Here is a 55,971-nt window from a genome sequence, read left to right as displayed (position 1 = left end):
GCCTTTCTCGACTACGCCACGCTTGAGCAGTTCGTCGATGGCAGCCTGGCTGACTTGCTCAGGCGGCAGCGACGCCGGGTCGAACGGTACGGTGTAGACGCCACGGAACATGGCCGCACGGGCCTGGGTTTCGCGGTGCGGGGAGAACGCGTAGATCGGGATCGAGGAACGGATACGCGACATGATCAACGGCGTGTAGCCACTTTCGGTCAGGGCGATGATCGCCTTCACACCCGGGAAGTGGTTGGCGGTGTACATGGCGGCCAGGGCGATGCTCTGGTCGCAGCTTTCGAACACTTTGCCGATGCGGTGGCTGGAGGTTTTGCTGGTCGGGTGCTTTTCAGCGCCGACGCAGATACGCGCCATGGCCTGGACTGCTTCCAGCGGGTACGGGCCGGCAGCACTTTCCGCCGAGAGCATCACGGCGTCGGTGTAGTCGAGCACGGCGTTGGCCACGTCGGACACTTCGGCACGGGTCGGCATCGGGTTCTGGATCATCGACTCCATCATCTGGGTCGCGACGATCACCGCTTTATTGTGGCGGCGTGCGTGCAGGATGATTTTCTTCTGGATGCCGATCAGTTCTGCGTCACCGATTTCTACACCGAGGTCGCCACGGGCAACCATCACTGCATCGGACGCCTTGATCAGGCCGTCGAGGGTTTCGTCGTCGGCCACGGCTTCGGCGCGCTCGATCTTCGCCACCAGCCAGGCGGTACCGCCGGCTTCGTCGCGCAGTTGGCGGGCGTATTCCATGTCGGCAGCGTCGCGCGGGAAGGATACGGCGAGGTAGTCCACTTCCATTTCGGCGGCGAGCTTGATGTCAGCCTTGTCTTTTTCGGTCAGGGCCGGTGCAGTCAGGCCACCACCGCGACGGTTGATGCCTTTGTGGTCGGACAGCGGGCCGCCGATGATCACGGTGCAGTTGAGCTCGGTGACGGTGGCGGTGTCGACACGCATGACCACGCGGCCATCGTCCAGCAGCAGTTCGTCGCCGACGCCGCAGTCTTTGACCAGGTCCGGGTAGTCGATACCCACGACCTGCTGGTTGCCTTCGGTCAGCGGATGGCTGGTGGAGAAGGTGAATTTGTCACCAATCTTCAGCTCGATGCGCTTGTTGGCGAATTTGGCGATACGGATCTTCGGCCCTTGCAGGTCACCCAGCAGCGCGACGAAGCGGCCATGCTTGGCGGCGAGGTCACGTACCAGCTTGGCGCGAGCCTTGTGCTCGTCCGGGGTGCCGTGGGAGAAGTTCAGACGGGCAACGTCCAGGCCAGCCAGAATCAGCTGTTCGAGGACTTCCGGCGAGTTACTGGCCGGGCCAAGGGTGGCGACGATTTTGGTACGACGGACGGACATGCACGGACTCCTGAGTTCTAGCGCTGGGGAAGGCTACTATGCTCTTTGGCTGTAGTCATTGTTCGTTTGCACTACTTATTGTCGATTCGCTTGTTTTCACTCGATGACGCCAGACGAACAACCTTGAAGATTTTCGCCTAAGGGTCGATACACTGCTCAAGACAGGAGAACACCCATGCGAGTTTTGATCATTGCAGCCCTGGCCGTCAGTGTTGTCGGCTGTACCCGTTGGTCGATGGACCATCATTTGAACAATGCCTACCGGGCCTACAACGTAGGCGACTGCGAACGGGTTACCCTGGAATTGTCCCAGGTCGACCGTCAAAGCCGGTCCCGTCGCTACGTGCAGCCGGAGGTCTCGATGCTGCGTGGGCAGTGCCTGGAACGGCAGAAGTTGTTCGTGGATGCCGTGCAGACCTATCAGTTCATCATCAGCCAATATCCGTCGAGCGAATACGCATTCCGTGCCCGCGCACGCCTGGATACCCTGCAACAACTGGGGCATTACCCGGGTGCAAGTACTGCACGAGCGCGGCCAGCCGCCTTGTGATGGCATTTGTAATTTGATAGCTGGCCTCTTGCCAGAGTTGGGCTATTCTTTGGATGTCTGTTTGTACAACTTTCAATCCAGATAGATGTAGCCCCTGATTCGATGGCGTTAAAGCGACAGGGCAAAGGCTGCTGTTGTAGCGAAGTCCGGGGGAGAGCGGGGTGCTGCTGGCAGCGCTCCGGTCCGAATCACAGGAACGGCCAGAATCATGGCCATTGGACGGCGATCTCATCATGTTTACCGACCGAAGGATTGAGCGACACCAGTTGCCCTGTTTTTTACAGGTGTTCAACCGCCACACGGATAAACCCATCGGTTACTTGGGTAACATCTCCAGCGAGGGGCTGATGTTGGTCAGCCGATTACCCATGATGGTCAACGCGGATTTTGAGCTGCGCTTGAAGATCCCCGGACCTGAGGGGGATGTGCATGCCATTGACTTCACTGCTACCTGCCTGTGGAGCCGTGAGGATATCAATCCCCAGCATTACGATTCGGGGTTCACCCTGCTGCAGGCCCCCGACGAGTACGGGCAATTGATTGCTGCGCTGTTGCAGTACTTCAGCTTTGATCCCTTGCAGGCTTCGGCCTAGCGTCATACGCCATTCATAGCACGCCGGCCTTTTTCCAGCCCAGGTAACGGGTTACCAGGTCTGCGCCGAGGTCCGAGGGTCGGGCGTCCAATACCGCCAGGCCCTGCGCCTTCATGCGGTCATGCAATTCTTCCCGGGCATTGAGGTAGTCGACGCTGCCACAGTAGGCCAGCGCTTCCGGCAAGGTTTGCACAGGCGCCTGGCGCACTTGATCCAGCACTTCTTCGCGCAGGCTCGCGACCAATACCCGGTGCTGGCGGCTGATGCGCTTGACGGCGGTCAGCAGATCCTCATCGTCCTCATCACGCAGGTTGGTCACGATAATCACCAACGCCCGGCGTTTCTGGCGGGCCAGCAGTTGGTTGGCCGCAGCCTGGTAGTCGGCCGCGCGCCGGGTGGTGTCCAAGTCGTATACCGCGTTGAGCAACTGGTTCAACTGGCCGCAGCCCTTGACGGGTGCCAGGTAGCGCGGCTGGTCGCAGGCGAAGGTACACAAGCCCACGGCATCGCCCTGGCGCAGGGCCACATAGCTGAGCAGCAGGCACGCGTTGAGAGCGTGGTCGAAATGCGCCAGCTCGTTGTCCTGGCTGCGCATCCGCCGGCCGCAGTCGAGCATGAACACAATCTGCTGGTCGCGCTCATCCTGATATTCCCGGGCAATCGGCGTGCGTTGCCGGGCCGTGGCCTTCCAGTCGATCTGGCGCAGGCTGTCACCCTCGCGAAATTCCCGCAACTGGTGAAACTCCAGGCCCAGGCCGCGACGCTGGCGCTGGCGTACACCCAGTTGGCTGAGCCAGTTGTCTACCGCCAGTAATTGCGCGCCGTACAGGCGGGCAAAATCCGGATAGACCCGGGTGGCGTCCTTGACCGGCACCTGGCGCTTGGCAGTCCACAGCCTCAGGAGGCTGGGGAGGTGTACCTCACAGCGCTCAAAACTGAAATGCCCACGGCTCAAGGGGCGCAGGCGGTAGCCCAGTTCGCTCTGTTCCCCGGGGCGCAGGGCGATGGACTGGGGCAGGTTTTGCACGCTCAAACCATCCGGTACGTGATCAAACACCTCCAGGACCAACGGCTGTGGATAGTCATGTTCCAGGGTGATCCGCACCTCGCTCCAACGCCCCAGCGCCAGGCTGCCGGGCATCTGCCGGCGCAGGCGTGGCGAGGGGCGGCGTTTCAGCCGGCCAGCATCGAGCAAGGCCAGCAAGAGCAGCGCCAGGAGCAGGCCCCAGGCGATGGAATGCAGGGCGGCCGGCACGTTGAGTTGCAGGGCCACGGCCGTCCCGAGGGCGATGTTCAGGCCCAGCAACACGGCTAGCCAGGCCAGCAACAGGCGAGTCGGTCTCATGGGCATGTCACTGGCGTGGTGCCGGCACTTGGTCGAGCAACTGGGTCAGCACCTGATCCACCTCCAGGCCTTCGATATCCAGCTCCGGGGCGATGCGTACCCGATGGCGCAACACTGCCAGCGCACAGCTCTTGATGTCGTCCGGCGTGACGAACTCGCCACCTCGCAGCAGGGCGCGAGCACGGGCACCCCGCACCAGGGCGATGGACGCACGCGGGCCCGCGCCCAGGGCCAGACCGGGCCAGGTGCGGGTGGTACGAGCCAGGCGCACGGCGTAGTCGAGTACCTGTTCATCCAGGGCCAGCTCACTGGCGACCTGCTGCAACAGCAACACGTCAGCGGCTTGCAGCACGGTGCGCAGTGGTTGCACGTCGAGCATGTCGGCGCGCGATGAACGGGTCACTTCACGCACCATATCCACCTCTTGCTGCGCCTCGGGGTAGTCCATGCGCACCTTGAGCATGAACCTGTCGAGTTCGGCCTCCGGTAGTGGATAAGTGCCTTCCTGTTCGATGGGGTTCTGGGTGGCCAGCACCATAAAGGGCTGGCCGATAGGCAGGGCTTCGCCTTCGAGGGTGACCTGGCGTTCCTGCATGGCTTCGAGCAGGGCGGCCTGGGTTTTTGCCGGGGCCCGGTTGATCTCGTCCGCCAGCAGCAAGTGGGTGAACAACGGCCCCTTGCGCAGTTTGAACTGCTCGGTGTGCAGGTCGTACACGGCATGCCCGGTTACATCACTGGGCATCAGGTCCGGGGTGAACTGGATACGCGCGAAGTCGCCGTCAAAGCAGCGGGCCAGGGCCCGTACCAGCAAGGTCTTGCCCAGGCCGGGAACCCCTTCGAGCAACACGTGGCCGCCGGCGATCAATGCGGTCAGCACGTCATCAATCACCCCATCCTGGCCAATCACGGCCTTGCGCAACTCGGTGCGCAGCGCCTGGGCCAACTGGGTGGCCCGACCGGTGTCGAGGGTGTTGGGTGAATCCACTGGAGAGTCGCTCATAGGGCATTCCTGAGGGTTTGCAGGCAGGCCACCTGGCGGCTGAAGTCGGCGCTGGAAAGCCGCTTTGCCGGGAGTGGGCCCAGGGCCTGGCTGATAATGGATGGCGGTTGGCGAGTCAGGCGTTCAAGGGCTTGCCATTGCCCGGCAGTGTCCAACTGTTCGAAGCCGGGGTGGCGGCGGCGGGCGGTGCGCAGGATGTCCCGCTGCAGGGCGTGCAACAGGCTGTTTTGCCCACTGCGGCGCAGCAGGAAATCGGCACTGGCATTCAAGTGCTCCAGCAGTTGCCGGCGCGCCTTGGGCGCGGGTGCCTGGATGGGCCCCTGGCGTATGCCGGCGCGCCACAACCCCAGCACAATCAAGGCGGCGAGTGCCAACAGGGCCTGGGGGAAGTAACGCAGCAACAGGCTGAACAGGTTCTCGACATCCGTGTTGGACAGTAGGGTGACATTGCTGCCCTGGGTCAGGTACCAGAGCAGCCAGGCATTATCGTGCAGGCCTATATCCGGGGTTTTCCACAGTTCGCTGTCGGTGATCACTGTCACACGGCCCTGCCCGAGATCGAGTTGCATCAAGTGGCTGGACTTGGCGCTGTTGGCCGAAAACTGGGCCAGGTGCCTGGGGTCGATCAAGGTGAAGTCGGTGTCGAAACTGAAGAAGGCCGGTGCGGTTTCATTATCGACATACAGGCGTGTCAGGTCCGGTTTCTTGCCCTTGCGAGGTGGGGCTGGCTGGTCGAAGTCATCGCTGAAGGCCTGGCGCAACTGCAGGCGATCGAGCAGCAGGTCGCCGCTGTCCTGGGTTTCTTCATCCCATATAGCTTCGGCCACCAGCAGCAGGTGGCCGCCGGCCTGGGTCCACTCCAGCAACTGGTCGACCTGGCGCGGGGTCATGTTGATGCGTTCGCTGAGCAACAGCAGGCTGCCGCCCTTGGCGGGCAGGGTAGCCAGGCGTTCCAGGCTGTTGGCGTGCTCAACGGCTATGCCTTGCTGGCGTAGGAAATGCTCCGCCGCCAGGTAGGGATTAGCCTGGGCTTCGGGTGATGGCCCGCGCTCGACCACTTCCTCGTAGGGGATCGCCTTGTGCCAGGCGTAGAAGCCCCCCGCCGTCAGCAGGCAGGCCAGGATCAGCGCGAGCCAGATCAGTGGCCGGTTCATCCCGTGGCCTCGCTGTCAAACAGCGCGCGCCAGTGGGCGCACAGTTGTTGTTGGGCCAGGGCAGGCGGTACGCGATGGCCATAGGCGAGGTTTTGCCAGTGGCGGGTCAGGTCGTCGCTGAATGCCAGCAATTGCGGCTGTTGCAAGTGACGCACACGCTCCAGGACCTGGCCTTCGGTATCGGCGTTTTTCAGGGGCAGGTTGAAGTCATGCAACAGCCGGCTAAGCAGGCCGCGATAGAGCAGGCCAAGCGCTTCACGGGGCTGGGTGGCCCACAGTTGCTCGGCGGTACCGGCGATGTCATCGGGTAATGTTTCCACGCCCATGTCCAGGCCGAACAGTTGTGACGGCACGGGCTGGTCAACGGTGCGGGGGGCGCGGCGATGGCTGACAAAGGCGTGCAGCCAATCACGATAGCGCCAGGCCACCAAGGCAATGCCGGCGATCAGCAGGCTCCACAACAGCACCTCCATGACCAGGGCCAGGGACTTGAAGGTGTCGCTGTTGAGGTTGTCGAGCAAGGATTTAAGCCAGGCAGGCAACCGGGCATCCCCTGTGGGCTTGGGTTTGTCGATGGTCTGGTCTTCACCGAAACGGTAGCGGGTCACGGATTCCGGATTCTTGAACGGGGGCTCTTCCAGCAGGCGCTTGATCGCCTGGCTGGCGGCTGGCGTACTCAAGGGTTGTGCAGCCACGGGTTGATCGGCCATGGCCTGGGGTGTTGGCGGGAGCAGCAGCAGGCCGACAGCCAGCAGCAGGACGGCCACCGTTGACCCCAGGCGCTGGCGCAGGCGGCGGAACACCAACTCCAGGTCCCAGGCTTCGAGCACGGTACGCCGGTTCAGGTAGAGGCTGAACCCGCAGGCCACATAGATCGGTTCCCAGAGCACCAGGACCAGGGCGTACAAGGCATTGGTCAGGTGTTCCAGCCAGAGCCAGTCCGGGCTGCTGGCCAGCGCCAGTTGTTGCCAGTCCCAGTCGAGCTCGACCTGTTGTGGCAGGAACAGGTAGAACAGCGCCATCAAGCCAACCCACAGTGCTGTTTCCAGGTGAATACCGATCAGCGTCAGCCAGCGCGCTGCGCCGGCATTGCGCTGTTGCAGCACCCCCAGCCGTTGTTGGCGGGCCAGGCCGCCGAGGCCTTCGAGTTGCACCACGGGCATGACGAAGCTGCGACTGAGGCTCAAGCGCCTCCAGGTCAGGCTGGCCAGCAGTTGACCTTTGAGCAGGCGCGGCCATTGGCGCAGCGCCTGCTTGAGGGTAGGCGTTTCGCCAAACAGTGCTGTGGACAGGATATACAGCGGCAGGCGCTCAAAGGCCGGTTTCAACCACCAGAACACCAGTACAGCAACAGATGGGTAGTCCCACAGCGCAAGGCTGATCAGGATAAAGATCGGCAGGCTGACCAAGGCCCAACTGCTCATCAAGAGCACGCGGTGCTTGCGGGCCAGCAATACCCCCAGGTCCATGGCTTCCCACGTAGTGCGGGGGCGGATTACCACGCTGGCGTCACTCAGGCGCATGACGACCCCTGCCGGCAAACAGCAGATAGGCGAGCACCATCGCCCAGAGCGCGGCGCCCACCAGGTACTTGCCCCAAGGTTCCACGGCGGTGGTGGAGGACCAATAGGCCTCTATAAAGGCCGCGATCAGCAGGAATAAAATCACGCCGCAGATCATTTTCACGCTTTTGCGGGCTGCCAGGCGCAGTGCTTCACCCCGGGGCAATGCTCCCGGCGCGATCAAGGCCCAGCCCAGTTGCAGGCCGGCCGCGCCGGCCAGGGCGATGGCCGTCAGTTCAAAGGCGCCGTGGCCGATGACAAAGGACCAGAAGGTCTGCCCATAGCCGATTTCGGTCAGGTGACCGGCGATGGCGCCGATCATCAGGCCATTGAAAAACAGGAAAAACACGCTGCCCAGGCCAAACAGCAGGCCGCCGGCAAAGGTCTGGAAGGCGATGCCGATGTTATGCATGACGTAGTAGCCGAACATCATCCAGTCTTCGCTCGACGCCCGCGCGGCTGCGCGGCCCAGGCGACTGGCGTCGGGGTCGTACATCTCCTGCATCTCGGACACTTGCGGGGCACTGACAATGGTGTAGATCAGTTCGGGGAACAGGTAGACCAGCAGCGCAATGCCGATCAGGCTGCCAAAGAACAGCAGGCTGGCGACCAGCACGAAGCGCCATTGTTCGCGAACCGTGCGGGGGAAATCCGCCAGCAGGAAGCCCAGCACCTTGGCACCGAGCTGGCTGCGATGGCGATACAACTGTTGATGACCGCGCAAGGCCAACTGTTGCAGCGGGTCTATCAGGTAGCTGCTGTAGCCCCGCTCCTGCGCCAGTGCCAGATGTTGGCACAGGCGTCGGTAATCTTGAGGGAAACGCGTCAGCTCCTCGGCCTTTGCCTTGCCTTGTTCAAGCAGTGCCAACTGGCTGGCAAATGCCTGCCAGTGCGGCTGGTGACGGGTTTCGAACAGGCTTTGCTTCATGTCGGCCCCAGCAGGCCGCGGGCCACGCCATTGAGCTGTTCCACGGCGCGCGCGGGGGAGACTTGCAGGGGCGTGGCCAGAATCGCCGCCAGCTCGTGGGTCCGTTCGGCGGACAGCTCACCCTGGCGCTCGGCAAAACCCAGGATCGCACGTTGCTCGTCCAGCTCAAGGGCAAAGGGCAGGCGCAATGCCGGGGCCTGGGGCAGGTGAGGGCGGGCCAGGGGCTGTTCGCGATAGATCACCAGGGTACCGGCCGCAATGTCGCCCAGGCGTTTGAAGTGGGGATGTTGCAGGCAACTGATGGCCCCGAGGAAATAGCCGAACGGCAACATATCGACAAACCGCAGCAGGTTGCGGATCAGGGATGCGGACCAGCCAATGGGCGTGCCGTCATCCTGTACCACGCGCAGGCCCATGATCTGTTTGCCCGGTGAACTGCCCTGGTTGAGCACTTCGAACAGCACCATGTACCACCAACTGACGAGGAACAGCAGGATCGAGGCCAGGCCGATGCCCAGGTTGCCGAGAAACGCCAGGGCGATGAACAGGACACCGAGGATCAGGCCGCGCAGGCCCAGGTCGAAGCCGAATGCCAGTGCCCGGGGCATCAGCCCGGCGGGGCGCAAGGGCAGGTCGATGCCTTCCGGGGTCTCGATCTGATAGCGGGTGTCCAATGGTGCGGTGGGCATTGCATTCCCTGGCAGTGCGGTGTGGCTGGGCATGGGCAACCTCGTCGGGCAGCCGGCAATTCGAGAGGCCGATGCTAGCAGTGTCGTGGACGGAAGTAACACCTGAAAATGCGCCAAGGTTTCACTGAATGTTTATCCAGTGCACACGGCGCTGGCCCCGGGCGGCGTCCAGCGCCTAGACTTTGTCGGTCTTCAGCACAGGAATAGCCCGTGACCTCGATCTTCTGGTACGACTATGAAACCACCGGCATCAACCCACGCAGCGACCGTGCGCTGCAGGTTGCCGGGATTCGCACCGACCATGACCTCAATGAGGTCGGGCCGCCGGTCAACCTCTATTGCCAGCCCAGCGACGATATCCTGCCGCACCCGGCCGCGTGCATGATCACGGGCATTACCCCCGGCCAACTGGCGGAAAAAGGCCTGGCCGAAGCCGACTTCATGACGCGGGTGCATGCCGAGCTGGCCGCCCCCGGCACCTGTGGTGCGGGTTACAACACCCTGCGTTTCGATGACGAAATGACCCGCTACAGTTTGTATCGCAATTTTTTCGACCCTTACGCACGGGAATGGCAGAGCGGCAACAGCCGCTGGGACTTGATCGACGTGATGCGCACGGCCTATGCCCTGCGCCCCGACGGCATTGTCTGGCCCGAGCAGGACGGGCGCGTGACCCTCAAGCTGGAGCGCCTGACGGCGGCCAATGGAATTGACCATGGCCAGGCTCACGAAGCTTTGGCTGACGTGCGGGCCACCATCGCCCTGGCGCGGCTGGTCCGGGAAAAACAACCGAAGTTGTACGATTGGTTGTTTCAACTGCGCAGCAAGCAGCGGGTCATGGATCAAATCCGCCTGTTGCAGCCCATGGTGCATATTTCCGGGCGCTTTTCCGCTGAGCGCCATTACCTGGGGGTGGTCCTGCCCCTGGCGTGGCATCCGCGCAATCGCAACGCGTTGATTGTCTGCGACCTGGGGCTCGACCCACAGGCGCTGCTGGACCTGGATGCCGAAACCCTGCGCCAGCGCTTGTATACCCGGCGCGATCAATTGGCCGAGGGTGAGTTGCCGGTGCCGCTCAAACTCATTCACATCAATCGTTGTCCGGTCGTCGCGCCGCTGAATGTGTTGCGGGCGCAAGACCAGCAGCGATTGAACCTGGACATGCGTGAATATCAGGCCCGGGCACTGCGGCTAACTGACGCACAGGAACTTTGGCTGGATAAATTGCCGGCGATTTATGCCGAGGACGATTTCGCCGCAAGCGCCGACCCGGAGCAACAGCTCTACGATGGTTTTATTGGTGATCGGGATCGACGTTTATGTGAGCAAGTCCGCACTGCTGAACCCGAGCAACTAGCACGCCAGCAGTGGCCTTTTGATGATCATCGTTTGCCGGAATTATTATTTCGCTATCGTGCCCGCAACTTTGCGCACACCTTGGACAGTGAAGAGCAACAACGCTGGAAACTCTTCTGTCAGCAACGCTTGTCAGATGCGGATTACGGCGCGCCAAATACCCTTGAGAGTTTCAATAAGGCCAGGCTTGAATTGGACGCTAGTGCTACATCGTTTCAGCGTCAGGTGCTGGATGAGTGGCAGGAATATGCTGACGCTTTAAGCCAGCGCCTGGGCCTGTAATCGACGTTTGATAAAAAGTGGGCAATAAAAAACGCCAGCGAACTGGCGTTTTTTATTGTGTCGCGAATCAGGTGACGATCTGGCGAACCTTAGTCCAGCAGGGTAGCCCAGCCTTCAACCACGTCACCGCCCCACTTGGCTTTCCACTCTTTCAGAGTCTTGTGGTTGCCACCTTTGGTTTCAATCACTTCGCCGTTGTGCGGGTTTTTGTATTGCTTGACCTTGCGCGCGCGCTTGGTACCGGTAACTTTCACGGCGGCGCGTGGTGCTTTAACTTTCGATTCCGGATCCAGCAGCGCGATGATGTCACGCAGGGATTTGGAGTATTCACCCATCAGGGTGCGCAATTTGCCTTCGAATTCCAGCTCGGTTTGCAATTTGTCGTCTTGGGACAGATTCTTCAAACGTTCTTGCAGCTCTTTGATAGCGGATTCGGTGGCACGGTATTCGTTGATCAGGGACATGTGGACTACCTTATACGGGGCGCTGAGGGACAGGGATAGTGGCCTAATAATAGTCAGACAGTTTGCCCAAGTAAACATTTAAGCTCGGTTTTATGTAATTTACTTTGAATGTTTGTAGCGAAAGGCTCGGAGTGCATTATTTAGTGCGCCCCAGCCAGCTATAGATATTCTCATTAGATCTCGGCTAATTGCGGTAACAGCTGCTTGTACTGACATAGTGCCCAGGTAAAAACCATACGTTGTTTAGGGCCGCCGCAACGAATCGCGCGAATAAGCGCTGAGGAGTACTGCAGTTTTTCTACGGTGTCGCTAGAATGGCGGCCTTTGCGAAGTTCTGGAGTTTGCCCCTAATGCGCACTTTTCGTCTGGTGATTGCTTGCCCGGATCGGGTTGGTATCGTCGCTAAAGTCAGTAACTTTCTGGCCTCCCACAATGGCTGGATCACCGAAGCGAGTCATCACTCGGACAATCTCAGTGGTTGGTTTTTCATGCGCCACGAAATTCGCGCGGACACCCTGCCGTTTGGCCTTGAAGCGTTTCGCGAGGCGTTTGCGCCCATCGCCGAAGAGTTTTCGATGACCTGGCGTATTACCGACACCGAGCAGAAAAAGCGCGTGGTGCTGATGGCCAGCCGCGAATCCCACTGCCTGGCGGACTTGCTGCACCGCTGGCACAGCGATGAGCTGGATTGTGAGATCGCCTGTGTGATTTCCAACCACGACGACCTGCGCAGCATGGTGGAGTGGCATGGCATTCCGTACTACCACGTCCCGGTCGACTCGCAGAACAAACAGCCGGCCTTCACCGAAGTCTCGCGTCTGGTCGAGCAGCATCAAGCGGACGTTGTAGTCCTGGCGCGCTATATGCAAATCCTGCCGCCGGAACTGTGCCGCGAATATGCCGGCAAGGTAATCAACATTCACCACAGCTTCCTGCCATCCTTTGTCGGGGCCAAGCCGTATCACCAGGCGTCGCTGCGCGGCGTGAAGCTGATTGGTGCAACCTGCCACTACGTCACCGAAGAGCTGGACGCAGGTCCCATCATCGAGCAGGACGTGGTCCGCGTCAGCCACAGCGACAGCATTGAAGACATGGTGCGTTTCGGCCGCGACGTCGAGAAGATGGTCCTGGCCCGTGGCCTGCGCTATCACCTGGAAGACCGCGTGCTGGTGCACGGCAACAAGACCGTGGTGTTCTGATCGACTGTTTTTGGGTTGAAGCAAAAAGGGCTTGGGCGTTAAATCACCCAGGCCCTTTTTATTAGTGTCAGTTGCGAGGATCGAACCATGAGTGATCCCCTGGATAAAGCCACGTCCAAGGCGCCCGCCACCTTGGGGGAGGGCTGTTTGAGCCGCTATGACCCGGATGCCCTGGATGCCGAGGACGGCACGGACTTCCCCGATGCTGCCCGGTTGTGGGAGCAGTTGCAGGAGGAGTCAGAGCCGCACGACAAGCCCGGCCCTGACAGAAACAACGTTGGCTGAATGTAGGCGCTGCTGTGTTGAGGTCTAGATGCGGAAGCTCCCCACCAATTGTTTCAAGCGCGCCGCTTGCTGCTCCAGATCGGAGCAGGCGCGCAAGGTGGACTGCAGGTTTTCCACACCCTCCTGATTGAGCGTGTTGATCTCGGTGATGTCGATATTGATCGACTCCACCACCGAGGTCTGCTCTTCCGTCGCGGTAGCCACCGATTGGTTCATGCCGTCGATTTCACCGATGCGCTGGGTCACGCTGCTCAGGCGTTCGCCTGCCAGGTTGGCGATCTCCACGCTTTCGAGGCTGTGGCGCTGGCTGTCGCTCATGGTGCTGACCGAATCCCGGGCGCCGACTTGCAGCTCCTCGATCATCTTTTGCACCTGTTGCGCCGATTCCTGCGTGCGGTGGGCCAGGTTGCGCACCTCGTCGGCCACCACCGCAAACCCGCGTCCGGCTTCCCCGGCTCGCGCGGCTTCAATGGCCGCGTTGAGTGCCAGGAGGTTGGTTTGCTGGGAAATACTGGTGATCACTTCGAGGATCTGGCCGATATTCACGGTCTTGCTGTTAAGTGCCTCGATATTGCTGCTGGAGGCACTGATCATCTCGGACAGTTGCGTCATGGCCTTGATATTGCGCTCCACCACTTGCTGGCCATCTTCGGCCAGATGGCGTGCGTCGCTGGCCTGGTTCGAGGCCTGGGCGGCGTTGCGGGCAATTTCCTGGGCAGCGGCACCCAACTGGTTGATCGCTGCCGCGACACTGTTGGTGCGGTTGGCCTGTTCGTCGGAGTTGACCATCGATGAGTTGGAGGCGCTGACCACGCGCAGGGCCACTTCATTGACCTGGCCGGTGGCGGAGGACACTTCGCGAATCGAGGTATGAATCCGCTCCACAAAGCGGTTGAAGGCTTTGCCCAGAATGCCGAACTCGTCGTGGTTCTGGATCGTCAGGCGGCGCGTCAGGTCACCTTCGCCATCGGCGATGTCTTCCATGGCCCGGGTCATGACATGCAGCGGTTGCATCAGCACGCGGATCAGCATGCCCAGCAGCGCGATGATGATCGCCACGGCAATCACCGTGGCGATAATGGCCGAGGTGCGGAATTCGCTGAGCATTGCGAAGGATTTGTCTTTATCTACCGACAGACCGATATACCAGTTCACTGACGGCAAACCCTTGATCGGGGCGAAAGTGACGATACGGGTTTTGCCCTCGACCTCGATTTCGCTGAAGTCGGCACTGATCTTGACGGTCTGGTTCGGGTACGCCTCGCCCAGGGTCTTCATCACCAGGTTTTTTTCCGGGTGCACCAGGATCTTGCCGTCGGCACTGACCAGGAACGCGTAGCCCATGCCGCCGAAGTCCAGCGCGCCGATATTGTCCACCAGGGTTTGCAGGCTCAGGTCACCGCCGACCACGCCGACGCTTTGTCCGGCCTTGCTGCTGGGGGTGGCGATGGAAATGATCAACTGGCCGGTGGCGGCGTCGATGTAGGGCTCGGTCAGGGTCGAGCCATTGCTGCTCTGGGCGCCCTTGTACCAGGGGCGCACGCGTGGATCGAAGCCGTCGGGCATCTTGGCATCGGGGCGAATGGTGAAGCCGCCTTTGCTATCGCCCAGGTAGGTTGCCATGAACGAAGATGTCAGGGCTTTCTGCTCTAGCAGGCTGGCGATGACGCTCGGCTCGGGGTTGATGGCGATGTTCTGGGCGGCGTTTTCCACCAGCACAATACGTCCGGCCAGCCAGCTCTGGATATTGCTGGCGGTGACATCCCCCATTTCATGGAGGTAGCTGTCGAGGTCATTGCGAATCGCGTTGCGTTGCAGGTAGTCGTTGTACAGCGTAAACAACGCAAATGCGGCAATGACGATAAGGGCGGCTGCAAGCAGGATTTTGTGGCTGAAGCGCAGATTTTTATTCATGGCTCGTCGTGTCCGCTAGGGTCTTAATGTCCAAGGCGCGTCTTTTATGGCAACGCATAAATGACAGCGTTAAATAAAGTGTGATATTTCCATTTGCTCCTGCAGGAATTATCTGGCCTAACTTTTTTAGACTTTTTGGGTCTCTCGCTTTATCTGTATCGACCGTGCAGGGCTAAAGATTAACCATGGGTGACAAAATGCCTGACTCCTCGCAACTTCTTATTGGCGCAGACCTTGAAGGCCAACCCATCGCCCAGGCCATGCGCCTGGCTAACCGCCATGGCCTGATCGCCGGCGCTACCGGCACCGGCAAGACCGTGACGTTGCAGCGGCTGGCAGAGGCGTTCAGTGATGCTGGCGTGGCGGTGTTCGCTGCAGATATCAAGGGTGACCTGTGTGGCCTGGGCGCTGCAGGCAATCCCCAGGGCAAGGTGGCCGAGCGGATCGCCGGCATGCCGTTCCTGAATTACGCGCCTAAGGCATATCCGGTAACGCTGTGGGATATCCACGGTCAGTCCGGTCATCCGCTTCGTACAACCTTGAGTGAAATGGGCCCACTGTTGCTGGGCAGCCTGCTGGAGTTGACCGACAGCCAGCAGTCGACCTTATATGCGGCGTTTAAAGTGGCCGATCGCGAGGGCTTGTTGCTCTTGGATCTCAAGGACCTCAAGGCCCTGCTCAATCACCTCAAATTCCACCCCGAATTGCTCGGCGATGATGCGGCCCTGATGACCACGGGCTCCAGCCAGGCTTTGCTGCGGCGCCTGGCGGTGCTGGAACAGCAGGGTGCCGAAGCTCTGTTCGGCGAGCCGGCGCTGCAACTGGAAGATATTCTGCAACCGGCCAGCGATGGGCGAGGGCGTATTCATTTGCTGGATGCCAGCCGCCTTGTGCACGAGTCACCCAAGGTCTATGCGACCTTCCTGCTGTGGTTGCTGGCGGAGTTGTTCGAACAGTTGCCGGAACGCGGGGATGCCGACAAGCCGCTGCTGGCACTGTTCTTCGACGAAGCGCATTTGCTGTTTGCCGATACGCCCAAGGCCTTGCAGGACCGCCTGGAGCAAGTGGTGCGGTTGATTCGTTCCAAAGGTGTGGGGGTGTATTTTGTTACCCAGTCGCCGGGCGACTTGCCGGATAGCGTACTGGCGCAACTGGGTTTGCGGATCCAGCATGGCCTGCGGGCGTTCACCACCAAGGAGCAAAAATCCCTGCGGGCGGTGGCCGATGGTTTCCGACCAAATCCTGCGTTTGATGCGCTGGCGGTATTGACCGAGCTGGGCACGGGTGAGGCGCTGGTGGGTACGCTGCAGGAAAAAGGCACCCCCGAGGTGGTCCAGCGGGTGCTGGTCGCGCCGCCGCAGTCGCGGATTGGGCCGTTGACTGCCGCCGAGCGGGCAGGGTTGATTGCCGGCTCGCCCCTACAGGGGCGCTATGACAAGCCGATTGATCGTGAATCCGCCTATGAAGTGCTGATGGCACGCAAGGAGCTGGGGCCCGAGGCGAGTGCTGCGCCTGCCGCTGAAGAGCCGAGCTTCACCGACAAGGCCGGGGCGTTTCTTGGCACGACCGCGGGCAAGGCCCTGAAATCGGCGATGCAGCAGGCGGCCAACCAGATGGGCCGCCAGTTGGTGCGCGGGCTGTTGGGGTCTTTGCTTGGCGGTAGCAAGCGCAAGTAGCCATCCAGGTCTATGCAATCCAATGGGGGAGCGGGCTTGCCCGCGATTGCGCTGTATCAGTCGATACATGTGCTGACTGGCACACCGCACTCGCGGCTGCCCGCTCTCAGGTCTTGGGCTTGGCGTGACTGGCCAGGCGCTCCAGCGCTGCGCGTAACTTCGGATCTGTAATCCCGACTGCCGTCGCCTGGATGGTTTCGGCGGCATTCACCGACAAATCCATGGTATGCCCCACCGCACCTTGTTGCACGGTCGGTGGCTGGACCTTGAACTGGATGCGCTGCAGGCTCTCAAATACCTCAAATGCCTGTAGCTGGCGCTGCAAGCGTTTTTGTTGGTAGCGCAGGCGGGTTGCCCAATGCCCATCGGTGACGATCAGCAGCAGCGTACCTTCACGCCACGACGCCACATGACAGTGTTCGCGGGCAGCAGGTTGCAGTTGGCTTTCCAGGAGGCGTTGCAGATGGCCCAGGCGTTGCGCATGGCCAAAGATGGCTTTTAAAGGCTTGGCTTCGCGCAGCAACACGGCGGGAGCACGGGCCGTAAGAGGGCGAAATGCCATGATCTAGACACCTTAGGTAACAGAGCCGCCATGGTAGCAGAAAGCGTGTGCGGCACCGTGGTCATTGCTTTGTCAGCAGTTTATCCATTAAATCAATAAGTAACTTCTCACTCGAATGGGTTGAAGTTCAGCAAAAAGCCCCTATTTTAAACAAGCCCTCTGGGAACGCTGTGCCTGCATCGTGGAACAACGCCACTTTCCTCACCCTCGTTTCCGGGTAGAATGCTCGTTCGCATGCGGCCGTGAGGGCTGCTCGGGCGACTCACGGGGCGCCCCTTCATCCCTAATGTGTGGAAGAACCTGCCGATATGTTTGCGCCTTTGTTAAAGAAACTTTTTGGAAGCAAGAATGAGCGCGAAGTCAAACGCATGCTCAAGACGGTGCAGCTGGTCAATGCCTTCGAAGAGCAGATGGTTGCTTTGTCGGACGAGCAATTGCGCGCCAAGACCGAAGAGTTCAAGGCCCGCATAGCCAAAGGTGAGACCCTCGACAAACTGCTGCCTGAAGCCTTTGCGGTCGCCCGCGAAGCCGGTAAGCGGGTGATGGGCATGCGCCACTTCGACGTCCAGTTGATCGGCGGCATGACCCTGCATGAAGGCATGATTGCCGAAATGCGCACCGGTGAAGGCAAGACCCTGGTGGCAACCCTGGGTGTTTACCTCAACGCACTGTCCGGCAAGGGCGTGCACGTTGTGACGGTGAACGACTACCTGGCCCGCCGGGACGCCAACTGGATGCGTCCGCTGTATGAATTCCTCGGCCTGACCGTCGGCGTCGTGACGCCGTTCCAGCCGCCGGAAGAGAAGCGTGCCGCCTACGCCGCCGACATCACCTACGGCACCAACAACGAATTCGGTTTCGACTACCTGCGCGACAACATGGCGTTCAGCATGGAAGAAAAATTCCAGCGCGAACTCAACTTTGCCGTGATCGACGAAGTCGACTCCATCCTCATCGACGAAGCCCGTACTCCGCTGATCATCTCCGGCCAGGCCGAAGACAGCTCGCGCCTGTACACCGAAATCAACAAACTGATCCCGCGCCTTGAGCAACATATCGAGGAAGTGGAAGGCGTGGTGACCAAAGAAGGTCATTACTCCATCGACGAGAAGACCCGTCAGGTCGAACTCAACGAAGCCGGTCACCAGTTCGTCGAAGAAATGCTGACCCAGATCGGCCTGCTGGCTGAAGGCGAAAGCCTGTACTCGGCGCACAACCTGGGCCTGTTGACCCACGTGTATGCCGGCCTGCGCGCCCACAAGCTGTTCCATCGCAACGTCGAATACATCGTTCAGGACGGCCAGGTGGTACTGGTCGACGAACACACCGGCCGTACCATGCCCGGTCGTCGTTTGTCCGAAGGCCTGCACCAGGCCATCGAAGCCAAGGAAGAACTCAATATCCAGGCCGAGAGCCAGACATTGGCCTCGACCACCTTCCAGAACTACTTCCGCCTGTACAACAAGCTGTCCGGCATGACCGGTACTGCGGATACCGAAGCGTTCGAATTCCACCAGATCTACGGTCTGTCGGTGATGGTTATCCCGCCGAACAAGCCGCTGGCGCGTAAAGACTACAACGACCTGGTGTTCCTGACCGCCGACGAGAAATACGCGGCCATCGTCGCCGACATCAAGGAATGCATGACCCACGGCCGTCCGGTCCTGGTGGGTACTGCCACCATCGAAACCTCCGAGCACATGTCGAACCTGCTCAACAAGGAAGGTATCGAGCACAAGGTCCTCAACGCCAAGTTCCACGAAAAAGAAGCCGAGATCATTGCCCAGGCCGGTCGCCCAGGCGCGCTGACCATCGCGACCAACATGGCCGGTCGTGGTACCGACATCCTGTTGGGCGGCAACTGGGAAGTGGAAGTGGCGTCCCTGGACAACCCGACCCCTGAGCAGATCGCCCAGATCAAGGCCGACTGGCAGAAACGCCACCAGGCAGTGCTGGAATCCGGTGGTTTGCAGGTGATCGCGTCCGAGCGTCACGAATCGCGTCGTATCGACAACCAACTGCGTGGCCGTGCCGGTCGCCAGGGTGACGCCGGTTCCAGCCGTTTCTACCTGTCCCTGGAAGACAGCCTGATGCGCATCTTCGCCTCGGATCGGGTAAAGAACTTCATGAAGGCCCTGGGCATGCAGTCCGGCGAAGCCATCGAGCACCGCATGGTGACCAACGCCATCGAAAAGGCCCAGCGCAAGGTCGAAGGTCGTAACTTCGACATTCGTAAGCAACTGCTGGAGTTCGATGACGTCAACAACGAACAGCGTAAAGTGATTTATCACATGCGTAACACGTTGCTGGCCGCCGACAACATTGGCGAAACCATCGCCGACTTCCGTCAGGACGTGCTCAACGCCACCGTCAGCGCCCATATCCCGCCACAGTCCCTGCCTGAGCAGTGGGATGTTGCCGGCCTGGAAGCGGCGTTGAAGAGCGACTTCGGTGTCGATCTGCCGGTCCAGCAATGGCTCGACGAAGACGACCACCTGTACGAAGAAACCCTGCGCGAAAAACTGATGGCCGAACTGCTGGCCGCGTATAACGAGAAAGAAGAGCAAGCCAGTGCCGAAGCACTGCGCACCTTCGAGAAGCAAATCGTTCTGCGCGTGCTGGACGACCTGTGGAAAGACCACCTGTCGACCATGGATCACCTGCGTCACGGTATCCACCTGCGCGGCTACGCCCAGAAGAACCCGAAGCAGGAGTACAAGCGCGAGTCGTTCACGCTGTTCTCCGAGTTGCTGGATTCGATCAAGCGCGATTCGATTCGTGTGCTGTCCCACGTTCAGGTGCGTCGCGAAGACCCGATCGAAGAAGAAGCCCGTCTGCGCCAGGAAGCCGAAGCCCTTGCCGCGCGCATGCAGTTCCAGCATGACGAAGCACCGGGTCTTGAAGCACCTGAAGTGCTGGGCGAAGAAGTCGACGTGGCCCTGGCCCAGGCGCCGGTGCGCAACGAGCAGAAGCTGGGTCGCAACGAGCCGTGCTGGTGCGGTTCGGGCAAGAAGTTCAAACACTGCCACGGCGAAATCAACTAAGATTTTTGCCTGACGCTGCAATACCCCCGCGCCGCGACCGGCATCAGCCGTCGCGGCGTTTTGCCATTTAATCACCGTCGACGACGACGGTGCAGACATCACATCGTTAAGGAGCGCATTCATGGCTGTTGGTCTTGGTCCTTTGCCCACGTTGCACCCGGTTGCCGGTTTTGAACTCGGTATCGCTTCGGCCGGCATCAAACGCCCTGGGCGCAAAGACGTGGTGGTGATGCGCTGTGCCGAAGGCTCGACCATCGCCGGCGTGTTCACCCTGAACGCGTTTTGCGCCGCGCCCGTGATCCTCGCCAAGCAACGCGTCGAAGGCCCGGTACGTTACCTGCTGACCAACACCGGCAATGCCAACGCCGGCACTGGCGAACCAGGCCTGGCCGCTGCCGCGCGCACCTGCGCCAAGCTGGCGGAGTTGACCGGCGTGGACGCCAGCCAAGTGCTGCCGTACTCCACCGGGGTGATCGGTGAGCCATTGCCCGTGGAAAAAATCGAAGGCGCCCTGCAAGCCGCGCTGGACGACCTGTCGGTGGATAACTGGGCGGCCGCGGCCACCGGGATCATGACCACTGACACCTTGCCCAAGGGCGCCAGCCGCCAGTTTGTGCATGACGGCGTGACCGTCACCGTGACAGGTATCAGCAAAGGCGCGGGCATGATCCGTCCGAACATGGCGACCATGCTCGGCTACATCGCCACCGACGCCAAAGTCTCCCGTGACGTGCTGCAAAACCTGATGCTTGATGGCGCCAACAAGTCGTTCAACCGCATCACCATCGACGGCGATACCTCGACCAACGACTGCTGCATGTTGATTGCCACTGGCAAGGCCGACCTGCCGGAAATTACTTCGTCCAACGGCCCGCTGTTCGCGGCGTTGAAGCAGGCGGTGTTTGAAGTGTGCATGGAAGTGGCCCAGGCCATTGTGCGTGACGGTGAAGGCGCGACCAAGTTCGTTACCGTTGAAGTCAACGGCGGCGGTAATCACCAGGAGTGCCTGGATGTGGGTTACACCGTGGCCCACTCGCCATTGATCAAGACCGCGCTGTTTGCGTCCGACCCGAACTGGGGCCGGATCCTCGCGGCGGTTGGCCGTGCCGGCGTACCGAACCTGGATGTGAGCAAGATCGACGTGTTCCTCGGCGATGTGTGCATCGCCAGCCGTGGCGCCCGTGCTGAGACCTACACCGAAGCCCAGGGCTCGGCGGTGATGCAGCAGGAAGAAATCACCATCCGTATCGAGTTGGGGCGCGGTGAGTGCAGCGAAACCATCTGGACCACCGACCTGTCCCACGAGTACGTGAAGATCAACGCCGAATACCGTACTTGATACCTGCCCGGGGCATTGGCAATGCCCCGGCAGGCGCCGGCTTAGAGGACGTAAAACCGTGAAACGAGTTCATGTAGCAGCCGCAGTCATTCGCGGTACCGATGGCCGGATTCTGTTGGCCCGTCGTGCAGATACCCAGCACCAGGGCGGCCTCTGGGAGTTTCCCGGTGGCAAGGTGGAGGCCGATGAGTCGGTGCTCACCGCACTGGGGCGAGAGCTGCAGGAAGAATTGGGTATCCAGGTCACCACGGCCCGGCCGTTGATCCAGGTACAGCATGATTACCCGGACAAGCAGGTGTTGCTGGATGTCTGGGAGGTCTCGGCGTTTACCGGCGAGCCCCACGGCGCGGAAGGGCAGCCCCTTGAATGGGTGGCGCCACGGGACTTGCAGAACTACGAGTTTCCCGCGGCCAATGCGCCCATCGTTGCTGCTGCCCGTTTGCCCGCCGACTACCTGATCACCCCAGGCGAACTGGAAACCCCGGTGCTGTTGCGTGGTATCCAGAAAGCCGTTGCCGGTGGTATCAAACTGATCCAGTTGCGTGCGCCCAATGGCTACGACCCCAAATACCGCGACCTGGCGGTGGACGCCGTAGGCCTGTGTGCTGGCAAGGCGCAATTGATGCTCAAGGGGCCGTTTGAATGGCTCGGTGATTTCCCGGCTGCTGGCTGGCACATGACCTCGGCGCAACTGCGCAAATACGCGAGCAAGGGCCGACCGTTGCCCAGGGACCGCTGGTTGGCGGCGTCTTGCCACAATGCCGAGGAACTGGCATTGGCCGAACTGATGGACGTGGATTTTGTCACTCTGTCGCCGGTGCAGCCGACCCAGACTCACCCTGATGCGCAGCCTCTGGGTTGGGAAGAGGCGGCGCAGTTGATCAAGGGCTTCAGCAAACCGGTGTTTCTGTTGGGCGGGGTTGGGCCTGACGAGCGGGAGAAGGCCTGGGAGAGCGGGGCGCAGGGTGTGGCGGGGATTCGGGCGTTCTGGCCTGAGGTGTGAGTTGTCATTGCTGGCCCCATCGCAGGCAAGCCAGCTCCCACATTTGAATGTATTCACAAATCAAAATGTGGGAGCGGGCTTGCCCGCGATGAGGCCCAGTCAAACAATACAAAACCCGCAGAATTTCAGTGCGGCTTAGCCGCCTGCCACAAAATCCCCACATTTGAATGTATTCACAAATCAAAATGTGGGAGCGGGCTTGCCCGCGATGAGGCCCAGTCAAACAATACAAAACCTGCAGAATTTCAGTGCGGCTTAGCCGCCTGCCACAAAATCCCCCACACTTGAATGTACTCACAAATCAAAATGTGGGAGCGGGCTTGCCCGCGATGAGGCCCTGCCAAACAATACAAAACCCCGCAGAGTCTCAGTGCGGCTTAGCCGCCGCCTGCCACAAAATCTCCGCAATCCCTTGCCTCCGGGCAATCACCCTTGCTGCCACAAACAGCAAATCCGATAGCCGATTGATATACGCCAATCCCACCCCTTCCAACGGCTCCAGCGCATTCAGTTGCTGGCAGCGCCGCTCGGCGCTACGGGCCAGGCTGCGGCACACGTGGGCCTGGGCAATCAGCGCCGAACCGCCGGGCAGGATGAAGTTCTCCAAAGGCCCGACTTCTTCATTCCAGCGATCAATCGCGGCTTCCAGGCGGTCCACCTCGCCCGCATTGAGCGCCTTGTAGACCGGCATTGCCAGCTCGCCACCGAGGTCAAACAGTCGATGCTGGCAGGGTGTTAGTACCTCGATCACATCGTTCAGCGCGGGATGCTGGCCGCTTTGCTCCTCAAGGCCGGCCAACAGCAGGCCCAGTTGGCTGTTGAGGCTGTCCACTTCACCGATCGCCTCCACCCGGGGGTGATCCTTGGGCACGCGGCGGCCATCACCCAAGCCGGTTTCGCCCTTGTCGCCGGTACGGGTGTAAATTTTCGACAGGCGAAAGCCCATGGTCAGTGCTCCAGTTGAGTCAGTTCGTGGGGGGCAAGCTGGCTACCGGCCAGTGGCAGGCGCAAGGTGAAACAGGTGCCCTGGCCCAGGGTGGAGTGAACCTCCATCTGGCCCTTGTGGTTGTTGGTGATGATGAAGTACGAGACCGACAGGCCCAGCCCCGTGCCCTGGCCGATTTCTTTGGTGGTGAAGAACGGTTCGAACGTGCGTTTGCGCACGTTCTCACTCATGCCGATGCCATTGTCTTCCACCTGGATCTCGGCCCAGGGTGGGTTGAGCCGGGTGCGCAGGATGATGCGCCCCGGCTCGCTGTCGTCTTCGCGCAGGTGGATGGCCTGGGCGGCGTTTTTCAGCAGGTTGAGCAGGACCTGCTCCAATTCGTTGGCGGTGCCCGGCACGGGGCCCAGCAATGGGTCGAACTGGCGGATGATCGCCTGGCCCTTGAAGTCGAAGCCGATGGTCAGGTCGAAGTCGTTACCGGCAATTTCCACGGCCTGGTCAATCAGGGCCGGCAGGTCGCAAGGCGCCATCTGACGGTTGCTGCGGCGGCTGAAACTGAGCATATGGGTGACGATTTTCGCTGCACGGGCCCCGGCTTGCTGGATGCCGTCGAGCAGCTGCGGTACTTCGCGGCTTTGCAGGTAGCGGTTGACCGTTTCCAGTTCCACGCCCACCTGCTCGGCATGCTCCTGGTTTTTCGGCAGGTCCGCCGACAGGCGTCGCCGAATGTTCTGCACGTTGTGCAGGATTGCCCCCAACGGGTTGTTGATTTCGTGGGCCATGCCTGCGGCGAGCCCACCGACTGACAGCATTTTCTCCGATTGCACCATCATTTCTTCCAGGGACAGGCGCTGGGTAATGTCGTCGATACGGATCACCACCCCGCGCCCGGCGCCACCCATCAGCGGGTAAAAGGTCAGGGCATAGTGCTTGGGTTCGTCGTCCTTGATCCAGGTAACGCGCTCGATGCGCTCCACCGTGTGCTGCTCCACCGTGGCCTTGAGCTGGGGCAGATAGGGCTTGAGCGGTTCGAAGGCGAGGAAGATCGGCTGGTTCAGGGCTTCATCCAGGCGCGTGCCGGACAGGGCGCTGGCTTCCTGGTTCCATTGGGTGACGTAGAGTTGCTCGTCCAGGGCAATCAGGGCGGAGGGCATGGAGTCGATGATGCTGTTGAGATAGTTCTGAAAGCCGGTGAGTTTTTTCTCGATCTTGCTGCGAACCTGCACTTCCAGTTCCAGCTTGCGGTTGGTATGCCGGGTTTCCTCGGCCAGACCCTGGGCCTGGTCGTAGGCGGCCTGGGAGTCGTCCCGCGCGCGCTTGAGTTGCTGTTCCCGGGCTTCGATACGCGACAGCATGGTATTGAACGCTTCGGCCAGGCTGCCAATTTCGTCATGGTTGCCGCGACCGGCTCGCAGGGCGTAGTTCTCCTCGCGGGTGACCTGGCGCGACAACTCTTCCAACTCGTGGATGGGCCGGGTAATCAGGCGTTTGATCTGCCGGGCGATCACCATCCACAGCAGGATGCTGAAAATCAGGATGCCGAGGCTGGCGGTCAGGGTGCCGGTGTAGAAGGCGACTGGCAGTTCGCTGCTGGCCACCAGCAGCAGATGCCCTGAGGGCAGGCCGTGGCGGGGCAGGGTGATGACTTGATTGCTGCGAAACTCGGTAACCCGCCACGCCTCGATGTCGCGATAGTGCGCCGGCAGTTGCAGGCGATCACCGTGTTGCAGTTGCGCCAGGCGACTACCTTCGCCGTCATACAGGGCCGCCGCCCGCAGTGGCGAATAGCTGGTCAGCTCGTTGAGCAAGGCATCGGCGTTGGCGGGAGAGTCCAGGGCTTGCGCGGCGAGGGCGGGGTTGGAAACCAGCCGGCCAATTGCCTGCAAGGCTTGCGGGGCCATGCTTTCCTGGGAGATCCAATAGGCGGCGCTGATAAAGGTCAGGTTGGCCACCAGCAGCACGGTGGTCAGCAGTACCAGCAGGGCCGCCAGCAGTTTCTGCCCGACGGGGAGGTTTTCGAGACGCTGGCGCAGTGGCATCAGGTGGTTCGCAGGCAAGGATCCAGTTGGCAGGGTAGCGCGTGCCTCAGTCGCTGGGCAATCCGTGTGCGTCCAGGTAGCCGGCCAGGCGTACCTGCAGTTGTTGCAGATGCGGCAGGCTCAAACGATGGCGCAAGGCCGCCTGGCAGGCATGGCCGAGCAGATAGCTGATCTCGGTGCGCCGCCCGTTGGCCACATCCTGGTACATCGACGAGAAGTTGGCCGCTGTCGCCTGGATCACCCGCTCCACTTCGGCCTGCAGATTCTCTGCCGCCGCGGGCTGGCCGCAGCACGTCAGCAGCTCGCCGAGCTCGGCACACAAGGTCGCCACCTCGCAGTGATGCGCCTGCAATCCGCCATTGCGGCATTGATAGAGCACCGTCAGTGGATTGATCGCACAGTTGAGTGCCAGTTTTCGCCAGAGCCGCGTGAGGATGTCGGTGCTCCACTGGTGGGGAATGCCGGCAGCGTGCAGGTCGTCCAGCCACAGCGGCGCCGTGGGATGGCTGGCGTCACCGAGCCAGGTGAAGCCGTGGCCGGCGAATACCACGCTGCCATCACTTTGCCGAAACGCACCCTCGGTGCTGGAGGCGAAGATACAGCGTGCCTGGGGCAATAGGGCGGCAACCGCATCCTGGCTGCCCAGGCCGTTCTGCAGCAGGATTACCTCGGCATTGGGTGTCAGGCGTCGTGCCAGCTGTGCGACAGCGCCAGGAGCATCGTAGGCTTTACACGCGACCAGCAGGCGATCAATTGGCTCGGGGCTGTCGGATGTTTGTGCAGCCACCGGATAAGTCTGGGCATGCCCTTGCTCGACCAGGGTCAGCCCGGGAGATGCCCGATAGCGGCTCAGGCGCGCCTGATCGCGCAGGATCAGCGTGACGGGCAGGCCTGCGCGGGCCAGGCGTGTGGCCCATAATGTGCCGAGACTGCCTGCGCCGAGGACATGCCAGGTGGTGGACATCAATTTTGCTCCGTAAGCCGCTGGGTGAGCCAAGCAGCTCAGGGTAAAGAGTCGTTATAATGCCCCGGCATTTTACCCGCAAGCCAGGCGCGCTCCATCTTTACTGAGCCGCGCCCCTTTTTTATTGGAGAAACTACATGCCGTCGTTCGACGTGGTATCTGAACTGGACAAGCACGAAGTCACCAACGCCGTCGAGAACGCCGTCAAGGAGCTGGACCGTCGTTATGACTTGAAAGGCAAAGGCAGCTTTGAGTTCAAGGAAAAGGAACTGACGGTCAACCTGACCGCTGAAGCCGATTTCCAGCTGGAAGCGATGATCGAGATCCTCAAGCTGGCCCTGGTCAAGCGCAAGATTGATGTGCAGTGCCTTGAGGTCAAGGATGCCTACGCTTCGGGCAAGTTGATGAAGCAGGAAGCGGTGCTCAAGGAAGGTATCGACAAGGAGCTGGCGAAGAAAATCGTCGCTCACGTCAAGGACGCCAAGCTCAAGGTCCAGGCCGCGATCCAGGGCGAGCAGGTGCGTATCACCGGCAAGAAGCGCGACGATTTGCAGGATGCGATTGCCGCCCTGCGCGCCAAGACCTTTGATATGCCGCTGCAGTTCAACAACTTCCGCGACTGATCCGGTTTTCGGGAACCCGTAAGGGATTTCGACGTCCCACGCCCCAGAACCTGCAGAAACGATTGAGCCCTACGGGGCTCAATTGCTGTGGCGACCTTTATATGCAGTGCTAAACAGGAGAATCTAGATGGACTTGAATGCTGAAGTGGATCAATTGATCAAGGCTTCCCAAGCCTGGGTCCCGATGATCATGGAGTACGGCAGCCGGGTATTACTGGCGGTACTGACCCTGGCCATTGGTTGGTGGTTGATCAACAAGTTGACCCAAAAGGTAGGGCGCCTGCTGGCCCTGCGCAATGCTGACCTGGCGTTGCAGGGCTTTGTGACCAGCCTGGCGAACATCGTGCTCAAAGTGATGCTGATTGTCAGTGTCGCCTCGATGATTGGTGTCGAAACCACCTCGTTCGTCGCCGCGATCGGTGCCGCGACCCTGGCCATTGGTCTGGCGTTGCAAGGCAGCCTGGCTAACTTTGCCGGTGGTGTGCTGATCCTGCTGTTCCGCCCGTTCCGCATCGGTGACTGGATTGAAGCCCAGGGCACGGCGGGTACCGTCGATAGCATCCAGATCTTTCACACGGTGATCCGTACCGGCGACAACAAGACGGTCATCGTGCCTAACGGCATCTTGTCCAACGGCATCATCACCAACACCAACCGCCAACCGACCCGCAAGGTGGTGTTTGACGTAGGTGTCGACTACGAAGCCGACCTGCAAAAGGCCCGTGAAGTGCTGCTGGAACTGGCCAAGGACCCACGGGTTCTGGCGGACCCAGAGCCGGTCGCCGTGATTTCGACCCTGGGTGACAGTTCGATCACTGTTTCCCTGCGCGTATGGACCAAGACTGCAGATTATTGGGATGTGATGTTCATGTTTAATGAACTGGCGCGGGATCGCTTGAAAGCTGCAGGGATTGATATCCCATTCCCGCAGCGCGTTATTCGCGTGATGCAAGAAGCACCTGCCAAGTAATGACGGGAGCAGGGATCGAACTTGGCTGAATGGTCAAGTTTAATCGCGGTGACAAACTAGATAGCTAGCTTGCTAGTTATTTAAGCGGTAGAAATATTAGTGCAATAAAAAGCCGCTCACTGGTTAACAGTGAGCGGCTTTTTAATTAGGGGCCGAAGCCCCTGGGCATCTTCGATTACAAGATGTTCAGCGGGTATTGCGCGATCAGACGCAGTTCGTCGATCGACGAAGAACCGTAGTAAACGCCATCAGACGAACGATAAGTCGCTTGGCGAATACGCAGGCTCAGGTCTTTGGCCGGGCCGCTCTGGATCACGTATTTGGCTTCGAGGTCACGTTCCCACTCTTTGCCGTTCGAGGTCAGGGCGGTATTGGCGCCGCTACCGGTGACGTACGCAGCCAGGAAGCTCAGGCCAGGTACACCGAAGGTGGCCATGTCGAGGTCGTAACGGGCTTTGAAGGATTTTTCACCTTCGGCGTTAAAGTCGGAACGGGCGACGGAGTTGGCCAGGAACACTGTGCCGCCACCATCAATGCCGTAGCCGTAGTCGCCGTCACCGGTAACCTTCTGGGCAGCCAGGGTGAAGGTGTGTGCACCGATGGTGTAGGCACCCTGCAAGCTGAACGCACGGTTGTCGAGTTTGGTCTCGTTGTCTTTGAAGGCGCGTTGCAGGCCGGCACCGTCGCTCTTGGTGTCGTAGATGTTGAAGTCTACAGCCACCGACTGGTCATCGCTCAGAGCATGGGTCCAGTTGACGTTGGCGTAGTATTTGCGCCAGTAGTCTTCGACTTTCGAGTAGTAGAGGCTGGTGGTGAACTCAGGCGTCCAACCGTAGGTACCACCCACGAAATTGGCTTGCTTGATACCCCGGGAGGTTTCAGGGAAGTCGAGGATACTGTCCCTGTAGGTTTGCGCCTGGGCAACGCTGGAAGTGAAGTGACCGGCTTCAAGCTTGAGGTCTTTGATCTCGTTGCTGACGATCGAGATACCTTGCGGCAGCTCCGGCAGCAAGCGACTGTCGTCGGACGCGAAGACCGGCGCAGTGGTGTACTGGTCGCCGACTTTCAGCACGGTATTGGAGAGACGGAACTTGATGGCGCCGCCGCCCTTGGAGTACTCATCCTCTGAGCGGCCATCCGAGCCTTCCGGGAACAAGCCAGTGCCATTCCGGCCTCTGCCGCTGTCCAGTTTCACGCCCAGCAGGCCGATTACGTCAACACCCACACCGATGGTGCCCTGGGTGAAACCCGATTGGTACAAACCGTTGAAGCCCAGGCCGCTTTCCCGGGTGTAGCTTGTACCCGACTTGTTGTTGCGGTTATCCCGGCTGAAGTACAGGGCGCGGGTGTTGATGCTGAAGGTACTGTCTTCGACAAAGCCTTTGGCATCATCTTGGGCGGACGCCATAGCGAACTGTGAGGTGCCTGCTGAGACAGCGAGGGCGATCATGCTCCACTTCATCACGCGCATCGTGATTTGCTCCTTTGGTTTTAGGAAGAGTACTGCCGTCCCACCTGTATTTTTGTCTGGGCGGCTCTTTCTTTTTTGTGACAGCGCAAACTTATAGCACGCTGGCAATAATTGGCGATACTTGCACATCTGTCCTTTCAGCTTCTTTACGAGGCTGTCGTAAATTGCTAGATCCATGTCGCAAATCTACAGTCTGTTTGTCACCAGACTGACAACTTCAATACTGTCTTTAATACCCTGTACAGGGGTGCAAAGTACCCTGTTCAAAGTTTTAAAACTTCCTATAGGTGTATTGACTCACTGTTGTTTTTATCGTGAAACACTGCCTTCCTGGCAAGTGCCGTTGTCGACGATATGGGAGTGAATGCAACAAGCGTGCTCAAACTGCCGGGCGGATGTCATTTTTTCGTGAAAAATGTGTTGGATCTGTGAAAAGCGCCTGGAAACGGGGCTTTTGCGTGGTTTTCTTTGGAATTCGTGGTGCCGGTTGTGCGGGATTTCGAACGCACAAAAATACGTTTCTGTCAGAAATGTTACCGGTCCACCCTATGGAGTGAGTAATCGGCGGATAAGCCCTGCCCGATGTAGGGCATAAAAGACTCATTTTGGTGCATCTGCCGATTGCCGCAGGTGTCGCGCGGATTGCCCCGTGAAGCAGTCGCCATTCGCAGGTATGCTGGGCGCCTGAAACTGACTAGCCGAACGGAGTGACTGCGGTGTTCGCCTTGGATCCACGTCTGCAAAACGACACCTTGCCCATCGGGGAATTCCCCCTGTGCCGGCTGCTGCTGTCCAATGACTCTAACTACCTCTGGCTTATCCTGGTGCCGCGCATTGCCGGCATCAGCGAAGTGTTCCAGCTCGACGCTGGCGACCAGTCCCGGTTGTGGCACGAAACCACCACGTTGGCACAGTTGCTCAATGACGGGTTCGGCGCCGATAAAATGAACATCGGTGCGCTGGGTAACGTGGTCAACCAGTTACATGTGCACGTGATTGTGCGCAAACGCGACGATGCGGCTTGGCCTGCACCAGTCTGGGGCAAGCACCCGGCAGTACCTTATAGCGACGATCAGGTGGCGCTGATTCGTACCCGCCTGCGGGAGCTGCTGCCGCCCGAATTCATTTTTGCCCAGGACTGAACCATGGACCTGCAAGACCGCGTGATGGACCTTGAGAGCCGCCTGGCTTTCCAGGACGACACCATCGAGACATTGAATGACATCCTGGTCGCCCAGCAGCGGGCGGTAGAGCGTCTGCAATTGCAGATGACGGCCTTGCTCAAGCGTCAGGAAGAAATGGGCGGGCAGTTCGAGTCTTCCGAGGAAGAAGCGCCACCGCCTCATTATTGAGGGCTCGGGAAAAGTCCCGGCGATAAAAAACCGCGATGCAGTGTTAGCTGCATCGCGGTTTTTTTTGAGGCTTGCTCTGGGGTCAGCGACGCGGCAGGGCGGCGATCACGTCTTCAGCTTGCAGGCCTTTGTCGCGGTTCATCACGGAGAACTCCACGCGCTGGCCTTCCACCAGGACGCGATGGCCTTCGCCGCGGATGGCCCGGAAGTGGACGAAGATATCGTCGCCCGAGTCCCGGGAAATAAAGCCGAAGCCTTTGGAGGTGTTGAACCACTTGACGGTCCCGGTATCCCGGTTGGTCATGTCGTAGTTTTGCGAGCTGGCCGGGGCAGACGAACGGTAGAAGCTGATGGCCAGGTGAAGAACGATCGCGACCACCGCAATGGCCAGGCTGAGCAGGATGGCTGGATGGCCGCCGACTTCAGGCATAGGGGCCAGGAGGGTGAGGGTTTGTACCACGACAGCCAGCACCAGCAAGGCGCTGACCAGGTTTTGCAGTTGATGGCGTGTGCCTTTGTTCCAGTAGGGAATCACTGGCGCCAGCGTCAGGTTGAGAAGGCCGAACAGAGCCAGGTACAGCGCGTCGTGTTGTTGCAGGTACGGCAGGCTTTCTGGTTGCAGGCTCGGGATAAAGGACAGCAGCAACGCTGCAGCGCCCGTTAGCAGGTGGACGATTTTCAACATTTTGATTAACTCACGTTAAGACGGATCACGAAGGAAGAGCTGACTGGCACGGTTCGCTTCTGAACAATGGGAGGCGTTGGGCACGTGCGCGATTATTCAGCCTATGCCGCTTGCCGCAGGAAATAGCGGTGGCGACACGCAGCCTATTTAACAGCAAAGCCTGTGCCTTCTCAAATCAAGCGTTTCAGGGCGTTGCAAAGATCATCGCATTTGTGCGGCAAACCCTTGTCCTAGACAGGTGCGGGTGTTTTTAACCGTGGCAGGCCTTGCCGCCCGTGGTCGAGCGCGATGCAAAGGGGCGATTTGCCGCAGGCCACCTGCGGCGGTAGGGCTGCGCAAGGCGAGGACTCTTGCTAGAGTGGGTAAGCACCTGATCAATGAATTTTCATCAATTGAAGGGAATAGACATGGCAATCGATATCGGTATCAGCGAAGAAGATCGTAAATCCATTGTTGACGGACTTTCACGGCTGCTTTCAGATACCTATGTACTTTATCTGAAAACCCATAACTTTCATTGGAACGTCACGGGGCCACAGTTTCGTACATTGCACTTGATGTTTGAGGAGCAATATAACGAACTGGCGCTGGCGGTTGACTCCATTGCCGAACGTATTCGTGCCCTGGGCTTTCCTGCGCCGGGTGCCTACTCTATCTATGCCCGTCTGTCTTCGATCAAGGAAGAAGAAGGCGTGCCCAGTGCTGAAAACATGATCAAGCAACTTGTCGATGGGCAGGAAGCTGTTACCCGCACCGCACGTGGGATCTTCCCGTTACTTGATAAAGTCAGCGATGAGCCGACTGCGGACTTGCTGACCCAGCGTATGCAGATCCACGAAAAGACCGCCTGGATGCTGCGCTCGCTGCTCGAAGGCAAGTAAGCACCGCAGGCCAGTGGTGCCTGGCAGGCGCCACTGGCTTCAGCTGATTGCTTCCTGATACCTGCGTTGGCTTGTCCTACGCACAACAACTCTCCGTCTTCTGGCTGCACTTGCCTGCTTGATGTTTTATAGGCTCAACGGCCAATAACAGCCGTTTGTTCAAGAGCCGTTTGGCAAGGGAGTGTCAGGTGTATGTCGCGTAGTACGGGTAAAGGTGTGCTGGAAACTTCCGGCGTCTACAAGATAAAGATCGACCCTTTCGTCAAAGGGTTCGATATGGCATTGGCACGGCCACTGTCGCGCTCTGTCCGGTTGAATGGTTTTTCAACATGCCTGCGGCTTGAAGAAGTGTATTGGAATATTCTTGGCGAAATCGCCAGGATCAATACCTGTTCGGTCAGTGCGTTGCTGTCCTACGTGGATCGCGAGGTGCACTTGCGTTATGGCGGGGTGAAGAATTTCAGCGGTCTGGTCCGGGTCGTGTGTGTGGTTCATGCGTTGAAAGGGCAGGCTTCAGCCGTCAATCAGGCGGGCCTTATATAGCCGGGTTAGCCGAGACCGGAGCCGCAGGGGTGTTTCTATATAGTGCGTTGCACGTTGCCACGGCTGCACAGCCTCGATTTAACGGATATAATCTCGCCCTTTGCTGCGCAACCGGCTCTACCCGGGCGCAGCGCAGCAATGACGTGATCGCCGAGACATCCCATGCCCATGTACGATTACCAATGCGCTTCCTGTGGTCACCAGTTGGAAGCCATTCAGAAGATCAGCGACGCGCCGTTGGTCGATTGCCCTGCTTGCCAGGCGCCCGAGCTGAAAAAGATGCTGTCCATGCCGGGTTTTCGCCTGAGCGGTAGCGGCTGGTACGAGACCGACTTCAAGACCGGCGCCAAGAAGAATCTGGCGGGCGGCGACAAAGCAGACTGAGTTGAACTCTACGCGCGAGCTCCTGCATTATCCGTGGCCTGACTTAAAAGGTGCGGTGTCCGAGCAGGAACTCCACCGAATTTCGAATTACGAGAAGTGAAACCACTACCATGATGCGCAGCCACTATTGCGGCCAACTGAACGAGACCCTGGAAGGTCAGGAAATCACCCTTTGCGGATGGGTTCACCGTCGCCGCGACCATGGCGGGGTGATTTTCCTCGATATCCGTGATCGTGATGGTCTGGCCCAGGTGGTATTCGACCCGGATCGCGCCGAGAGCTTCGCCGCCGCCGACCGCGTGCGCAGCGAGTACGTCGTGAAAATCACCGGTAAGGTCCGCCTGCGTCCGGCCGGTGCCACCAACGCCAACATGGCGTCGGGCATGATCGAAGTCCTGGGCTACGAGCTCGAAGTGCTGAACGAGTCGGAAACCCCGCCGTTCCCACTCAACGAGTTCTCTGACGTTGGCGAAGAAACCCGCCTGCGTTATCGCTTCCTCGACCTGCGTCGCCCGGAAATGGCCGAGAAGCTGCGCCTGCGTTCGCGCATGACCACCAGCATCCGTCGCTTCCTCGACGAGAACGGCTTCCTCGACGTCGAGACGCCGATCCTGACCCGAGCTACGCCAGAAGGCGCACGTGACTACCTGGTGCCAAGCCGTACCCACGCCGGTAGCTTCTTCGCCTTGCCGCAATCGCCACAGTTGTTCAAGCAACTGCTGATGGTCGCCGGCTTCGACCGTTACTACCAGATCGCCAAGTGCTTCCGCGACGAAGACCTGCGCGCCGACCGCCAACCGGAATTCACCCAGATCGACATCGAGACCAGTTTCCTCGATGAAAAAGAGATCATGGGCCTGACCGAAGAAATGATCCGCAACTTGTTCAAGGAAGTGCTGGGTCTGGAATTCGGCGAGTTCCCGCACATGACCTTCGAAGAGGCCATGCGCCGCTACGGTTCCGACAAGCCAGACCTGCGTAACCCGCTGGAACTGGTTGACGTTGCCGATCAGCTCAAGGAAGTCGACTTCAAGGTGTTCAGCGGCCCGGCCAACGACCCGAAATGCCGCATCGCCGCACTGCGCGTGCCAGGCGGCGCGAGCATGCCGCGCAAGCAGATCGACGACTACACCAAGTTTGTGGGTATCTACGGTGCCAAGGGCCTGGCGTACATCAAGGTCAACGAGCGCGCCAAGGGTGTTGAAGGCCTGCAGTCGCCAATCGTCAAGAACATCCCGGAAGACAAGCTCAATGTGATCCTCGATCGCGTTGGCGCAGTCGATGGCGATATCGTGTTCTTCGGTGCCGACAAGGCCAAGATCGTCAGCGAAGCCCTGGGCGCGCTGCGGATCAAGCTGGGTCACGACCTCGACCTGCTGACCTGCAAGTGGGCCCCGATGTGGGTTGTCGACTTCCCGATGTTCGAAGAAAACGACGACGGCAGCTTCAGCGCCCTGCACCACCCGTTCACCGCACCCAAGTGCACGCCACAGGAGCTGGAAGCCAACCCGGCCGGCGCGCTGTCCCGTGCCTACGACATGGTGCTCAACGGTACTGAGTTGGGCGGCGGTTCGATCCGTATCCACCGCAAGGAGATGCAACAGTCGGTGTTCCGCCTGCTGGGCATCAACGAAGCGGAACAGGAAGAGAAGTTCGGCTTCCTGCTCGATGCCCTGAAATACGGTGCTCCACCCCACGGTGGCCTGGCCTTCGGCCTTGACCGCCTGGTGATGCTGATGACCGGTGCCCAGTCGATCCGTGAAGTGATTGCCTTCCCGAAAACCCAGAGTGCTGCGGACGTCATGACCCAGGCTCCAGGTGTGGTGGATGCCAAGGCACTGCGCGAGCTGCACATCCGTCTGCGCGAGGCGCCGAAGGCTGAGTAAGGCTGCGGCGTGAAAGCGCGATAAGGTTGTACGCAGTCAAAAAGGCGCATCTTCGGATGCGCCTTTGCGTTTAAAAGAGGGAAATCTCGCCTGGGGCGGGATTGAAAGGTTTCTAGAGAATTTCGGAGTTGTGTTATGGCTGGCCATTCCAAGTGGGCGAACATCAAGCACCGCAAAGAGCGTCAGGATGCCAAAAAAGGCAAGATCTTCACCAAGTGGATTCGTGAACTGACGGTTGCTGCCCGCCAAGGTGGCGGTGATCCAGGCTCCAACCCGCGCCTGCGCCTGGCGCTGGACAAGGCCCTGGGCGCCAACATGAGTCGCGACATCATCGACCGCGCCGTGGCCCGTGGCGCCGGTGCGGCGGATACCGACGACATGGTCGAGCTGACCTACGAAGGCTACGGCCCGGGCGGCGTCGCGGTGATGGTCGAGTGCATGACTGACAACCGCAACCGTACTGCGGCGGCCGTGCGCCATGCGTTCAGCAAGTGTGGCGGTAACCTCGGCACGGATGGCTCGGTGGCCTATCTGTTCGAGCGCAAGGGGCAGATTACCTTTGCGCCGGGTACGGATGAAGATGCGCTGATGGAAGCCGCGATGGAGGCAGATGCCGACGACGTGGTGACCAACGAAGACGGCTCCATCGACGTGTTTACCTCGTTTGCCGGCTTCTACGCGGTGCGTAACGCCCTGGAAGCCGCTGGTTTCAAGGGCACCGACGCGGAAATCGTCATGCTGCCGACCACCAGTGCCGAACTGGACCTGGACGGCGCGCAGAAGGTGCTCAAGATGCTGGATATGCTTGAAGACCTGGATGATGTGCAGAACGTCTACTCCAACGCCGACATTCCAGAAGACGTGGCCGCACAGCTAGTCTGAAGGCTGGTGTAGACCAAAATGTGGGAGCGGGCTTGCTCGCGAAAGCGGTCAGTCAGTACATGCGTTGACTGAAACACCGCTTTCGCGAGCAAGCCCGTTCCCACATTGGATCTTCGCTGTATCAAAAAATGTGTTTACCCAACCTGCAGGCGTTATGACTTTAATCCTAGGTATCGACCCCGGTTCACGCATCACCGGCTTTGGCGTGGTGCAGCACACCCCGCGTGGCTGCGTCTACGTGGCGTCGGGTTGTATCCGCACTGGCGCCGGCGAGTTGGCCGAGCGTTTGCAGATCGTCTATCGCGGTGTGCGTGAAGTGATCCAGACCTACGGGCCGGTGACCATGGGCATTGAAAAGGTGTTCATGGCCAAAAATGCCGACTCGGCCTTGAAGCTGGGCCAGGCGCGGGGCGCAGCCATTGTTGCCGGGGCGGAGGAGGGCATGGAAATCGCCGAATACACTGCGACCCAGGTCAAGCAGGCGGTGGTCGGTACCGGCGCGGCGAATAAAGAGCAGGTGCAGATGATGGTCATGCATATGCTCAAACTCACCTCCAAGCCACAGATCGACGCCTCTGACGCCCTGGCCATTGCCATTTGCCATGCCCATACCCGTTCCAGTCTGCTGCCCCATGGCCTTGGCACGGCACGCAGTCGTGGCGGGCGCCTGCGTCTCTGATAGCATCAGCGCAATCGTTATGGTCGGGCCTCGATCTGACCTCAAGCTTTAAGGATCTGAACCGTGATTGGACGCTTGCGCGGCACCCTGGCTGAGAAACAGCCGCCGCACCTGATTCTGGATGTAAACGGGCTGGGGTATGAGCTGGAAGTGCCCATGACCACCCTGTACCGCCTACCGTCGGTCGGTGAGCCGATAACCTTGCACACCCATCTGGTGGTGCGCGAAGACGCGCAACTACTCTATGGTTTCATCGGCAAGCGCGACCGTGACTTCTTCCGTGAGCTGATCCGCCTCAATGGTGTGGGCCCGAAACTGGCCCTGGCCTTGATGTCGAGCCTGGAAGTGGACGAACTGGTACGTGCCGTTTCGGCCCAGGACACCTCGGCGCTGACCAAGGTGCCAGGGGTCGGTAAGAAAACCGCTGAGCGCCTGTTGGTGGAGCTCAAGGACCGCTTCAAAGCCTGGGAAGTGGCGCCCAGCATGTTTGCCCTGGTGCCGAACCAGCCGGATATGCCGGCGGCCCAGGTCGCCAGTGCCGAAAGCGATGCCGTCAATGCGCTGATCTCCCTGGGCTACAAGCCGCAGGAAGCCAGCAAGGCAGTGTCGGCCATCAAGGACAAGAACCTGAGCGCTGAAGACATGATCCGCCGAGCCCTGAAGGGAATGATTTAAGTGATTGAAGCTGATCGTCTGATTGCGGCCACCGGCCCTCGCGACCGTGAAGAGGTCCAGGACCGGGCCATCCGCCCCCTGAGCCTTGCCGACTACATCGGCCAGCCCACTGTGCGTGAGCAGATGGAGCTGTTCATCCAGGCGGCGCGCGGGCGTGCCGAATCCCTGGACCATACGTTGATCTTCGGTCCGCCGGGGCTGGGCAAGACCACCCTGGCCAATATCATCGCCCAGGAAATGGGGGTGTCGATCAAGAGCACCTCCGGTCCGGTGCTGGAGCGCCCCGGCGACCTGGCTGCGTTGCTGACCAACCTTGAACCCCATGATGTGCTGTTCATCGACGAAATCCACCGGCTGTCGCCCATCGTCGAAGAAGTGCTGTACCCGGCCATGGAAGATTTCCAGCTGGATATCATGATTGGCGAAGGGCCGGCGGCGCGCTCGATCAAGCTCGACCTGCCGCCCTTCACTCTGGTCGGCGCGACCACCCGTGCCGGCATGCTGACCAATCCGTTGCGAGACCGTTTCGGCATTGTTCAACGTCTAGAGTTTTATAGCACTGCCGATCTGGCGACGATTGTCAGTCGTTCGGCAGGGATTCTCGGCTTGCCGCTGGACCCTGAGGGTGCCTTCGAGATTGCCCGTCGGGCGCGTGGCACGCCGCGGATCGCCAACCGCTTACTGCGGCGGGTGCGCGATTTTGCCGAAGTGCGGGCCAAGGGGCATATCACCAAGGCCGTGGCCGACCTGGCGCTGAACCTGCTGGATGTCGATGAACATGGCTTTGACCACCAGGACCGGCGCCTGCTGTTGACCATGATCGAGAAGTTCGATGGCGGGCCAGTGGGCGTGGACAGCCTGGCGGCGGCGATCAGTGAGGAGCGCCATACCATCGAAGATGTGCTGGAGCCGTACCTGATTCAACAGGGTTACATCATGCGCACGCCGAGGGGCCGCGTAGTCACGCGCCATGCGTATTTGCACTTTGGGTTAAACATTCCGTCACGATTGGGGGAGATGCCTGTGGTAGACGAATTCCTCGATGCAGTGGACGATTAAAAAGGTATGGCGGGTCGATTTATTCGACGTTTGTGCTGTCCTAGTGGCTGGCGTCGTCATTCTTTCGTTAGAAATGCTGCAGAGAATGAAAAACAGTTGCCTGGCCGGATTGGCAACCTGAGGAGTAAGCACTAGAGTATGCGCGCGCAAAACGGGGATCAGTCGTTCGCACATCGCTGTCGCGTTTATTACGAGGACACCGATGCGGGCGGCATCGTGTATTACGTCAATTATCTAAAGTTCATGGAGCGGGCTCGAACCGAGCGGCTACGGGAGCTGGGCTTTGCCCAATCCCAGCTGGCAGGGGAGGACCTGTTATTTGTCGTGCATTCCAGCGAGGCCCGTTACTACGCGCCGGCGCGACTGGACGATGAATTGCTGGTCAGCGCGGAAGTAATCGAATTGAACCGTGTCAGCCTGCGCTTTAAACAGCAGGTCAGGCGGGCAACGGATGCAACGCTGCTCTGTGAGGGGCAGTTCCTGGTGGCGTGTGTGCGCACCAACAGTTTGAAACCCAGGGCCATTCCCGAAACTCTACGTGCGGCCTTTGCCAACGTGAGCGGCGCGGGTCAACAATCAAAGCAGGAGATTTAGCGTGGAACCTACCGTCGTCGACCATTCCTCCATGTGGAGCCTGGTCAGCAATGCCAGTGTCGTGGTTCAACTGGTCATGCTGACCCTGGTAGCCGCATCGGTTACCTCATGGGTCATGATTTTTCAGCGCAGCAACCTGCTGCGTGCCGGTCGACGTGCCCTGGAGAGCTTCGAAGAGCGCTTCTGGTCGGGTATCGACCTGTCCAAGCTGTATCGCCAGGCGGGCAGCAACCCGGACCCGGATTCGGGCGTCGAGCAGATCTTCCGCGCCGGCTTCAAGGAATTCTCCCGCCTGCGCCAGCAGTCCGGCGTTGACCCGGAAGCCGTCATGGAAGGCGTGGCCCGTGCGATGCGCGTAGCGATCTCCCGTGAGGAAGAAAAACTCGAGCAGAGCCTGCCATTTCTGGCCACCGTCGGTTCGGTCAGCCCGTATATCGGCCTGTTCGGTACCGTATGGGGCATCATGAACTCCTTCCGTGGCCTGGCAACGGCCCAGCAAGCGACCCTGGCCACCGTGGCCCCGGGTATCGCCGAAGCGCTGATCGCCACTGCCATCGGCCTGTTCGCTGCAATCCCCGCAGTAATCGCCTACAACCGTTTCGCCGCCACCAGCGAAACCCTGATTGGCCGTTACTACACCTTCGCCGATGAATTCCAGGCGATCCTGCACCGTAAAGTGCACACCAGCGAAGAATAAGCAGGTAATTCCCAATGGCTTTAATCGCTCGAGCTCGCAAAAAGCGCAAGCCGGTCGCCGAGATGAACGTAGTGCCTTACATCGACGTGATGCTGGTGCTGCTGGTGATCTTCATGGTGACCGCGCCGATGCTCAATCAGGGGGTGAAAGTTGATCTGCCCAAGGTTTCCAGCGAAGCCTTGCCGCAGGACAACAACACCCAGGTCCTGACCATTTCGATCAAGGCTGACAAGACCTATTACTGGAACCTTGGCAGCGAAGTCGATACCCAAAAGCAGCAGGACAAGGCCATGACCTTGCCGCAAATGACCGACGCCGTGACCAAAATCATCCGCGCCGGCAACGAAGGCGGCAAGCACACCCAGGTGTTCATCCGCGGTGACAAGTCGGTCGACTATGGCTCCGTCATGGGCGCCATGGGCGGGCTGCAGAAAGCCGGGGTCGGTAATGTTGGCTTGATTACCGAGGCGCCCTGATGCAGCAACAGCGAGAGCCGTCCGCCTCGGAAAGCTTCTTCTGGCCTAGCGTCTGGGCAATAGCCCTGCACGTTCTGGTGTTTGGCATGCTGTTTGTCAGCTTTGCCATGACCCCGGAGCTGCCGCCAGCCAAGCCGATCGTGCAGGCGACCCTGTATCAGCTGAAATCGAAAAGTCAGGCCACCACCCAGACCAATCAGAAGATTGCGGGTGAGGCCCAGAAGTCGGCTGCGCGCCAGACTGAAGTCGAACAGATGGAACAGAAGAAGGTCGAGCAGGAAGCGGTGAAGGCTGCTGCGGAACAAAAGAAAGACGAGGCGGCTCAAAAGGCCGAGGAATCGAAAAAGGCTGACGAAGCGAAGAAGGCCGACGAGGCGAAAAAGGCTGATGAAGCCAAGAAAGCCGAGAAAGCTGCCGAAGCTAAAAAAGCCGAAGAGAAACAATTGGCTGATATAGCCAAGAAGAAATCTGAAGAAGAAGCCAAGAAAGCGGCTGAAGAAGAGGCCAAGAAAAAGGCCGCTGAAGAAGCCAAGAAGAAGATAGTCGAAGACGCGAAGAAGAAAGCCGCCGAAGACGCCAAGAAAAAAGCTGAAGCAGACGAGGCGAAGAAGAAAATCGCCGACGACGCGAAGAAGAAAGCTGCCGCCGACGCCTCCAAGAAAAAGGCCCAGGAAGCAGCGCGCAAATCCGCCGAAGATAAAAAGGCCCAGGCCCTGGCAGATTTGCTTTCCGACACGCCGCAACGTCAGCAAGCCTTGGCCGATGAACGTGGTGATGAAGTCGCGGGCAGTTTCGACGATCTGATTCGCGCGCGCGCAGCGGAAGGCTGGACACGTCCACCTTCGGCACGCAAAGGCATGACAGTCGTGCTGCAGATCGGCATGTTGCCGGACGGTACGGTGACTTCGGTCAGCGTGGCCAAGTCCAGTGGCGATGGTTCGTTCGACAGTTCGGCGGTTGCAGCGGTCAAGAATATTGGCCGGCTGACCGAGATGCAGGGAATGAAACCAAGCGACTTCGCTCCCTATCGTTCATTCAAGATGACATTCACACCTGAGGATCTAGCCTTGTGAGAAACCTTCTTCGAGGAATGCTTGTCGTTATTTGCTGCATGGCAGGGATAGCGGCGGCGGATGAAAAGAACATCCTGGTAACCAGCGGTAGCGATCGGGCCACTCCGATTGCGGTTGTACCGTTTGGCTGGCAGGGCGGCAGCGTGCTGCCGGACGATATGGCGGAAATCATTGGTAATGACCTGCGCAACTCGGGTTACTACGCGCCAATTCCGAAACAGAACATGATCAGCCAGCCGACCCAAGGCAGCGAAGTGATCTACCGTGACTGGAAAGCCCTGGGCGCCCAGTACCTGATGGTAGGTAGCATCGTTCCAGCAGGCGGTCGCTTGCAGGTGCAATACGCCCTGTTCAACGTGGCCACCGAGCAGCAAGTGCTGACCGGTAGCGTGTCGGGCAGCGTCGATCAACTGCGAGACATGGCGCACTACATCGCCGACCAATCGTTCGAGAAACTGGTCGGTATCAAAGGTGCGTTCTCCACCCGCATCCTGTACGTGACGGCTGAGCGTTTCTCGGTGAACAACACCCGCTACACCCTGCAACGTTCGGACTACGACGGTGCCCGTGCAGTGACTCTGTTGCAATCGCGCGAGCCAATCCTGTCGCCGCGTTTTGCCCCGGATGGCAAGCGTATCGCCTACGTGTCGTTTGAACAGAAGCGTCCGCGCATCTTCGTTCAGCACATTGATACCGGTCGCCGTGAGCAGATCACCAACTTCGAAGGCCTGAACGGCGCGCCAGCCTGGTCGCCGGATGGCAATCGCCTGGCATTCGTACTGTCCAAGGACGGTAACCCGGATATCTACGTGATGAACCTTGGTTCGCGCCAGATCACCCGCGTCACTTCCGGTCCTGGCATCAACACCGAACCGTTCTGGGGCAAGGATGGTTCGACCATCTACTTCACTTCAGACCGTGGCGGCAAACCGCAGATCTATAAGAGCAGTGTTGGCGGTGGTGGTGCGGAGCGTGTGACCTTTATCGGTAACTACAACGCCAATCCGAAGCTTTCGGCTGATGAAAAGACCCTGGTAATGATTCATCGCCAGGATGGTTTCACTAATTTCAAGGTGGCGGCCCAGGATTTGCAGCGCGGAAGCGTAAAAATCCTCACAGATAGCACTCTTGATGAGTCGCCTACTGTTGCGCCCAACGGCACCATGGTAATCTACGCCACCCGCCAGCAGGGCCGGGGAGTCTTGATGCTCGTGTCCATTAATGGACGCGTAAGGCTCCCGCTTCCTACCGCACAAGGCGAAGTCAGAGAACCATCCTGGTCCCCTTACCTGAACTGACGCGGCGCTACAAAAAGAAGTACTTAACACACTGGGGTTCATTAGGAGTTTCACGATGGAAATGCTGAAGTTTGGTAAGTTTGCTGCTCTGGCTCTGGCTCTGTCCGTAGCCGTTGGTTGCTCGTCTAAAGGCGGCGACAATGCCGGTGAAGGCGCAGCTGTTGATCCAAACGCTGGTTACGGCGCTAACACTGGTGCAGTTGACGGCTCCCTGAGCGAAGAAGCTGCTCTGCGCGCAATCACCACTTTCTACTTCGAATACGACAGTTCGGACCTGAAGCCAGAAGCCATGCGCGCTCTGGACGTTCACGCGAAAGACCTGAAAGGTAACGGCGCTCGCGTTGTTCTGGAAGGCAACACCGACGAACGTGGTACTCGTGAGTACAACATGGCACTGGGCGAGCGTCGTGCGAAAGCCGTTCAGCGCTACCTGGTACTGCAAGGTGTTTCCCCAGCTCAGCTGGAACTGGTTTCCTACGGTGAAGAGCGTCCAGTTGCTACCGGCAACGACGAGCAATCCTGGGCTCAAAACCGTCGCGTCGAACTGCGTAAGTAATTCGTCATGCGAACGTGCCGTCGTGTAGTAACCGTATTGGCTCTCAGCCTCGCACCGTTTGCGGTGTGGGCTGCGGTTCCCGTGGAGGATAGCAACTCTGGCTATAACAATAGTGGGAGTAGTTATCCACCAGCAGGTTATGGCACGAACGGCGCCTATGCAGGGGGAGCGGCTACTGCCGCTCCCTCGGCACAGGGCGAGCTGTTTAACCAGCTGCAACGCATGCAGGATCAATTGGCACAGCAACAAGGTGCGATTGAGGTTCTGCAAAATGAAGTGAACCGCCTGAAGCAAGAAGGCCTGGAGCGATACCAGGATCTTGATCGGCGTATAGGAACCGGCATTACACCTGCCGCGACTCCTGAGAATTCTTCTGCCGGTGGCGCTGCAAGCGCCGCCGGTGGTGCAGCCGCAGGCGCCGCACAGGCCCCTGCAGCCAGCAGCGAACCGGCTGATCCGGCCAAGGAAAAGCTGTATTACGATGCAGCCTTCGACCTGATCAAAGCCAAGGACTTCGACAAGGCCAGCAAAGCGTTCACCGCTTTCCTGGGACGTTATCCAAACAGCCAGTACGCGGGCAATGCCCAGTACTGGTTGGGTGAGGTCAACCTGGCCAAGGGTGATTTGCAAGGTGCAGGCCAGGCGTTTGCCAAGGTCAGCCAGCTTTACCCCAAGCATGCCAAGGTGCCTGATTCGTTGTACAAACTGGCTGACGTAGAGCGCCGCCTGGGTCATACCGACAAGGTCAAAGGCATTCTGCAGCAAGTAGTGGCCCAATATCCTGGGACCTCTGCTGCCCAGTTGGCTCAGCGCGATTTGCAGCGTTTGTAAGCACTGCTGTCCCGCTTGGAAGAAACCCGCGCCTGTCGCGGGTTTTTTCGTTAGAATCCACGCCCTTTTATGAAATACGCTTTTTGGGGTTCACGCTTTGCCGGGATCCCATGAAGTGCCTGACGGAGGCGGACAGCCTGTTTAGCTGTTACGCCCGTGGCGACTATGCAAGACACATTACGCATCACCGAAGTTTTTTACTCGTTACAGGGTGAAACGCGCACTGCCGGCCTGCCCACAGTATTTGTGCGCCTCACCGGCTGCCCGTTGCGCTGCCAGTACTGTGACAGCGCCTACGCCTTCAGCGGCGGCACCATTCGTACCCTCGACGACATCCTGGAGCAGGTTGCAGGCTTCCGGCCGCGCTACGTCTGCGTGACAGGCGGCGAGCCCTTGGCCCAGCCCAATGCCATTCCTTTGCTCAAGCAGCTGTGTGACGCCGGTTACGAAGTGTCGCTGGAAACCAGTGGTGCCCTGGACATTTCCGCGGTCGATCCTCGCGTCAGCCGAGTGGTTGACTTGAAAACCCCGGACTCCAAGGAGGCGCATCGCAACCGTTATGAGAACATCGAGCTGCTGACGGCCAACGACCAGGTCAAGTTCGTCATTTGTTCGCGGGACGACTATGACTGGGCCAACTCCAAGCTGATCCAGTACGGCCTGGACCGACGCGCCGGCGAGGTGTTGTTCTCTCCTAGCCACCATGACTTGAACGCTCGCGACCTCGCTGATTGGGTGGTCGCGGACAACCTGCCGGTGCGCCTGCAATTGCAGCTGCATAAATACCTTTGGAATGACGAGCCGGGACGCTGAAATGACTGAACAAACGACTGATCAAAAACGTGCGGTAATCCTGCTGTCCGGCGGCCTTGACTCCGCCACCGTGGTGGCGATGGCCCGTGCCGAGGGTTACAGCTGCTACACCATGAGCTTCGACTACGGCCAGCGTTCCCATGCCGAGTTGCACGCCGCCGCCCGGGTTGCTCGCGACCTCGGCGTGGTGGAGCACAAGGTAATCGGCCTGAACCTCAATGGTATTGGCGGCTCGGCCTTGACCGACAACACCATCGACGTGCCTGAGGCGCCCACAGAGGGCATTCCGGTCACCTATGTGCCGGCCCGTAACACCGTGTTCCTCTCGCTGGCCCTGGGCTGGGCAGAGGTGCTCAACGCCCGTGACATCTTTATCGGCGTCAACGCGGTGGACTACTCCGGCTACCCGGACTGCCGCCCAGAGTTCGTCGAATCGTTCGAGCGTATGGCCAACCTGGCGACCAAGGCCGGCGTAGAAGGCCACGGCTTCCGTATCCAGGCGCCGCTGCAAAACCTGAGCAAGGCGGATATCGTCAAGGCGGGTGTAAGGCTGGGTGTCGACTACTCGCTGACTGTTTCCTGCTACCAGGCGGACAATGATGGTCGTGCCTGTAGGAAATGTGACAGCTGCCGACTGCGCGCTGAAGGCTTCCAAGCGGCCGGAATTACTGACCCAACGCGTTATTTCTGATTTATTTAAAATAAGGTGTTGAATAATCCTTAGAAATCAGTATTATACGCGCCACCACACAGCGGGTCGTTAGCTCAGTTGGTAGAGCAGTTGGCTTTTAACCAATTGGTCGTAGGTTCGAATCCCACACGACCCACCATTTTTGGCGGTTTAGAAAATCCGGAAGGCCCACGCAAGTGAGGATTTCCGGGTTTTTTTTTGCCTGGTGCAAAAGCACGCGCAGGGCTCTCTGGGAGCGTGACGTGCTGCTTGCCGGTTAGACATGCAGCCGTCTGTGGCGACCATTCATTTCGTGGGTGGGTTGATGTCGATCGGCTGAAGATGGGCTTCGGCTGCCCCTGAACCGCGCCCCAATCCTAGGCTCAAAGCTGCTTGGCTCCATTCATCCAAGGGCTGTAGTCCACCTCCACATAACCCTGGGGCAGGCCTTGAGGGTAGTTGGCAAACCCCGGCATCTGTCGCAAGTCCAGTCGTTTGCACTGCGTGACAAGGCGCTGCTGCAACGCGCTATCTACCTTGAAGCCTTGTGAGCGGTACGGGCTTTGATTCAGGTTGACCATGCACTCACTCACTTTGCCCTGAGCATCGGCGATGAAGTGGAAGCTCGCGACGCCAATACTCTGGGGGTCATGCCCGACAAACATTTGCTCACGGAAGAAGCGGATCTGCCGGTAGAGGTCGATGCGCTTTTTCTGCAGTTGTTGCTGTTCTTCCGAAAGCCCAATCAGAGGGGTGAACACCATGGGGGCGATAATCTTTTGGGTGTCCTTGGCATCGGCGAAGACCTTGGGCGAGACTTCGGGAAACAAGGTGGTCCAGCACAGTTCGGTGACCAGTTTGGCCAGCTTTGCCTGGCGCAGGTTGTTCTGGCCCTCGTTGGGCAGCAGGGTTCCGCGTTGGGCTGAGCAGTCCACTACGTGGTTCTGCGCATCGACGGTCAGGATCATATTCATCACCCCCGTCAGTTCCTGTTCATTGGCGGCCAGGGCATAGCCGCGCAATATCGTTTGGAACGTAGTGACGAATTTTTCGTCTTTTTGTTGCAGCTGTGCTGCCGCTGAGGCTGCCGCCTGTTCGGGGGTGTGGCTCTGGCAGCCGGACAGTGACAGCAGGCTTGCACCGAACAAGGCCAGGAGCCAGCGGGACGAAGAAGGCGCGTTGAATTCCATTTCTTGGGGGCTCGTGCACAAAGAGATTGGGAAGAGGTAGACGGGAACCATTCTCACCCATCAGGCGGTAAAGTGCGATTCGAAATACAAAAACCACACTGCTGATGGTTTTGGTTGTAATCGCTGACGTTTATCCAGCGCTGGTTTGCTCTGTGGACTCATTTTGTCTATGTTTGAATCTATAGATTAATTCCGAGGTGGCAACCATGAGCTTAGCCCTTCAAGCACAGCCCTTCACCCGGGAGCAATGTGTCGCCGGACTCCGGGCGGCCGTGGGCATCCTGGAAAAATGGCAGGCCAGCAGCGACCAGGCCTGTCGCATCCTGCGTATCTCGCGCAGCACTTATACCCGTGCGCGGCAGCGCGATGCCGCGTGGTCGGTGAGCCTGGATGCCGACCAGATGCAGCGCATCAGTTTTGTGCTGAACATCCACGCCACGCTGCGCATGGTGTTCGATAACCCCGAGAACGTGTACGGCTTTGCGGCGATGGCCAACGACAATGCGTTTTTCAACGGGCGCTCGCCCCTCGAGGTTATGGCCCAGGGCGATATGATTTCCCTGTACGAGACCTTCCGCCGTATTGACGTGTTGCGTGGTGCGCAATGGTGAAGGTGAGCCAGTTGGGCGATTTGCCCAGCGGGCCGTTGCACGCCTATCGCCTGGTCAATTCCAAATTCCCGCCGATTGCGTTGTTTGACGATGTGGCGGATGCCGACGAGTTTGAGGCGCTCTATCAGATCCAGGCCCTGACCAACCCACGATTGGGCAATGAGGTCGGTCGGATCGAGCTGATACCCCGTAGGGAAATCCCCTTCGGGATTGTGGGATGTTCCTACGCCATTGCCCCGTTCACCCACGTCAATCCGGCCGGATCGCGTTTCAGCGCGGGTGATTTTGGCGTGCTGTACCTGGCGGCCACGGTCGAGACGGCACTGGCAGAAGTGCGTTATCACCAGAACCAGTATTGGTCCGGAGTTCATGGCCTTAACTATGAGCGCTTTGTTTTTCGTGGGCTGTCTTGCACCTTTGCCGGCGACGCCATGAAGGATGCGACGTCGGTGCCGATGAGCGATCCGATCTACGACCCTGACGACTACAGCTACGCCCAGCGCTTGGGGGGCGCGCTAAAGAAGGCCGGTTGTCCCGGCCTTCGTTACCTGTCGGTGCGCTCAGAAGGCGATCACTGCTGGGCGTTGCTGACACCCAGGCCGGTGTCGTCGATTGTCCAGGCCGCCCATTACGAGATGGTCTGGAATGGACAGATCACCAGTGTCAGCAAAATCAGCGAAGCCTGAGGCTGGCGGGTCAGATCTGCCCGCGCACCAGGATTGACTCATCAATCTGCGCAATCGACGTAACCCCGGTCAGGGTCATGGCCACGCGCATTTCCTTGGCAAAGATATCCAGCAGATTCTCTACACCGCGCTGGCCATCGGCAGCCAGCGCATAAGCAGGCGCTCGTCCCAGCAATACGCCACGGGCGCCGAGGGCGAGCATGCGCACCACGTCCAGCCCCGAACGCACCCCGGAGTCCACCAGCACCGTGAGGTCGCTGCCAACCGCCTGGGCAATCTCAGGCAGAGCCTTGGCGGTGGACAACACACCATCGAGCTGGCGGCCGCCGTGGTTGGACACGACGATGCCGTCGGCGCCGAAACTCACCGCGTCCTTGGCGTCCTGTGGGTCGAGGATGCCCTTGATGATCATCGGGCCCTTCCAGAACTCGCGGATCCACTCCAGGTCTTTCCAGCTGATGGAGGGGTCGAAGTTGGTAGCGAGCCAGCCGATGTAGTCTTCAAGGTGGGTCGGCTTGCCCAGGTATTTGGAGATATTGCCCAGGTCGTGGGGGCGGCCCATCAGCCCTACATCAAACGCCCAGGCCGGTTTGGTCACGGCCTGCAACATGCGCCGCTGGGCGGCGTACGGGCCGGACATGCCGGAATGGGCATCACGGTAGCGGGCGCCGGGGGTGGGCATGTCGACGGTAAACACCAGGGTTTTCACCCCGGCGGCTTGCGCACGCTCCAGGGCGTTTTTCATGAAGCCGCGGTCTTTCAATACATACAGTTGAAACCAGATCGACTGCGCTGTCTGCGACGCTACTTCCTCGATCGGGCACACCGACACGGTCGACAGGCAAAACGGCACCCCTTTATTGGCCGCCGCGTTGGCCACCTGGACTTCCCCGCGTCGGGCAAACATGCCGGTCAGGCCTACCGGGCTCATGACCACCGGCATCGCCAGCGGTTGGTCGAACAGCGTGGTCTCCAGGCTCAGGCTCTCGACGTTGCGCAGGACACGCTGGCGCAGGCTGATGTCTGCCAGGTCCGAACTGTTGGCCTTGAGGGTGTGCTCGGCGTACGCGCCACCGTCAATATAGTCGAACAGGAAACGCGGCAGTTTGCGGCGTGCGGCTTCGCGGTAATCCGATGCGGACGAAATGATCATGAACAGTGAGGCCCCGGAATAAAGAAAACGGTGGGTGGAGGATAGTCAAAGGCATTTCATGGTAAAAACAACTTTTACAACTTCATTCAAGTCGCAAATGGAATAGTCATGAACCTGCGAACGCTGCGAGCCTTTGTCGAAGTGGTGCGCCAAGGCAGTTTCTCACAGGCGGCGGAGATGGTTTCGCTTACCCAATCGAGCGTCAGCAAAGCGGTCAAGACCCTTGAAGAAGAGTTGGGCACGCCGTTGTTCAGTCGTATCGGCCATAAGAGCGAACTGACAGCAGCCGGTGAAATTGCCTACCGCCGCGCCCTGGTGTTGCTCGCCGAGCGCAGTGACTTGGTCGCCGAGATCAACGACCTGCTGGGGCTCAAGCGTGGCGTATTGCGCATTGGCTTGCCGCCGGTGGGCAGTGGTGAATTGTTTGCGGCGATGTTTGCAGTGTACCGCCAGCGTTACCCACAGATAGAGATTGAGCTGATCGAGCACGGCAGCAAGAAGCTGGGCGAGTGCCTGCAAGCGGGGGAGGTGGATGTGGCTGCGCTACTGGTGCCGGTGGAGGGCGAGTTTGAGTATCAGGACGTGCGCGTCGAGCCGCTGATGGTCGTCCTGCCCAGCAGCCATCCATTGGCCGGGCGTGAGAGTGTGGATTTTTCCGACCTGTCCGACTCGCCATTCATACTGTTCGAAGCCGGTTTTGCCTTGAACCGCATCATTCTTTCCGCCTGCGAGCGTCGCGGTGTATCGCCGAAGGTTTCGGTGCGCAGCGCCCAGATCGACTTTATCGTCGACCTGGTGGGCGCGGGCCTGGGAGTCGCCTTCCTGCCGCGCATGCTGGCCTACAAACACTTGCATGCCGGCATTGCCCTGATTGCCCTGGATGAGCCTCAGACCGACTGGCATATTGCTTTGACCTGGCGGCGCAATGCTCATCTGCCGCCGGCTGCACGAGCCTGGTTGGACCTGGCCAGGGAAATGGGCAATGTCCCTGCGCCCTAAACGATGCCAATGTCGCGGGATATCACCCGTATGCTCCCAGCGGGTAGGCGTTTTGCGGCATATTAGGCTTTTGAATCCATTCGATATTCTGTAGCCTTGCGCAGCTTCACCTTAACCCGTGCTTGATGAACACAATCACTTCGTCCGGCGGCGCCCGAAGGGCTCCGGAGCCGGTGGTACACTCGACTTTCGCGCAACTGCGCCTGCAGGTCTTGCGAACATGACGCAAATTTCCGAACGCCTTCTGGTCCAAGCCCACCTCGATGCCAAGCAGCCCAAGGTGCTCAGTGCCGAGCAAGAGGCAAGCTTACGTTCTGCCATTGCTGCCGAGCTCAAGGCTCAAGACGCGGTGCTGGTGGCGCACTTCTATTGTGACCCGGTGATTCAGGCCCTGGCCGAAGAAACCGGTGGCTGTGTTTCCGACTCCCTGGAAATGGCCCGCTTCGGCGCCGCCCACCCGGCCAAGACCGTACTGGTCGCCGGCGTGCGCTTTATGGGCGAGACGGCGAAAATCCTCACCCCCGAAAAGCGCATCCTGATGCCGACCCTGGAAGCCACATGCTCCCTGGACCTGGGTTGCCCGGTGGAAGAGTTCTCGGCGTTCTGTGACCAGCATCCGGAACGCACCGTGGTGGTGTATGCCAACACCTCGGCGGCGGTCAAGGCCCGTGCCGATTGGGTGGTGACCTCCAGTTGCGCCCTGGAAATCGTCGAAAGCCTGATGGATAACGGCGAGACCATTATCTGGGGCCCGGACAAGCACCTGGGCACCTATATCCAGCGCCAGACCGGTGCCGACATGCTGCTGTGGGACGGTGCCTGCATCGTCCACGAGGAGTTCAAGTCCAAGCAGTTGGAAGACATGAAGGCGCTGTACCCGGACGCAGCGATCCTGGTACACCCGGAGTCACCGACCTCGGTCATCGAGTTGGCCGATGCCGTGGGTTCCACCAGCCAGTTGATTGCGGCGGCGCAGCGCTTGCCGAACAAGACGTTTATCGTCGCCACTGACCGCGGCATTTTCTACAAGATGCAGCAGTTGTGCCCGGACAAGGTGTTTGTCGAAGCGCCAACCGCCGGCAACGGCGCGGCGTGCCGCAGTTGTGCGCACTGCCCGTGGATGGCGATGAATACCCTGGAGCGCACGTTGCAATGCCTGCGGGAAGGCAGCAACGAGATCTTTGTCGAGCCGTCCTTGATCCCCCATGCCGTGCGCCCACTCAAGCGCATGCTGGACTTTACCCAGGCGGCCCGCCTGAAGCTGGCGGGCAACGCCTGATCCACGGCTGATGCAGCAAAAAATGTGGGAGCGGGCTTGCCCGCGATAGCGGTGGATCAGTCTGCACATGTAGTGACTGACACACCGCCATCGCGGGCAAGCCCGCTCCCACATTTAGATTTCATTGGCCTGGGGCTATTTCTTTTTCTTCGGGATCCGCACCAATTGCGTGTCCGAATAGATGTCATGCCAGGCCCGCTGTTTCTTGTCCACCAGCGACCAGATAAACCCCAGCCCCGCGCACAACCACGACGCAATCGACACCACAAAACGCAACAGCGCCTGCCACAGGCTGATGCGCGAGCCGTCCGCATTCTGCACACGTACGCCCCACACCTGCATGCCCAGGGTCTGTCCGGAATGGGTCCAGAACTTGGCGAAGAAGCCAAACAGCACAAAAAACAGAATCGTCGACAGCAACGGATCACCGTCCAGGGCGCCGGACTCCGAGAGCGTGCGCATCTTCGCTTCACCGACAAAGGCAATCCACACCAGCTTATAGAGGAAGGCGGTGACGATCAGCAGGGCGGTACACAACAGGAAGTCATAGAACATCGCTGCCAGACGACGGCCCAGGCCAACGGCGGGGAATTCGCCTTGGGGGCTTAGCAGGTGTTTCGACATGGCTCGGCTCTCTGGAGGAAAAAAGCCATTTTACGGACAAACGCACATAAAAAAGCCTCTGATGTCACCATCAGAGGCTTTTTGTCGCAGTAAGGATCAGGCTTCTGCTTGTACTTCGTCAGCCTGCATGCCTTTCTGGCCCTGCACGGCGATGAAGGTCACTTTCTGGCCTTCTTTCAGGCTCTTGAAACCGTTGCCCTGGATAGCGCGGAAATGCACGAACAGATCCGCACCGCTTTCTGGAGTGATAAAACCAAAACCTTTCTCGTCGTTAAACCACTTGACGGTACCGCTCTGACGTTCAGCCATTTTCTTATTTCCTTGACGCTAAAAATTAATGACAGCCCCTTTCACCTGAAAGAGTACTGGGCTGGGTTGCAGGAAAGTAAGAGACGTCGAACGGGTTGTAGCAAACTTTGGCTACTGCCCAGGTCCAGGTTCAAAGCGACCCATGCAAACACAGTGGGCAAACTCTACGACAACTAACACAGAAAAAACAAGCCCTCTGCAAGCCACGTATTTACTCGCCTTCATGACACTTCGGTCAACATTGCGGCACTGTGTTATTCGATAGCGTGGGTCACTTGTTATAGGTTAATCGATATAACATTGACTATCGTCAGTGCACTGTTTTATGGCGGTTGCGTTACAGATTAGTGCAAATGAACACAACCGCGTTACTTATAGGAACAGTCGATCAGCCACGGTAGTAACGTTGTGGCACGAATGGCATTTTACTTACACGAAGTGGCACCTTTTTCCCACGCACTAATGCAGAGACTTCGCTCTCCAGCGCGGTAAAGGCCGTGTCGAGGTAGCCCATGGCGAGCGGGCCGCCGAGGCTCGGGCCAAAGCCGCCGCTGCACACACGGCCGATCACGGTACCGTGTTCATCGACAATCTCGGCGCCTTCACGGACCGGGGTGCGTTCCTGGGGCAGCAGGCCAACGCGTTTGCGGCTGACGCCGGTTTGCTGCTGGGTGAAAATCCGATCTGCCCCCGGGAAGCCCCCGGCACGCGCGCCATCGGCGCGACGGGCCTTGGAAATCGCCCACAGCAGGCTGGCTTCAATCGGCGTGGTCTCGGTGTTCATATCGTGGCCATAGAGGCACAGCCCGGCTTCCAGGCGCAGGGAGTCGCGGGCGCCGAGGCCGATAGCTTCGACTTCAGTTTCGGCCAGCAGGCTACGGGCCAGGCTTTCGGCACTGGCCGCAGGCACCGAGATCTCAAAACCGTCTTCGCCGGTATAGCCGGAACGGCTGACGTAGCACTCGACCCCCAGCAGGCGCAGGGGTGCGAACTGCATAAAGGTCATCTTGGTCACTTCCGGCGCCAGGCGCGCCAGCACTTTCACCGCTGCCGGGCCTTGCAGGGCCAGCAGGGCACGTTCTTCAAACAGTGGCTCGATCTGGCATTGGTCGCCCAGATGCTGGCGCAGGTGCGTCAGGTCTTGATCCTTACAGGCGGCGTTGACCACCAGAAACAGCTCGTCGTTACCCAGGTTGGCGACCATCAGGTCATCGAGGATGCCGCCCTGGTCGTTAGTGAACATGGCGTAGCGCTGCATGCCCACGGGCAGGTCGATGATATCCACCGGCACTAGGGTTTCCAGGGCCTTGGCGGCGTTGGACCCGGTCAGGCGGATCTGGCCCATGTGCGACACATCAAACAACCCGGCCTGTTCACGGGTGTGCTGGTGTTCTTTCATCACGCCCAGGGGGTATTGCACCGGCATGTCATAACCGGCGAACGGCACCATGCGTGCGCCCAGTTCAAGGTGCAGGGCGTGCAGCGGGGTTTTCAACAGGGTTTCGGTGGACATATTCAGCTCCTGAAAAACGTGCTGGCGCGTTTATAAGCATCAGCACTCGATAATGTTGACGGCCAAACCGCCACGGGCGGTTTCCTTGTATTTGCTTTTCATATCGGCGCCGGTCTGGCGCATGGTGCGGATCACCTTGTCGAGGGACACGAAGTGCTGCCCATCACCGCGCAAGGCCATGCGCACCGCATTGATCGCCTTCACCGAACCCATGGCATTGCGCTCGATGCAGGGCACCTGCACCAGGCCGCCAATCGGGTCGCAGGTCAGGCCGAGGTTATGCTCCATGCCGATTTCGGCGGCGTTCTCCACCTGGGAGACGGTGCCGCCCAGCACTTCACACAAGGCTCCGGCGGCCATGGAACAGGCCACGCCCACTTCGCCCTGGCAGCCGACCTCAGCCCCGGAGATCGAGGCGTTTTCTTTGTAGAGGATGCCGATGGCCGCGGCGGTCAGCAGGAAGCGCACCACCCCGTCCTCATTGGCGCCGGGGATAAAGCGCATGTAGTAATGCAACACCGCCGGCACAATCCCGGCGGCACCGTTGGTGGGCGCCGTGACCACGCGCCCGCCGTTGGCGTTTTCTTCGTTGACCGCCAGGGCATACAGGTTGACCCAATCCAGCACCGACAGCGGGTCGCGCAGCGCCGATTCCGGGTTCTTGCACAACTGGCGATGCAGCGCGGCCGCACGGCGCTTGACCTTCAAGCCACCGGGTAGGATGCCTTCATTGCGACAGCCGGCCGCCACGCAGTCCTGCATGACTTGCCAGATCTTCAGCAGGCCGCTGCGGGTCTCGGCTTCCGGGCGCCAGGCGCTTTCGTTGGTCAGCATCACCTGGCTGATGGACAGCCCATAGGTGGTGCAATGGCCAAGCAAATCCTTGGCGTGCTTGAAAGGGAAGGTCAGGGGCGTGGCGTCTTCGACGATCCGGTCGGCGCCGGCCGCGTCTTCATCCACCACAAAACCACCGCCCACCGAGTAGTACTCACGGCTGCGGATCTGGATGCCGGCTGCGTCAAACGCACGAAAGATCATGCCGTTGGGGTGGTAGGCGAGGGGTTTGCGAATCATCGCCAGGTGTTCTTTCTCGTTGAACGCAATGCTGTGTTCACCGAGCAGGTTCAAGCGAGCGTCGCCGCGCATCTGCACCAGGCGTGCGGCCACGGTTTCGGTGTCGACGGTGTCCGGGTGTTCACCTTCCAGGCCCAGCAGCACGGCCTTGTCACTGCCGTGGCCTTTGCCGGTGGCGCCGAGTGAACCGTAGAGTTCCACCTTGACGCAGGTGGTGGCGTGCAACAGGTCGTCCCGCTTGAGGCCCTCGGCGAAGCGGGCGGCGGCACGCATCGGGCCAACGGTGTGGGAACTGGAGGGGCCGATGCCAATCTTGAACAGGTCGAACACGCTTAAAGACATGAGTTGTTCTCCGGTTTCTTATTATTGGAAGCAAGCTGTTCTGCGCAATGCGATCACTGTGGGAGCCGGGCTTGTGTAGGCGCTGGCTTGCCTGCGATGCAGACACCTCGGTCTATCAGTAGCGCCGAGGTGAGGCTTTCGCAGGCAAGCCAGCTCCTACACTGACTGCGTCTCTTCAGTCAGATCACGCGTAGCTCTCGATCGACGGGCACGCACACACCAGATTGCGATCGCCAAACACGTTGTCGACCCGGCCGACCGGCGGCCAGTACTTGCCTTCGATCAACGACGCTACCGGATACACCGCCTGTTCACGGCTGTACGGGTGGCTCCATTCACCGACGATTTCAGCTGCCGTGTGTGGCGCGTTTTTCAGCGGGTTGTCGTCCTTGTCCAGCGTGCCGTTTTCCACCGCGCGGATTTCCTCGCGGATAGCGATCATGGCGTCGCAGAAGCGGTCCAGTTCTTCCTTGGATTCGCTTTCGGTCGGCTCGATCATCAAGGTGCCGGCCACCGGGAACGACATGGTCGGGGCATGGAAACCAAAGTCGATCAGGCGCTTGGCCACGTCATCCACGCTGATGCCGCTGCTGTCCTTGAGCGGGCGCAGGTCCAGGATGCACTCGTGCGCCACCAGGCCGTTGCTGCCGGTGTACAGCACCGGGTAGTGCTCTTCCAGGCGACGGGAAATGTAGTTGGCATTGAGGATCGCCAGCTGCGAAGCGCGCTTGAGGCCCGCACCGCCCATCATGCTGATGTACATCCAGGTAATCGGCAGGATGCTCGCACTGCCAAATGGCGCCGCGCAGACTGCGCCTTCCTTGCGCTGCATGGCCGCGT

The 55,971-nt window shown here is 59.6% G+C and carries 56 protein-coding genes and 1 tRNA gene (2 of these 57 running past the window's edge); 35 read left to right on the top strand and 22 right to left on the bottom strand.

Annotation, left to right across the window (positions count from 1 at the left end):
* A protein-coding gene (pyk, locus tag HBO24_RS19200; protein ID WP_029295454.1) for a pyruvate kinase crosses the window boundary here: on the bottom strand, positions 1-1,359 show its 5' portion. Its footprint begins 93 nt before the window's first position; only the first 1,359 of its 1,452 coding nucleotides appear in the window; its start codon is at positions 1,357-1,359; its stop codon lies beyond the left edge, outside the window.
* A gap of 175 nt (positions 1,360-1,534) precedes the next feature.
* On the opposite strand from pyk, the gene HBO24_RS19195 reads away from it, so the two are divergent.
* Complete coding sequence (locus HBO24_RS19195) at positions 1,535-1,909, top strand: hypothetical protein (RefSeq protein WP_057440129.1); 375 nt, start codon at positions 1,535-1,537, stop codon at positions 1,907-1,909.
* A 233-nt stretch (positions 1,910-2,142) separates the two neighbouring features.
* On the top strand, positions 2,143-2,502 hold the full coding sequence (locus tag HBO24_RS19190; RefSeq protein ID WP_057960549.1) for a PilZ domain-containing protein: 360 nt from the start codon (positions 2,143-2,145) through the stop codon (positions 2,500-2,502).
* 13 nt (positions 2,503-2,515) lie between these two features.
* Here the strand turns inward: HBO24_RS19190 and HBO24_RS19185 are convergent, their stop codons facing one another.
* Genes HBO24_RS19185 through HBO24_RS19160 form a run of 6 tightly spaced genes read right to left on the bottom strand, consistent with a single transcriptional unit; the run spans position 2,516 to position 9,180 of the window.
* Complete coding sequence (locus HBO24_RS19185) at positions 2,516-3,847, bottom strand: DUF58 domain-containing protein (RefSeq protein ID WP_170060110.1); 1,332 nt, start codon at positions 3,845-3,847, stop codon at positions 2,516-2,518.
* A 7-nt stretch (positions 3,848-3,854) separates the two neighbouring features.
* Positions 3,855-4,847: a MoxR family ATPase gene (locus HBO24_RS19180; RefSeq protein WP_115128840.1), complete on the bottom strand. Its 993-nt coding sequence runs from the start codon at positions 4,845-4,847 to the stop codon at positions 3,855-3,857.
* Positions 4,844-6,001: a DUF4350 domain-containing protein gene (locus HBO24_RS19175; protein ID WP_170060109.1), complete on the bottom strand. Its 1,158-nt coding sequence runs from the start codon at positions 5,999-6,001 to the stop codon at positions 4,844-4,846. The genes HBO24_RS19180 and HBO24_RS19175 overlap by 4 nt, the downstream gene beginning before the upstream one ends.
* A complete protein-coding gene (locus tag HBO24_RS19170) occupies positions 5,998-7,524 on the bottom strand; it encodes a DUF4129 domain-containing protein (RefSeq protein ID WP_170060108.1) in 1,527 nt (508 codons plus the stop codon). The genes HBO24_RS19175 and HBO24_RS19170 overlap by 4 nt, the downstream gene beginning before the upstream one ends.
* Positions 7,511-8,491 (bottom strand): stage II sporulation protein M, encoded by a 981-nt coding sequence (locus HBO24_RS19165; RefSeq protein WP_169959670.1) that lies wholly within the window; start codon positions 8,489-8,491, stop codon positions 7,511-7,513. Before HBO24_RS19165 ends, HBO24_RS19170 begins: the two co-directional genes overlap by 14 nt.
* Complete coding sequence (locus tag HBO24_RS19160; RefSeq protein WP_169959841.1) at positions 8,488-9,180, bottom strand: RDD family protein; 693 nt, start codon at positions 9,178-9,180, stop codon at positions 8,488-8,490. The genes HBO24_RS19165 and HBO24_RS19160 overlap by 4 nt, the downstream gene beginning before the upstream one ends.
* 210 nt (positions 9,181-9,390) lie before the next feature.
* Between HBO24_RS19160 and sbcB the strand changes: the two genes are divergently transcribed.
* The gene (sbcB, locus tag HBO24_RS19155; protein ID WP_170045564.1) at positions 9,391-10,818 is read left to right on the top strand and encodes an exodeoxyribonuclease I; all 1,428 of its coding nucleotides are present in this window, start codon (positions 9,391-9,393) and stop codon (positions 10,816-10,818) included.
* Between the two features lie 89 nt (positions 10,819-10,907).
* Here sbcB and mvaT read toward each other — a convergent pair whose 3' ends face one another.
* Entirely contained in the window at positions 10,908-11,282 is a 375-nt protein-coding gene (gene mvaT / locus HBO24_RS19150) for a histone-like nucleoid-structuring protein MvaT (protein WP_057440135.1), read from the bottom strand.
* A gap of 350 nt (positions 11,283-11,632) precedes the next feature.
* Between mvaT and purU the strand changes: the two genes are divergently transcribed.
* Both purU and HBO24_RS19140 read left to right on the top strand, forming a co-directional pair.
* A complete protein-coding gene (gene purU / locus HBO24_RS19145) occupies positions 11,633-12,481 on the top strand; it encodes a formyltetrahydrofolate deformylase (RefSeq protein WP_029295472.1) in 849 nt (282 codons plus the stop codon).
* Between the two features lie 87 nt (positions 12,482-12,568).
* Positions 12,569-12,766 carry a hypothetical protein gene (locus HBO24_RS19140; RefSeq protein WP_169959668.1) on the top strand — a complete coding sequence of 66 codons (198 nt, stop codon included), beginning with the start codon at positions 12,569-12,571 and terminating at the stop codon, positions 12,764-12,766.
* 24 nt (positions 12,767-12,790) lie between these two features.
* Here the strand turns inward: HBO24_RS19140 and HBO24_RS19135 are convergent, their stop codons facing one another.
* Positions 12,791-14,680 (bottom strand): methyl-accepting chemotaxis protein, encoded by a 1,890-nt coding sequence (locus tag HBO24_RS19135; protein WP_057440137.1) that lies wholly within the window; start codon positions 14,678-14,680, stop codon positions 12,791-12,793.
* A 197-nt stretch (positions 14,681-14,877) separates the two neighbouring features.
* On the opposite strand from HBO24_RS19135, the gene HBO24_RS19130 reads away from it, so the two are divergent.
* Positions 14,878-16,356, top strand: a complete 1,479-nt coding sequence (locus HBO24_RS19130; protein WP_057440147.1) for a helicase HerA-like domain-containing protein — start codon at positions 14,878-14,880, stop codon at positions 16,354-16,356.
* A gap of 106 nt (positions 16,357-16,462) precedes the next feature.
* Here HBO24_RS19130 and HBO24_RS19125 read toward each other — a convergent pair whose 3' ends face one another.
* Positions 16,463-16,918, bottom strand: a complete 456-nt coding sequence (locus tag HBO24_RS19125; RefSeq protein WP_170060107.1) for a DciA family protein — start codon at positions 16,916-16,918, stop codon at positions 16,463-16,465.
* Positions 16,919-17,226: 308 nt separating this feature from the next.
* Here HBO24_RS19125 and secA point away from each other — a divergent pair, with 308 nt between their 5' ends.
* From secA to HBO24_RS19110, 3 genes are all read left to right on the top strand, one after another.
* Positions 17,227-19,962 carry a preprotein translocase subunit SecA gene (gene secA / locus HBO24_RS19120; protein WP_115128834.1) on the top strand — a complete coding sequence of 912 codons (2,736 nt, stop codon included), beginning with the start codon at positions 17,227-17,229 and terminating at the stop codon, positions 19,960-19,962.
* Positions 19,963-20,083: 121 nt separating this feature from the next.
* Positions 20,084-21,301: a bifunctional glutamate N-acetyltransferase/amino-acid acetyltransferase ArgJ gene (gene argJ / locus HBO24_RS19115; protein ID WP_057960534.1), complete on the top strand. Its 1,218-nt coding sequence runs from the start codon at positions 20,084-20,086 to the stop codon at positions 21,299-21,301.
* A 58-nt stretch (positions 21,302-21,359) separates the two neighbouring features.
* Positions 21,360-22,304 carry a Nudix family hydrolase gene (locus HBO24_RS19110; protein ID WP_057440141.1) on the top strand — a complete coding sequence of 315 codons (945 nt, stop codon included), beginning with the start codon at positions 21,360-21,362 and terminating at the stop codon, positions 22,302-22,304.
* Positions 22,305-22,671: 367 nt separating this feature from the next.
* Here HBO24_RS19110 and HBO24_RS19105 read toward each other — a convergent pair whose 3' ends face one another.
* From HBO24_RS19105 to HBO24_RS19095, 3 genes are read right to left on the bottom strand one after another with little or no spacing between them, the layout of a single operon-like run.
* Positions 22,672-23,250 (bottom strand): cob(I)yrinic acid a,c-diamide adenosyltransferase, encoded by a 579-nt coding sequence (locus HBO24_RS19105; RefSeq protein ID WP_115128832.1) that lies wholly within the window; start codon positions 23,248-23,250, stop codon positions 22,672-22,674.
* 2 nt (positions 23,251-23,252) lie between these two features.
* On the bottom strand, positions 23,253-25,289 hold the full coding sequence (locus tag HBO24_RS19100; protein WP_170060106.1) for a HAMP domain-containing sensor histidine kinase: 2,037 nt from the start codon (positions 25,287-25,289) through the stop codon (positions 23,253-23,255).
* Between the two features lie 46 nt (positions 25,290-25,335).
* Positions 25,336-26,253: a putative 2-dehydropantoate 2-reductase gene (locus HBO24_RS19095; protein ID WP_057440143.1), complete on the bottom strand. Its 918-nt coding sequence runs from the start codon at positions 26,251-26,253 to the stop codon at positions 25,336-25,338.
* Between the two features lie 137 nt (positions 26,254-26,390).
* Here HBO24_RS19095 and HBO24_RS19090 point away from each other — a divergent pair, with 137 nt between their 5' ends.
* Positions 26,391-26,876 (top strand): YajQ family cyclic di-GMP-binding protein, encoded by a 486-nt coding sequence (locus HBO24_RS19090; RefSeq protein ID WP_057440144.1) that lies wholly within the window; start codon positions 26,391-26,393, stop codon positions 26,874-26,876.
* A gap of 127 nt (positions 26,877-27,003) precedes the next feature.
* Positions 27,004-27,846 (top strand): mechanosensitive ion channel family protein, encoded by an 843-nt coding sequence (locus HBO24_RS19085; protein ID WP_170060105.1) that lies wholly within the window; start codon positions 27,004-27,006, stop codon positions 27,844-27,846.
* A gap of 175 nt (positions 27,847-28,021) precedes the next feature.
* Here HBO24_RS19085 and HBO24_RS19080 read toward each other — a convergent pair whose 3' ends face one another.
* Positions 28,022-29,317 (bottom strand): OprD family porin, encoded by a 1,296-nt coding sequence (locus HBO24_RS19080; RefSeq protein WP_057440145.1) that lies wholly within the window; start codon positions 29,315-29,317, stop codon positions 28,022-28,024.
* Between the two features lie 716 nt (positions 29,318-30,033).
* Here HBO24_RS19080 and HBO24_RS19075 point away from each other — a divergent pair.
* Both HBO24_RS19075 and HBO24_RS19070 read left to right on the top strand, forming a co-directional pair.
* Entirely contained in the window at positions 30,034-30,459 is a 426-nt protein-coding gene (locus HBO24_RS19075; protein WP_057441386.1) for an HIT domain-containing protein, read from the top strand.
* 3 nt (positions 30,460-30,462) lie between these two features.
* Positions 30,463-30,669: a SlyX family protein gene (locus HBO24_RS19070; RefSeq protein ID WP_057441383.1), complete on the top strand. Its 207-nt coding sequence runs from the start codon at positions 30,463-30,465 to the stop codon at positions 30,667-30,669.
* An 82-nt stretch (positions 30,670-30,751) separates the two neighbouring features.
* Here HBO24_RS19070 and HBO24_RS29785 read toward each other — a convergent pair whose 3' ends face one another.
* A complete protein-coding gene (locus HBO24_RS29785; RefSeq protein WP_057441381.1) occupies positions 30,752-31,354 on the bottom strand; it encodes a cold-shock protein in 603 nt (200 codons plus the stop codon).
* 407 nt (positions 31,355-31,761) lie between these two features.
* Between HBO24_RS29785 and HBO24_RS19060 the strand changes: the two genes are divergently transcribed.
* The 18 genes from HBO24_RS19060 to HBO24_RS18975 all read left to right on the top strand — a co-directional run bounded on the left by HBO24_RS19060 (position 31,762) and on the right by HBO24_RS18975 (position 45,511).
* Complete coding sequence (locus HBO24_RS19060; protein WP_029300319.1) at positions 31,762-32,235, top strand: Dps family protein; 474 nt, start codon at positions 31,762-31,764, stop codon at positions 32,233-32,235.
* Between the two features lie 192 nt (positions 32,236-32,427).
* Complete coding sequence (locus tag HBO24_RS19055) at positions 32,428-32,778, top strand: ribbon-helix-helix domain-containing protein (RefSeq protein WP_057441379.1); 351 nt, start codon at positions 32,428-32,430, stop codon at positions 32,776-32,778.
* Positions 32,779-32,940: 162 nt separating this feature from the next.
* On the top strand, positions 32,941-33,162 hold the full coding sequence (locus tag HBO24_RS19050) for a zinc ribbon domain-containing protein (RefSeq protein WP_057441377.1): 222 nt from the start codon (positions 32,941-32,943) through the stop codon (positions 33,160-33,162).
* A gap of 110 nt (positions 33,163-33,272) precedes the next feature.
* Positions 33,273-35,048: an aspartate--tRNA ligase gene (gene aspS, locus HBO24_RS19045; protein WP_057960524.1), complete on the top strand. Its 1,776-nt coding sequence runs from the start codon at positions 33,273-33,275 to the stop codon at positions 35,046-35,048.
* Between the two features lie 135 nt (positions 35,049-35,183).
* Complete coding sequence (locus tag HBO24_RS19040) at positions 35,184-35,930, top strand: YebC/PmpR family DNA-binding transcriptional regulator (RefSeq protein WP_038442836.1); 747 nt, start codon at positions 35,184-35,186, stop codon at positions 35,928-35,930.
* A gap of 154 nt (positions 35,931-36,084) precedes the next feature.
* Positions 36,085-36,609 (top strand): crossover junction endodeoxyribonuclease RuvC, encoded by a 525-nt coding sequence (ruvC, locus tag HBO24_RS19035; RefSeq protein ID WP_024077147.1) that lies wholly within the window; start codon positions 36,085-36,087, stop codon positions 36,607-36,609.
* A 63-nt stretch (positions 36,610-36,672) separates the two neighbouring features.
* Entirely contained in the window at positions 36,673-37,284 is a 612-nt protein-coding gene (gene ruvA / locus HBO24_RS19030) for a Holliday junction branch migration protein RuvA (protein ID WP_057441376.1), read from the top strand.
* On the top strand, positions 37,285-38,343 hold the full coding sequence (gene ruvB, locus HBO24_RS19025; RefSeq protein ID WP_029300308.1) for a Holliday junction branch migration DNA helicase RuvB: 1,059 nt from the start codon (positions 37,285-37,287) through the stop codon (positions 38,341-38,343). It begins immediately after the preceding gene.
* Positions 38,344-38,481: 138 nt separating this feature from the next.
* The gene (ybgC, locus tag HBO24_RS19020; RefSeq protein ID WP_057441374.1) at positions 38,482-38,937 is read left to right on the top strand and encodes a tol-pal system-associated acyl-CoA thioesterase; all 456 of its coding nucleotides are present in this window, start codon (positions 38,482-38,484) and stop codon (positions 38,935-38,937) included.
* A 1-nt stretch (position 38,938) separates the two neighbouring features.
* Positions 38,939-39,634, top strand: a complete 696-nt coding sequence (gene tolQ, locus HBO24_RS19015; protein WP_029300305.1) for a protein TolQ — start codon at positions 38,939-38,941, stop codon at positions 39,632-39,634.
* Positions 39,635-39,657: 23 nt separating this feature from the next.
* Positions 39,658-40,110, top strand: a complete 453-nt coding sequence (gene tolR / locus HBO24_RS19010) for a protein TolR (protein ID WP_162473200.1) — start codon at positions 39,658-39,660, stop codon at positions 40,108-40,110.
* Positions 40,110-41,183, top strand: a complete 1,074-nt coding sequence (gene tolA, locus HBO24_RS19005) for a cell envelope integrity protein TolA (protein WP_029300302.1) — start codon at positions 40,110-40,112, stop codon at positions 41,181-41,183. The genes tolR and tolA overlap by 1 nt, the downstream gene beginning before the upstream one ends.
* 17 nt (positions 41,184-41,200) lie before the next feature.
* A complete protein-coding gene (gene tolB, locus HBO24_RS19000; protein ID WP_154220440.1) occupies positions 41,201-42,481 on the top strand; it encodes a Tol-Pal system beta propeller repeat protein TolB in 1,281 nt (426 codons plus the stop codon).
* A gap of 55 nt (positions 42,482-42,536) precedes the next feature.
* Positions 42,537-43,037 carry a peptidoglycan-associated lipoprotein Pal gene (gene pal / locus HBO24_RS18995; protein WP_029300299.1) on the top strand — a complete coding sequence of 167 codons (501 nt, stop codon included), beginning with the start codon at positions 42,537-42,539 and terminating at the stop codon, positions 43,035-43,037.
* 6 nt (positions 43,038-43,043) lie between these two features.
* Positions 43,044-43,868 carry a tol-pal system protein YbgF gene (gene ybgF / locus HBO24_RS18990; RefSeq protein WP_170060104.1) on the top strand — a complete coding sequence of 275 codons (825 nt, stop codon included), beginning with the start codon at positions 43,044-43,046 and terminating at the stop codon, positions 43,866-43,868.
* A 165-nt stretch (positions 43,869-44,033) separates the two neighbouring features.
* Positions 44,034-44,681 (top strand): 7-carboxy-7-deazaguanine synthase QueE, encoded by a 648-nt coding sequence (gene queE / locus HBO24_RS18985; RefSeq protein ID WP_057441364.1) that lies wholly within the window; start codon positions 44,034-44,036, stop codon positions 44,679-44,681.
* A gap of 1 nt (position 44,682) precedes the next feature.
* Positions 44,683-45,372, top strand: coding sequence for a 7-cyano-7-deazaguanine synthase QueC (gene queC / locus HBO24_RS18980; RefSeq protein ID WP_057960521.1), 690 nt, complete (start codon positions 44,683-44,685; stop codon positions 45,370-45,372).
* A gap of 63 nt (positions 45,373-45,435) precedes the next feature.
* A tRNA-Lys gene (locus HBO24_RS18975) sits at positions 45,436-45,511 on the top strand.
* A gap of 223 nt (positions 45,512-45,734) precedes the next feature.
* Here the strand turns inward: HBO24_RS18975 and HBO24_RS18970 are convergent.
* Positions 45,735-46,541 (bottom strand): hypothetical protein, encoded by an 807-nt coding sequence (locus tag HBO24_RS18970; RefSeq protein WP_170060103.1) that lies wholly within the window; start codon positions 46,539-46,541, stop codon positions 45,735-45,737.
* A 206-nt stretch (positions 46,542-46,747) separates the two neighbouring features.
* On the opposite strand from HBO24_RS18970, the gene HBO24_RS18965 reads away from it, so the two are divergent.
* Together HBO24_RS18965 and HBO24_RS18960 are read left to right on the top strand one after the other, a co-directional pair.
* On the top strand, positions 46,748-47,152 hold the full coding sequence (locus HBO24_RS18965) for an antitoxin Xre-like helix-turn-helix domain-containing protein (RefSeq protein ID WP_057440007.1): 405 nt from the start codon (positions 46,748-46,750) through the stop codon (positions 47,150-47,152).
* Entirely contained in the window at positions 47,146-47,838 is a 693-nt protein-coding gene (locus HBO24_RS18960; RefSeq protein WP_057444165.1) for an RES family NAD+ phosphorylase, read from the top strand. The genes HBO24_RS18965 and HBO24_RS18960 overlap by 7 nt, the downstream gene beginning before the upstream one ends.
* Before the next feature lie 10 nt (positions 47,839-47,848).
* Here HBO24_RS18960 and lldD read toward each other — a convergent pair whose 3' ends face one another.
* The gene (gene lldD, locus HBO24_RS18955) at positions 47,849-48,991 is read right to left on the bottom strand and encodes an FMN-dependent L-lactate dehydrogenase LldD (RefSeq protein WP_057440006.1); all 1,143 of its coding nucleotides are present in this window, start codon (positions 48,989-48,991) and stop codon (positions 47,849-47,851) included.
* A 108-nt stretch (positions 48,992-49,099) separates the two neighbouring features.
* Between lldD and HBO24_RS18950 the strand changes: the two genes are divergently transcribed.
* Entirely contained in the window at positions 49,100-49,990 is an 891-nt protein-coding gene (locus HBO24_RS18950) for a LysR family transcriptional regulator (RefSeq protein WP_057440005.1), read from the top strand.
* A gap of 220 nt (positions 49,991-50,210) precedes the next feature.
* Positions 50,211-51,269: a quinolinate synthase NadA gene (gene nadA, locus HBO24_RS18945; protein WP_029300280.1), complete on the top strand. Its 1,059-nt coding sequence runs from the start codon at positions 50,211-50,213 to the stop codon at positions 51,267-51,269.
* Between the two features lie 135 nt (positions 51,270-51,404).
* Here the strand turns inward: nadA and HBO24_RS18940 are convergent, their stop codons facing one another.
* The 5 genes from HBO24_RS18940 to gcvP form a co-directional block, all read right to left on the bottom strand.
* Positions 51,405-51,893 (bottom strand): RDD family protein, encoded by a 489-nt coding sequence (locus tag HBO24_RS18940; protein WP_029300279.1) that lies wholly within the window; start codon positions 51,891-51,893, stop codon positions 51,405-51,407.
* A 96-nt stretch (positions 51,894-51,989) separates the two neighbouring features.
* Positions 51,990-52,202, bottom strand: a complete 213-nt coding sequence (locus tag HBO24_RS18935) for a cold-shock protein (RefSeq protein ID WP_029241865.1) — start codon at positions 52,200-52,202, stop codon at positions 51,990-51,992.
* A 388-nt stretch (positions 52,203-52,590) separates the two neighbouring features.
* Complete coding sequence (gcvT, locus tag HBO24_RS18930) at positions 52,591-53,715, bottom strand: glycine cleavage system aminomethyltransferase GcvT (RefSeq protein ID WP_170060102.1); 1,125 nt, start codon at positions 53,713-53,715, stop codon at positions 52,591-52,593.
* Positions 53,716-53,754: 39 nt separating this feature from the next.
* Positions 53,755-55,131, bottom strand: a complete 1,377-nt coding sequence (locus HBO24_RS18925; protein ID WP_057960516.1) for an L-serine ammonia-lyase — start codon at positions 55,129-55,131, stop codon at positions 53,755-53,757.
* A 184-nt stretch (positions 55,132-55,315) separates the two neighbouring features.
* A protein-coding gene (gcvP, locus tag HBO24_RS18920) for an aminomethyl-transferring glycine dehydrogenase (RefSeq protein ID WP_115128821.1) crosses the window boundary here: on the bottom strand, positions 55,316-55,971 show its end. It continues 2,194 nt past the right edge of the window; only the last 656 of its 2,850 coding nucleotides appear in the window; the start codon falls outside the window, past its right edge — the gene reads right to left on this strand; it ends in the stop codon at positions 55,316-55,318.

Source organism: Pseudomonas sp. WS 5410 (assembly GCF_012985645.1).
Lineage (GTDB): Bacteria > Pseudomonadota > Gammaproteobacteria > Pseudomonadales > Pseudomonadaceae > Aquipseudomonas > Aquipseudomonas shahriarae.
This window is presented reverse-complemented; position numbering and strand designations above follow the sequence as displayed.

Bases quoted from the DNA above. Each gene is read 5' to 3' on its own strand.
- nadA (WP_029300280.1), top strand. From the start codon at position 50,211: ATGACGCAAATTTCCGAACGCCTTCTGGTCCAAGCCCACCTCGATGCC.
- HBO24_RS18925 (WP_057960516.1), bottom strand. From the start codon at position 55,131: ATGTCTTTAAGCGTGTTCGACCTGTTCAAGATTGGCATCGGCCCCTCC.
- HBO24_RS19185 (WP_170060110.1), bottom strand. From the start codon at position 3,847: ATGAGACCGACTCGCCTGTTGCTGGCCTGGCTAGCCGTGTTGCTGGGC.
- queE (WP_057441364.1), top strand. From the start codon at position 44,034: ATGCAAGACACATTACGCATCACCGAAGTTTTTTACTCGTTACAGGGT.
- HBO24_RS19100 (WP_170060106.1), bottom strand. From the start codon at position 25,289: ATGCCACTGCGCCAGCGTCTCGAAAACCTCCCCGTCGGGCAGAAACTG.
- HBO24_RS19125 (WP_170060107.1), bottom strand. From the start codon at position 16,918: ATGGCATTTCGCCCTCTTACGGCCCGTGCTCCCGCCGTGTTGCTGCGC.
- HBO24_RS18965 (WP_057440007.1), top strand. From the start codon at position 46,748: ATGAGCTTAGCCCTTCAAGCACAGCCCTTCACCCGGGAGCAATGTGTC.
- tolB (WP_154220440.1), top strand. From the start codon at position 41,201: ATGCTTGTCGTTATTTGCTGCATGGCAGGGATAGCGGCGGCGGATGAA.
- HBO24_RS19040 (WP_038442836.1), top strand. From the start codon at position 35,184: ATGGCTGGCCATTCCAAGTGGGCGAACATCAAGCACCGCAAAGAGCGT.
- HBO24_RS19130 (WP_057440147.1), top strand. From the start codon at position 14,878: ATGCCTGACTCCTCGCAACTTCTTATTGGCGCAGACCTTGAAGGCCAA.
- HBO24_RS18950 (WP_057440005.1), top strand. From the start codon at position 49,100: ATGAACCTGCGAACGCTGCGAGCCTTTGTCGAAGTGGTGCGCCAAGGC.
- HBO24_RS18940 (WP_029300279.1), bottom strand. From the start codon at position 51,893: ATGTCGAAACACCTGCTAAGCCCCCAAGGCGAATTCCCCGCCGTTGGC.
- ruvC (WP_024077147.1), top strand. From the start codon at position 36,085: ATGACTTTAATCCTAGGTATCGACCCCGGTTCACGCATCACCGGCTTT.
- HBO24_RS19165 (WP_169959670.1), bottom strand. From the start codon at position 8,491: ATGAAGCAAAGCCTGTTCGAAACCCGTCACCAGCCGCACTGGCAGGCA.
- HBO24_RS18970 (WP_170060103.1), bottom strand. From the start codon at position 46,541: ATGGAATTCAACGCGCCTTCTTCGTCCCGCTGGCTCCTGGCCTTGTTC.
- mvaT (WP_057440135.1), bottom strand. From the start codon at position 11,282: ATGTCCCTGATCAACGAATACCGTGCCACCGAATCCGCTATCAAAGAG.
- HBO24_RS19060 (WP_029300319.1), top strand. From the start codon at position 31,762: ATGGCAATCGATATCGGTATCAGCGAAGAAGATCGTAAATCCATTGTT.
- HBO24_RS19195 (WP_057440129.1), top strand. From the start codon at position 1,535: ATGCGAGTTTTGATCATTGCAGCCCTGGCCGTCAGTGTTGTCGGCTGT.
- HBO24_RS19180 (WP_115128840.1), bottom strand. From the start codon at position 4,847: ATGAGCGACTCTCCAGTGGATTCACCCAACACCCTCGACACCGGTCGG.
- HBO24_RS19170 (WP_170060108.1), bottom strand. From the start codon at position 7,524: ATGCGCCTGAGTGACGCCAGCGTGGTAATCCGCCCCCGCACTACGTGG.
- queC (WP_057960521.1), top strand. From the start codon at position 44,683: ATGACTGAACAAACGACTGATCAAAAACGTGCGGTAATCCTGCTGTCC.
- HBO24_RS18935 (WP_029241865.1), bottom strand. From the start codon at position 52,202: ATGGCTGAACGTCAGAGCGGTACCGTCAAGTGGTTTAACGACGAGAAA.
- HBO24_RS19055 (WP_057441379.1), top strand. From the start codon at position 32,428: ATGTCGCGTAGTACGGGTAAAGGTGTGCTGGAAACTTCCGGCGTCTAC.
- lldD (WP_057440006.1), bottom strand. From the start codon at position 48,991: ATGATCATTTCGTCCGCATCGGATTACCGCGAAGCCGCACGCCGCAAA.
- argJ (WP_057960534.1), top strand. From the start codon at position 20,084: ATGGCTGTTGGTCTTGGTCCTTTGCCCACGTTGCACCCGGTTGCCGGT.
- HBO24_RS19175 (WP_170060109.1), bottom strand. From the start codon at position 6,001: ATGAACCGGCCACTGATCTGGCTCGCGCTGATCCTGGCCTGCCTGCTG.
- HBO24_RS19080 (WP_057440145.1), bottom strand. From the start codon at position 29,317: ATGCGCGTGATGAAGTGGAGCATGATCGCCCTCGCTGTCTCAGCAGGC.
- ybgC (WP_057441374.1), top strand. From the start codon at position 38,482: ATGCGCGCGCAAAACGGGGATCAGTCGTTCGCACATCGCTGTCGCGTT.
- purU (WP_029295472.1), top strand. From the start codon at position 11,633: ATGCGCACTTTTCGTCTGGTGATTGCTTGCCCGGATCGGGTTGGTATC.
- HBO24_RS19085 (WP_170060105.1), top strand. From the start codon at position 27,004: ATGGACTTGAATGCTGAAGTGGATCAATTGATCAAGGCTTCCCAAGCC.
- HBO24_RS19090 (WP_057440144.1), top strand. From the start codon at position 26,391: ATGCCGTCGTTCGACGTGGTATCTGAACTGGACAAGCACGAAGTCACC.
- HBO24_RS19095 (WP_057440143.1), bottom strand. From the start codon at position 26,253: ATGTCCACCACCTGGCATGTCCTCGGCGCAGGCAGTCTCGGCACATTA.
- HBO24_RS19070 (WP_057441383.1), top strand. From the start codon at position 30,463: ATGGACCTGCAAGACCGCGTGATGGACCTTGAGAGCCGCCTGGCTTTC.
- secA (WP_115128834.1), top strand. From the start codon at position 17,227: ATGTTTGCGCCTTTGTTAAAGAAACTTTTTGGAAGCAAGAATGAGCGC.
- tolA (WP_029300302.1), top strand. From the start codon at position 40,110: ATGCAGCAACAGCGAGAGCCGTCCGCCTCGGAAAGCTTCTTCTGGCCT.
- gcvT (WP_170060102.1), bottom strand. From the start codon at position 53,715: ATGTCCACCGAAACCCTGTTGAAAACCCCGCTGCACGCCCTGCACCTT.
- pal (WP_029300299.1), top strand. From the start codon at position 42,537: ATGGAAATGCTGAAGTTTGGTAAGTTTGCTGCTCTGGCTCTGGCTCTG.
- HBO24_RS19190 (WP_057960549.1), top strand. From the start codon at position 2,143: ATGTTTACCGACCGAAGGATTGAGCGACACCAGTTGCCCTGTTTTTTA.
- HBO24_RS19050 (WP_057441377.1), top strand. From the start codon at position 32,941: ATGCCCATGTACGATTACCAATGCGCTTCCTGTGGTCACCAGTTGGAA.
- HBO24_RS29785 (WP_057441381.1), bottom strand. From the start codon at position 31,354: ATGTTGAAAATCGTCCACCTGCTAACGGGCGCTGCAGCGTTGCTGCTG.
- HBO24_RS19105 (WP_115128832.1), bottom strand. From the start codon at position 23,250: ATGGGCTTTCGCCTGTCGAAAATTTACACCCGTACCGGCGACAAGGGC.
- HBO24_RS18960 (WP_057444165.1), top strand. From the start codon at position 47,146: ATGGTGAAGGTGAGCCAGTTGGGCGATTTGCCCAGCGGGCCGTTGCAC.
- HBO24_RS19140 (WP_169959668.1), top strand. From the start codon at position 12,569: ATGAGTGATCCCCTGGATAAAGCCACGTCCAAGGCGCCCGCCACCTTG.
- aspS (WP_057960524.1), top strand. From the start codon at position 33,273: ATGATGCGCAGCCACTATTGCGGCCAACTGAACGAGACCCTGGAAGGT.
- HBO24_RS19135 (WP_057440137.1), bottom strand. From the start codon at position 14,680: ATGAATAAAAATCTGCGCTTCAGCCACAAAATCCTGCTTGCAGCCGCC.
- HBO24_RS19160 (WP_169959841.1), bottom strand. From the start codon at position 9,180: ATGCCCACCGCACCATTGGACACCCGCTATCAGATCGAGACCCCGGAA.
- ybgF (WP_170060104.1), top strand. From the start codon at position 43,044: ATGCGAACGTGCCGTCGTGTAGTAACCGTATTGGCTCTCAGCCTCGCA.